The sequence below is a fragment of the Azospirillum halopraeferens DSM 3675 genome, assembly GCF_000429625.1.
GTDB lineage: Bacteria > Pseudomonadota > Alphaproteobacteria > Azospirillales > Azospirillaceae > Azospirillum > Azospirillum halopraeferens.
Genome location: NZ_AUCF01000001.1, coordinates 507,996 through 565,666 on the forward strand (window position 1 = coordinate 507,996; position 57,671 = coordinate 565,666).

General features: G+C 70.3%; 48 protein-coding genes and 1 riboswitch (1 of these 49 only partly in view). Of the genes, 21 read left to right on the forward strand and 27 right to left on the reverse strand.

Annotated elements, in window-relative coordinates; all coding sequences use genetic code 11:
• A protein-coding gene (gene lptG, locus G472_RS0102445; protein ID WP_029007095.1) for an LPS export ABC transporter permease LptG crosses the window boundary here: on the reverse strand, nt 1–26 show its 5' end (the start). The gene continues 1,072 nt to the left of window position 1, outside the view; only the first 26 of its 1,098 coding nucleotides appear in the window; it begins with the start codon at nt 24–26; its stop codon lies off the left edge, out of view.
• Nucleotides 27–202: 176 nt separating this feature from the next.
• On the opposite strand from lptG, the gene G472_RS0102450 reads away from it, so the two are divergent.
• The 3 genes from G472_RS0102450 (at nt 203) to G472_RS0102460 (ending at nt 3,546) form a co-directional block, all read left to right on the forward strand.
• Entirely contained in the window at nt 203–1,702 is a 1,500-nt protein-coding gene (locus G472_RS0102450; protein WP_029007096.1) for a leucyl aminopeptidase, read from the forward strand.
• Nucleotides 1,703–1,742: 40 nt separating this feature from the next.
• A complete protein-coding gene (locus tag G472_RS0102455) occupies nt 1,743–2,192 on the forward strand; it encodes a DNA polymerase III subunit chi (RefSeq protein WP_029007097.1) in 450 nt (149 codons plus the stop codon).
• A 133-nt stretch (nt 2,193–2,325) separates the two neighbouring features.
• On the forward strand, nt 2,326–3,546 hold the full coding sequence (locus tag G472_RS0102460) for an ATP-binding response regulator (protein WP_029007098.1): 1,221 nt from the start codon (nt 2,326–2,328) through the stop codon (nt 3,544–3,546).
• Between the two features lie 18 nt (nt 3,547–3,564).
• On the opposite strand, the gene bfr is transcribed toward G472_RS0102460, so the two are convergent.
• From bfr to G472_RS0102520, 12 genes are all read right to left on the reverse strand, one after another.
• Entirely contained in the window at nt 3,565–4,038 is a 474-nt protein-coding gene (gene bfr / locus G472_RS0102465; protein ID WP_029007099.1) for a bacterioferritin, read from the reverse strand.
• Nucleotides 4,035–6,956, reverse strand: coding sequence for a malto-oligosyltrehalose synthase (treY, locus tag G472_RS0102470; protein WP_029007100.1), 2,922 nt, complete (start codon nt 6,954–6,956; stop codon nt 4,035–4,037). The genes bfr and treY overlap by 4 nt, the downstream gene beginning before the upstream one ends.
• Entirely contained in the window at nt 6,953–9,154 is a 2,202-nt protein-coding gene (malQ, locus tag G472_RS30845) for a 4-alpha-glucanotransferase (RefSeq protein ID WP_035690694.1), read from the reverse strand. The genes treY and malQ overlap by 4 nt, the downstream gene beginning before the upstream one ends.
• A gap of 22 nt (nt 9,155–9,176) precedes the next feature.
• Nucleotides 9,177–11,033 (reverse strand): malto-oligosyltrehalose trehalohydrolase, encoded by a 1,857-nt coding sequence (gene treZ, locus G472_RS0102480; RefSeq protein WP_029007101.1) that lies wholly within the window; start codon nt 11,031–11,033, stop codon nt 9,177–9,179.
• A gap of 139 nt (nt 11,034–11,172) precedes the next feature.
• Nucleotides 11,173–12,063, reverse strand: coding sequence for a DMT family transporter (locus G472_RS30850; protein WP_051340199.1), 891 nt, complete (start codon nt 12,061–12,063; stop codon nt 11,173–11,175).
• A gap of 10 nt (nt 12,064–12,073) precedes the next feature.
• Nucleotides 12,074–12,607: a hypothetical protein gene (locus tag G472_RS38625; protein ID WP_029007102.1), complete on the reverse strand. Its 534-nt coding sequence runs from the start codon at nt 12,605–12,607 to the stop codon at nt 12,074–12,076.
• Nucleotides 12,604–13,803, reverse strand: coding sequence for a hypothetical protein (locus G472_RS39650; protein ID WP_211100126.1), 1,200 nt, complete (start codon nt 13,801–13,803; stop codon nt 12,604–12,606). Before G472_RS39650 ends, G472_RS38625 begins: the two co-directional genes overlap by 4 nt.
• Nucleotides 13,804–13,876: 73 nt before the next feature.
• Nucleotides 13,877–14,599, reverse strand: a complete 723-nt coding sequence (locus tag G472_RS0102500; protein WP_035690697.1) for an ABC transporter ATP-binding protein — start codon at nt 14,597–14,599, stop codon at nt 13,877–13,879.
• A complete protein-coding gene (locus G472_RS0102505; RefSeq protein ID WP_029007104.1) occupies nt 14,596–16,290 on the reverse strand; it encodes a branched-chain amino acid ABC transporter ATP-binding protein/permease in 1,695 nt (564 codons plus the stop codon). Before G472_RS0102505 ends, G472_RS0102500 begins: the two co-directional genes overlap by 4 nt.
• Before the next feature lie 13 nt (nt 16,291–16,303).
• Entirely contained in the window at nt 16,304–17,176 is an 873-nt protein-coding gene (locus G472_RS0102510; protein ID WP_029007105.1) for a branched-chain amino acid ABC transporter permease, read from the reverse strand.
• Between the two features lie 15 nt (nt 17,177–17,191).
• Nucleotides 17,192–18,319: an ABC transporter substrate-binding protein gene (locus G472_RS0102515; RefSeq protein ID WP_029007106.1), complete on the reverse strand. Its 1,128-nt coding sequence runs from the start codon at nt 18,317–18,319 to the stop codon at nt 17,192–17,194.
• Between the two features lie 52 nt (nt 18,320–18,371).
• A riboswitch (TPP riboswitch) is annotated at nt 18,372–18,474 on the reverse strand.
• A 61-nt stretch (nt 18,475–18,535) separates the two neighbouring features.
• Nucleotides 18,536–19,297 carry a glycosyltransferase family 2 protein gene (locus G472_RS0102520; RefSeq protein ID WP_029007107.1) on the reverse strand — a complete coding sequence of 254 codons (762 nt, stop codon included), beginning with the start codon at nt 19,295–19,297 and terminating at the stop codon, nt 18,536–18,538.
• Between the two features lie 173 nt (nt 19,298–19,470).
• Between G472_RS0102520 and G472_RS0102525 the strand changes: the two genes are divergently transcribed.
• Entirely contained in the window at nt 19,471–20,067 is a 597-nt protein-coding gene (locus G472_RS0102525; protein ID WP_029007108.1) for an HD domain-containing protein, read from the forward strand.
• Nucleotides 20,068–20,088: 21 nt separating this feature from the next.
• Here G472_RS0102525 and G472_RS0102530 read toward each other — a convergent pair whose 3' ends face one another.
• A complete protein-coding gene (locus G472_RS0102530; protein WP_029007109.1) occupies nt 20,089–20,604 on the reverse strand; it encodes a helix-turn-helix domain-containing protein in 516 nt (171 codons plus the stop codon).
• 544 nt (nt 20,605–21,148) lie between these two features.
• Here G472_RS0102530 and fliF point away from each other — a divergent pair.
• The 12 genes from fliF (at nt 21,149) to G472_RS0102590 (ending at nt 35,101) form a co-directional block, all read left to right on the forward strand.
• Nucleotides 21,149–22,816 carry a flagellar basal-body MS-ring/collar protein FliF gene (gene fliF, locus G472_RS0102535; RefSeq protein WP_029007110.1) on the forward strand — a complete coding sequence of 556 codons (1,668 nt, stop codon included), beginning with the start codon at nt 21,149–21,151 and terminating at the stop codon, nt 22,814–22,816.
• 32 nt (nt 22,817–22,848) lie between these two features.
• The gene (locus tag G472_RS0102540; protein WP_029007111.1) at nt 22,849–23,601 is read left to right on the forward strand and encodes a FliH/SctL family protein; all 753 of its coding nucleotides are present in this window, start codon (nt 22,849–22,851) and stop codon (nt 23,599–23,601) included.
• Between the two features lie 23 nt (nt 23,602–23,624).
• Nucleotides 23,625–23,954, forward strand: a complete 330-nt coding sequence (fliN, locus tag G472_RS0102545) for a flagellar motor switch protein FliN (RefSeq protein WP_029007112.1) — start codon at nt 23,625–23,627, stop codon at nt 23,952–23,954.
• Complete coding sequence (locus G472_RS0102550; RefSeq protein ID WP_084536385.1) at nt 23,951–24,826, forward strand: motility protein A; 876 nt, start codon at nt 23,951–23,953, stop codon at nt 24,824–24,826. The genes fliN and G472_RS0102550 overlap by 4 nt, the downstream gene beginning before the upstream one ends.
• A gap of 4 nt (nt 24,827–24,830) precedes the next feature.
• Complete coding sequence (locus tag G472_RS0102555) at nt 24,831–26,363, forward strand: sigma-54-dependent transcriptional regulator (RefSeq protein WP_029007114.1); 1,533 nt, start codon at nt 24,831–24,833, stop codon at nt 26,361–26,363.
• A 62-nt stretch (nt 26,364–26,425) separates the two neighbouring features.
• On the forward strand, nt 26,426–28,600 hold the full coding sequence (gene flhA, locus G472_RS0102560) for a flagellar biosynthesis protein FlhA (protein WP_029007115.1): 2,175 nt from the start codon (nt 26,426–26,428) through the stop codon (nt 28,598–28,600).
• Nucleotides 28,601–28,649: 49 nt separating this feature from the next.
• Entirely contained in the window at nt 28,650–29,717 is a 1,068-nt protein-coding gene (locus tag G472_RS0102565; RefSeq protein WP_029007116.1) for a flagellar biosynthesis protein FlhF, read from the forward strand.
• Nucleotides 29,714–30,511 carry a MinD/ParA family protein gene (locus tag G472_RS0102570; RefSeq protein WP_029007117.1) on the forward strand — a complete coding sequence of 266 codons (798 nt, stop codon included), beginning with the start codon at nt 29,714–29,716 and terminating at the stop codon, nt 30,509–30,511. Before G472_RS0102565 ends, G472_RS0102570 begins: the two co-directional genes overlap by 4 nt.
• 30 nt (nt 30,512–30,541) lie before the next feature.
• Complete coding sequence (locus G472_RS37850) at nt 30,542–32,446, forward strand: hypothetical protein (RefSeq protein ID WP_035690702.1); 1,905 nt, start codon at nt 30,542–30,544, stop codon at nt 32,444–32,446.
• Nucleotides 32,443–32,808, forward strand: coding sequence for a hypothetical protein (locus G472_RS0102580; protein ID WP_029007119.1), 366 nt, complete (start codon nt 32,443–32,445; stop codon nt 32,806–32,808). The genes G472_RS37850 and G472_RS0102580 overlap by 4 nt, the downstream gene beginning before the upstream one ends.
• Nucleotides 32,809–32,873: 65 nt before the next feature.
• The gene (locus tag G472_RS30865; protein WP_051340207.1) at nt 32,874–33,914 is read left to right on the forward strand and encodes a glycosyltransferase family protein; all 1,041 of its coding nucleotides are present in this window, start codon (nt 32,874–32,876) and stop codon (nt 33,912–33,914) included.
• Complete coding sequence (locus G472_RS0102590) at nt 33,911–35,101, forward strand: O-antigen ligase family protein (RefSeq protein ID WP_029007120.1); 1,191 nt, start codon at nt 33,911–33,913, stop codon at nt 35,099–35,101. Before G472_RS30865 ends, G472_RS0102590 begins: the two co-directional genes overlap by 4 nt.
• On the opposite strand, the gene G472_RS0102595 is transcribed toward G472_RS0102590, so the two are convergent.
• From G472_RS0102595 to fliI, 5 genes are read right to left on the reverse strand one after another with little or no spacing between them, the layout of a single operon-like run.
• On the reverse strand, nt 35,082–35,675 hold the full coding sequence (locus tag G472_RS0102595; protein ID WP_029007121.1) for a hypothetical protein: 594 nt from the start codon (nt 35,673–35,675) through the stop codon (nt 35,082–35,084). The two genes, G472_RS0102590 and G472_RS0102595, sit on opposite strands and share 20 nt — an antisense overlap.
• Before the next feature lie 21 nt (nt 35,676–35,696).
• Complete coding sequence (locus G472_RS0102600; RefSeq protein ID WP_029007122.1) at nt 35,697–36,128, reverse strand: DUF6524 family protein; 432 nt, start codon at nt 36,126–36,128, stop codon at nt 35,697–35,699.
• 13 nt (nt 36,129–36,141) lie between these two features.
• Nucleotides 36,142–36,522, reverse strand: a complete 381-nt coding sequence (locus G472_RS0102605; RefSeq protein WP_029007123.1) for a hypothetical protein — start codon at nt 36,520–36,522, stop codon at nt 36,142–36,144.
• On the reverse strand, nt 36,519–36,962 hold the full coding sequence (locus tag G472_RS0102610) for a flagellar FliJ family protein (protein ID WP_084536386.1): 444 nt from the start codon (nt 36,960–36,962) through the stop codon (nt 36,519–36,521). Before G472_RS0102610 ends, G472_RS0102605 begins: the two co-directional genes overlap by 4 nt.
• On the reverse strand, nt 36,959–38,293 hold the full coding sequence (gene fliI / locus G472_RS0102615) for a flagellar protein export ATPase FliI (RefSeq protein WP_029007125.1): 1,335 nt from the start codon (nt 38,291–38,293) through the stop codon (nt 36,959–36,961). Before fliI ends, G472_RS0102610 begins: the two co-directional genes overlap by 4 nt.
• A 292-nt stretch (nt 38,294–38,585) precedes the next feature.
• Here fliI and ctrA point away from each other — a divergent pair, with 292 nt between their 5' ends.
• Nucleotides 38,586–39,326, forward strand: a complete 741-nt coding sequence (ctrA, locus tag G472_RS0102620) for a response regulator transcription factor CtrA (protein WP_029007126.1) — start codon at nt 38,586–38,588, stop codon at nt 39,324–39,326.
• Nucleotides 39,327–39,351: 25 nt separating this feature from the next.
• Here the strand turns inward: ctrA and G472_RS0102625 are convergent, their stop codons facing one another.
• A complete protein-coding gene (locus tag G472_RS0102625) occupies nt 39,352–40,590 on the reverse strand; it encodes an SLC13 family permease (RefSeq protein ID WP_029007127.1) in 1,239 nt (412 codons plus the stop codon).
• A 118-nt stretch (nt 40,591–40,708) separates the two neighbouring features.
• Here G472_RS0102625 and G472_RS0102630 point away from each other — a divergent pair, with 118 nt between their 5' ends.
• Complete coding sequence (locus tag G472_RS0102630) at nt 40,709–41,413, forward strand: HAD-IA family hydrolase (RefSeq protein WP_029007128.1); 705 nt, start codon at nt 40,709–40,711, stop codon at nt 41,411–41,413.
• On the opposite strand, the gene G472_RS0102635 is transcribed toward G472_RS0102630, so the two are convergent.
• The 4 genes from G472_RS0102635 to treS all read right to left on the reverse strand — a co-directional run bounded on the left by G472_RS0102635 (nt 41,410) and on the right by treS (nt 50,581).
• Nucleotides 41,410–42,435, reverse strand: coding sequence for a response regulator (locus G472_RS0102635; RefSeq protein WP_029007129.1), 1,026 nt, complete (start codon nt 42,433–42,435; stop codon nt 41,410–41,412). The two genes, G472_RS0102630 and G472_RS0102635, sit on opposite strands and share 4 nt — an antisense overlap.
• Before the next feature lie 52 nt (nt 42,436–42,487).
• Nucleotides 42,488–44,653 carry a glycogen debranching protein GlgX gene (glgX, locus tag G472_RS30870; RefSeq protein WP_035690705.1) on the reverse strand — a complete coding sequence of 722 codons (2,166 nt, stop codon included), beginning with the start codon at nt 44,651–44,653 and terminating at the stop codon, nt 42,488–42,490.
• A gap of 304 nt (nt 44,654–44,957) precedes the next feature.
• A complete protein-coding gene (glgB, locus tag G472_RS0102645) occupies nt 44,958–47,201 on the reverse strand; it encodes a 1,4-alpha-glucan branching protein GlgB (protein ID WP_051340209.1) in 2,244 nt (747 codons plus the stop codon).
• 62 nt (nt 47,202–47,263) lie between these two features.
• Complete coding sequence (gene treS, locus G472_RS0102650; protein WP_029007131.1) at nt 47,264–50,581, reverse strand: maltose alpha-D-glucosyltransferase; 3,318 nt, start codon at nt 50,579–50,581, stop codon at nt 47,264–47,266.
• Nucleotides 50,582–50,915: 334 nt separating this feature from the next.
• Between treS and G472_RS36695 the strand changes: the two genes are divergently transcribed.
• Together G472_RS36695 and G472_RS0102660 are read left to right on the forward strand one after the other, a co-directional pair.
• Entirely contained in the window at nt 50,916–52,616 is a 1,701-nt protein-coding gene (locus G472_RS36695) for a sensor histidine kinase (protein WP_051340211.1), read from the forward strand.
• A gap of 39 nt (nt 52,617–52,655) precedes the next feature.
• A complete protein-coding gene (locus G472_RS0102660) occupies nt 52,656–53,060 on the forward strand; it encodes a DUF2155 domain-containing protein (RefSeq protein ID WP_035690708.1) in 405 nt (134 codons plus the stop codon).
• On the opposite strand, the gene aat is transcribed toward G472_RS0102660, so the two are convergent.
• Together aat and G472_RS0102670 are read right to left on the reverse strand one after the other, a co-directional pair.
• Nucleotides 53,015–53,698 carry a leucyl/phenylalanyl-tRNA--protein transferase gene (aat, locus tag G472_RS30880; RefSeq protein ID WP_051340213.1) on the reverse strand — a complete coding sequence of 228 codons (684 nt, stop codon included), beginning with the start codon at nt 53,696–53,698 and terminating at the stop codon, nt 53,015–53,017. The genes G472_RS0102660 and aat overlap by 46 nt on opposite strands.
• A gap of 57 nt (nt 53,699–53,755) precedes the next feature.
• The gene (locus tag G472_RS0102670) at nt 53,756–55,462 is read right to left on the reverse strand and encodes a methyl-accepting chemotaxis protein (protein ID WP_029007133.1); all 1,707 of its coding nucleotides are present in this window, start codon (nt 55,460–55,462) and stop codon (nt 53,756–53,758) included.
• Between the two features lie 175 nt (nt 55,463–55,637).
• Between G472_RS0102670 and G472_RS0102675 the strand changes: the two genes are divergently transcribed.
• Nucleotides 55,638–56,285, forward strand: coding sequence for a ribonuclease T2 family protein (locus tag G472_RS0102675; protein ID WP_035690714.1), 648 nt, complete (start codon nt 55,638–55,640; stop codon nt 56,283–56,285).
• 31 nt (nt 56,286–56,316) lie between these two features.
• Here the strand turns inward: G472_RS0102675 and accC are convergent, their stop codons facing one another.
• Nucleotides 56,317–57,660 carry an acetyl-CoA carboxylase biotin carboxylase subunit gene (gene accC / locus G472_RS0102680; RefSeq protein ID WP_029007135.1) on the reverse strand — a complete coding sequence of 448 codons (1,344 nt, stop codon included), beginning with the start codon at nt 57,658–57,660 and terminating at the stop codon, nt 56,317–56,319.
• Nucleotides 57,661–57,671 lie beyond the last annotated feature (11 nt).

Consider the following 57,671-nt stretch of genomic DNA (forward strand, 5'->3'; position numbering starts at 1 on the left):
CGGGACAGGGTGGGAGAGGAATACATGGCCTCGATCCTCCGGCGCCCGGCGAGCGCGGCTGGGCCGCTATGTAACCCCTCTGCCGCCCCCTGGCAACCCGTGCCGGCCGCTGCCAACGGGGTGCGCCTTGACAGCCGGGGGCGGAAGGGCTTTATGCGAAGGGGTGGCCGACCGCCATGCAGACAAAGGGAATGAGGGAGAGATGAAGTTTTCCTTCGCCAAGCCGGCCCTGCCGAAGACGGGTGCCGTCGTCGTGACCGTGTCCGCCGAGCGCACGCTGGGTCCGGCGGGTCAGGAGATCGACCGCACGACCGGCGGCATGCTCACCCGCGCCATGGAGGCCGGCCGCTTCACCGGCAAGGCCGAGGAGACGCTGACCGTGCTCGCCCCCGCCGCCCTCGACGCGTCGCGCGTCCTGCTGGTCGGGCTGGGCAAGGGCGCCGACGCCAAGGACCTGACGTTCCAGGGCGCCGGCGGCGCCGTGGTGGCGGCGCTGGAGAAGTCCGGCGAAACCGACGCCGCGGTCTGGCTGGAGGTGCCGGAAGGCTGTGCGGTGCCCGCCGGACAGGCGGCGGCCGAATTCGCCTTCGGTGGCCGCCTGCGCGCCTACCGGTTCGACAAGTACCGCACCACCGAGAAGAAGGACGCCAAGCCGTCGCTGAAGAAGGTGACGGTGATGTCCGACGCCGCCGACGCGGCCAAGAAGGCCTTCGCCCGCCTGGACGCGGTGGCGCAGGCGGTCTGCCATACCCGCGACCTGGTGTCGGAGCCCGCCAACGTCCTCCATCCCGAAAGCCTGGCCGAGGGGTGCCGGGAGCTGACCTCCCTGGGGCTCCAGGTCGAGGTGCTGGACCTGAAGAAGCTGCGCAAGCTGGGCATGGGCGCGCTGATCGGCGTGGCCCAGGGCAGCGCCTACGAGCCGCGCGTCGTCGTCATGCGCTGGGACGGCAACCCCGGTGCCGAAGACCCGAGCCCTGTCGCCTTCATCGGCAAGGGTGTCACCTTCGACACCGGCGGCATCTCCATCAAGCCCGCCGCCGGCATGGAGGACATGAAGTGGGACATGGGCGGCGCCGCTACCGTCATCGGCGTGATGCACGCGCTGGCCGCCCGCAAGGCCAAGGTCAACGCGGTCGGCGTCGTCGGCCTGGTGGAGAACATGCCGTCGGGCACCGCCCAGCGCCCCGGTGACATCGTGACGTCCCTGTCGGGGCAGACGATCGAGGTCATCAACACGGACGCCGAAGGGCGCCTCGTGCTCGCCGACTGCCTGTGGTACACGCAGGACACCTTCAAGCCGCGCCTGATGATCGACCTGGCCACCCTGACGGGCGCCATCATCATCGCACTGGGCAATGAACAGGCCGGGCTGTTCGCCAACGACGACGGCCTGGCGGATGCCCTTGCCGCTGCCGGGCGCGCGGTGGGCGAGCCGGTGTGGCGGATGCCCATGGGCGACGCCTACGACAAGGAGATCAACTCCGACGCCGCCGACATGAAGAACGTCGGCAACGGCCGCGGCGCCGGCTCGATCACTGCGGCGCAGTTCCTCAAGCGCTTCGTCCGGGACGTGCCGTGGGCGCACCTGGACATCGCCGGCGTCGCCTGGACGAAGAAGGACTCCGCGACCGTGCCCAAGGGCGGCACCGGTTTCGGCGTGCGCCTGCTGGACCGCTTCATCGCCGACAACCACGAGGGCTGAGACCCGCAGGAAGGGGCCGGCAGGGAGGAGCGAGGTCCGGATGAGCGAGGTCCGATTCTACCATCTCCAGCGGCAATCGCTCGAACAGGCGTTGCCGAAGATCCTGGAGAAGGTGCTGGAGCGCGGCTGGCGGGCCGTCGTGCTGGCCGGCTCGCCGGAGCGGGTGGACGCGCTGAACCAGCACCTGTGGACGTACGACCCCGCCTCCTTCCTGCCGCACGGCTCGGCGCGCGACGGCTTCGCCCCCGACCAGCCGGTCTGGCTGACCGCCGAGGACGAGAATCCGAACGATGCCACCGTGCTGGTCCAGGTGGACGGGGTCAGCAGCGACCGGCTGGCCTCGTTCGATCTGGTGTGCGACCTGTTCGACGGCAACGACCCCGACGCCGTCGCGGCGGCGCGCGGACGCTGGCGCCGTTGCAAGGACGGCGGGCACGCCCTGACCTACTGGCAGCAGAGCGAGCGCGGCGGCTGGGAGAAAAAAGCCTGAGCGCGGCCGTCCGCTCATGGAACCGTAACGACAAAGCCGTTGCTTTTCCTCCCACTTCTGGCGACCCTTGACGGCGCGGCACCGGAACGCGGTGGGCAGTGCAAGTGGCGGGAGGGCGCCGGCGGGCGGAACCATGACGGGCACCGAGATCCATCCGAACCTCGCGCGGGACGTCAAGGACTCCGCCATCCTGATCGTTGACGACAACACCTCCAACGTCGACCTTCTGCGCGAGATCCTGCACCACGAAGGCTACCGGCGGGTGCGCGGCGAAACAGACCCGCGCAAGGTGGTCGCCCTGTGCGAGGCGCAGCGCTACGACCTGCTGCTGCTCGATGTGCGCATGCCGCACATGAGCGGTTTCGACCTGATGGAGCGCCTGCGGGAGGTGCACGCCGGCGATTATGTGCCGGTGCTGGTGCTGACCGCCCAGACCGACCAGGAGACGCGCCGCAAGTCCCTGGAGCTGGGGGCGAGCGACTTCCTCACCAAGCCCTTCATCGCCTGGGAACTGCTGCACCGCGTGCGCAACACGCTGGAGATCCGCTCCCTCTACCGCCGCGTCGCCGAACAGAATCGGGAACTGGAGCAGCGGGTCGCCGAGCGAACGGCGGCGCTGAGTGCCGCCCTGGAGGCGGCGCGCGAGGGCGACCGCGCCAAGCTCGACTTCCTGTCGGTGACGAGCCACGAACTGCGCACCCCGCTCAACTCCATCATCGGATTCGCCGAGGTCATGGCCAGCCAGTCACTGGGGCCCCTCGGCCACCCCGATTACCTGGACTACGTGCGGCTGATCGAGGAGAGCGGCAAGGTGCTGCTCACCATGGTCAACAACATCCTGGATTATACGCGGGGCGCCTCCGGCGCCGTCGAACTGGCGGAGTCGGAGGTGGGGCTGCCGGCCCTGCTGTCCACCTGCTGCAACCTGATGCAGGCCAAGGCGCAGGCCAAACGCATCACGGTATGCGTCGCAGCCTGCCCGACCCTGGTTCTGCGGGCCGACCAGCGCCGCCTGCGCGAGATGCTGCTGAGCCTGCTGGACAACGCCATCAAGTTCACCGGGCCCGGCGGAGCCGCGTGGATCGGGGCTACCCGGGAAGCGAACGGCGTCGCCATCAGCGTCCGCGACGATGGTCCCGGCATTTCCCCCGACCTGATCGTCCGCCTGTTCACCCCCTTCACCCAGGGGGAACGGACGCTCGCCCGTGTTCACGAAGGCATCGGGCTGGGCCTGCCCATCGTGCGCCGCTTCGCCGAACTGCACGGCGGCAGCGTGGAACTGGACAGCGCACCCGGCAAAGGAACCGTCGTGACCATCCACCTCCCCGCCGACCGCATCCTCAGCGAGGGGTGACCCCCTCCCCCGCCGGGTTCAATTCCCGCGCATCTGCTCCTGCTGATAGCCTTGCAGGCCGATGCGCCGGATGAGGTCGAGTTGGGTTTCCAGCCAGTCGATGTGCTCCTCCGTATCGGCCAGGATGGACTCCAGCACCGTGCGGCTCTCATAGTCCCGCACGGACTCGCAGGCGGTGATGGCCTCGCGCAGGCAGGCGCGGTTGTGGCTCTCGACGCCCAGATCGTTCTCGAAGATCTCCGGCAGGTCGCCACCGATCTTCAGCGTGTGCAGATCCTGCAGATTGGGCAGCCCCTTCAGATAAAGGATGCGCGTGATCAGCCTGTCGGCGTGTTCCCTCTCGCCGACCGATTCCTCATGGATCGTGTGGGCGAGTCGCAGCAGCCCCCACTGGCGCAGCATGCGGGCGTGCTGGAGGTACTGGTTCACCGCCGTCAGTTCGTTGGTCAGGATGGTGTTCAGATGGCGGATGATCGTCGGGTCGCCCTTCATGTCTCCTCCCCGGGCTGATCGGATGGCCGGCAGTGAAGCAGAGCCACCGGGAAGCGGTCCAGCAGACTCTTCACCGGCAGCGGGCAATCGACCGGCAGGTCGTGGCGGCGGCCGGTGAAGACGTCGCATGGCGCCCCTTCCGGCAGTTCGGGAAGCAGCAGCGCCGTATCGCCCCACGCCTGCGCCGGCGGCAGCGGCCGGGACGCACCGTCGAGCAGCGGCACCACCAGACGCGGCGCCACCACCAGGGCGTAGCCGGTGTCCAGTCGGCGCAGGAAGGCGACGATGCGCTCAGCGTGCTCGCCCTGCACCTCCACCGGCCGGTACTCGCCGGCGGCGAACAGCACCGGCTCGCGCCGGCGCAGGTCGAGGGTACGGGCGATGACGAACTGCTTCACCCGGCCGTCGTGCCAGCCGTCCAGCAGCGCCCCCCCGTCTTCGGGCAGGGCATCCAGCGCGGCGCGGCGTGCCGCGTAATCGACCGGCCGGCGGTTGTCCGGATCGACCAGGCTGAGGTCCCAGAAATCGGTCCCCTGATAGATGTCCGGCACGCCAGGCGCCGTCAGCTTCAACAGCGTCTGCGCCAGCCCGTGCACCGCCGCGGCGGGTGCCACCGTTTCCAGCAGGTCCAGCAGCTCGGCCATGAAGGTGGCGCCGCGCACCGGGTCGAGGATGCCGCGCACGAACCGCTCCAGCGCGTCCTCATAGTCGGCGTCCGGCGACGCCCAGGAGGAGCGGACCTTCGCCTCGCGCACCGCCTTCACCATGTAGGCGACGATCCGGTCGGCGTAGGCATCCAGGCCCGGCCCGGACGGCCACTCCAGCTCCAGCGGCCAGGTGCCGACCAGCGTCTGGTAGAGCAGGTACTCGTCGTTGCGGCCCGGCGCCGCGGCTCCGTTGATTTCCCGTTTCTTGAAACGGTTCATCCTGTTCCACCGGCGCACCCGCCCTTCCCACAGGTCGGCCAGTTCCGACAGGGCGGCGATGCGCAGGCGGGTGTCCTCGCCGCGCTTGTGGTCGTGGGTCGCGGTGGCCAGCATGTTGAACGGCCAGCGCTTCAGGCGGTCCTGGTTGAGGTGGTGAAAGGCGCTGACGGAGGTGCCGAAGCGGCCCGGCTCGCCCCCCACCTCGTTCAGCGCCACCAGCCGGAAATACCGGTAGAACACCGTGTCTTCCAGCGACTTGGCCATCACCGGGCCGGAGAACTGCTGGAACTTCATGGCGATCTGCACGATGTCGGCGGGGTCGGCGCCCCGGGGTCCGCGGGCATCGCCGCCGGGGACATGGCGCGCGGCCAGGTCCGTGCCCAGAACTCCGTGCAGGAAGTCGTAGAGCGACTCGTCCACCGCCCCGGCGAGCTTGCGCGCGCGCCCCACCGCCCAATCGAGGTCGCGGCGGTCGGCATCGTACACACGCTCTGCCGTGACATAGGTGCGATAGACCGGCAGGCAGGCGACCACGTCGATCAGCGCCCGGCGGATGCCGGTCAGGGTGAAATCGCGGCTGGTCCAGCTTTGCTGCGCCAGCCGGTAGAGCGCGGTCGCCAGCACGTTCAGTTCGCTGGATAGGCTGGTGACCATGATCTTGCGCTTGGTCTCCAGCACCAGCCGGTCAAAATCCACGTCGCGGCGAATGAAGGTGTGATAGGCGTCGGTCATTGCCCGCTCGGCCGAGGCGTCGACGAACAGGCCGCCCACCAGCGTCATGAACTCGTAGCCGGTGGTGCCGGCGACCGGCCAGTCGTCGCGCAGGTTCTCGTGGTGGGCAAGGATCTTCTCCACCACCACGTAGAACGGCTCGCGCAGGCGCAGGCCGGGCGGGTCGGCAGTGGCCGGCCCGGCCTGGATCGTCAGGTAGGCGGCGCGGTCCTGCAATTTCTCGAAATAGCCGACGGGGTCGAACAGCCCGTCCACATGATCCAGGCGGATGCCCTGCAGCTTGCCCTCGCCGATCAGCCGGAAGACAAGCTGGTGGGCCAGTTCGAACAGCTCCGGCCGGTCGATGCGCAGCCCGGCGAGGTCGTTGATGTCGAAGAAGCGGCGATAGTTGATTTCGTCCGCCGCGACGCGCCAGTAGGCGGGGCGGTAGTGCTGCTCCTCCAGCAGGCGGTGCAGGTCGCGCAAGCTGTCGGGGTCGCCGGGTGTGCCGTTGACGGCCGTCACCATCCTCTCGATCGCATCGGCGATCGTGCCGTCGGCAGCGGCGATGGCGGCGAGTTGCGCGCGCAGTTCTTCCGCCTCGCGGTGTACGGTGTGCTGGCGCTGCACCGATACGGGCGTCCCGCCCAGCCCGGCAAAGGCTGCGATCAGCGCGTCCAGCGCCACCCCGTCCTCGCCCAGCGTGTCGCGGGCCCGGCGCAGCAGCCGCGCGTAGTGGCGCACCGCCACCGGGAAGCGATGGCTGTAATACCACACGCTGAACGACCCGCGCCCGGCGTCGAAACGAAGCTGGAGTTCGCCGCGCTCCAGCACATTGCCGTAATGGTCGCCAAGGAAGGGCAGCAGCACCTTGCCGTGCAGGCCGGGCTGCAACGGCTCCCAATCGATGTCGAAGAAGGGCGCGAAGGGGGACGCCGGCCCCCATTCCAGCACGTCCAGCCACCAGGGATTGTCGTTCCCGCCGACCCCCATGTGGTTCGGCACGAAGTCGAGGATCAGGCCGATGCCGTGATTGTGCAGCGCCTCCACGAAGCGGTCGAACGATGCCCCGTCCCCCACCTCGGGATTGAACTGGCTGTGGTCGGTGATGTCGTAGCCATGGGTCGAGCCGCCGCGCGCCTTGAGAAAGGGCGAGGCGTAGACATGGCTGACGCCGAGTTGCGCCATGTAGGGCGCCAGCTCCCGCGCCTGCTCGAAGGTGAAGCCCGCGTGAAACTGGAGGCGCAGCGTGGCGCGGGGGACATAAGGTGCGTCGGTCATCGGCCCTCCCGTCCGGCGGCGATCGCCGCGGCCACCGCCTTCACCCCGTCATGGCCGGCCATCGCCTCCAGCGGTACCGGCAGGCGGCGGCGCCAGTTGGGGTGCTGGTCGATGGTGCCCGGCAGGTTCGGCTGTTCGCTCTCGCCCAGAGCGTCCTCGATCTGCATCATGACTATCTGCCCCGGCGTGCGCCCGAGGTGGCGGTGCACCGCCTCGGCCAGCTCGGGCGTGAAGGGCTGGTTGCCCTCCTCGGTGGGATAGACGGCCGGGCGCAGATCTTCCCGCGTCAGCGCCTGCAACAGGCGCCAGCGGTCCACGCCGCGGTCCCAGGCGTCCTTTTCCGCCGCCTTCGCGTCGGGATACAGGTCCAGGGAGCGCCGCCACTCCATATCGCGGCCGGTCCAGTATCCCTTGAGGGTGGGCAGGTCGTGCGTGGTGATGGTGACCATCGCCCGTTCCGGAAACGCGTCGGACCGGATGAACCCGCCGTCGTCGGTGCGTTCGAAGTAGAGGACGCGGTAGCTGAGGATGCCCGCCCGCTCCATGGCCGGTCGGAACCCCTCGGGCACGGTGCCGAGATCCTCGCCGATGACGACGCAGCCCCGGCGGCGGGATTCCAGCGCGATGATGCGCAGGAGATCGTTCAGGGGATAGGCGACGTAGGCGCCGTCGCCGCCGTCGGAGGGAATCCAGAACAGGTGCTGCAAGGCCATGACGTGGTCGATGCGCAGCGCCCCGGCATGGCGCATGTTGGCGCGCACCGCGGCGATGAAGGGCTCGTAGGCCGCTTCATAGAGGCCGACCGGCGAGAGCGGCGCCAGCCCCCAGTTCTGTCCCTTCATGTTGAACGCATCGGGCGGTGCCCCGACGCTGGCCCCCTGGACCAGCGTGTCGGGATCGGCCCAGGCCGCGGCCCCACCGGGATTCACCGCCACCGCCAGATCGCGGTAGAAGCCGAGGCCCAGCCCGACCCGCTTGGCGCGTGCCGCCGCTTCACCCAACTGGCGGTCGGCCTCCCATTGCAGGTACTCAAAGAACTCGACCCGCTCCAGGTTGTCGCGGGCGTAGGCGTCGACGGCGTCGCCGGCGGCGTTGCGGTAAGGCTCCGGCCAGGTCTGCCAGGACCAGCGCTGCGGGTCCTCGCCGTAGAACCGCTCGTGCAGGGCCTCGAAGGTCGCGTGCAGGCGCAACGGCCGGCCGAAAGCGCGCTGGAAATCACGGAAGGCCGCACCGCGCCCGCTGTCGCCGCCGGGAGCGAGGTGACGGGCCCGGAAGGCGGCGTAGAGCCGCTCCAGCACCGGCAGCTTCAGGCGCGCCACCGCCGGGTAGTCGACCAGCTCCGTCGACCGGGCCGCCGCCAGATCGGCGCGGAAGGAATCGGAGGCGATGAGGACGCGCGCCTCCGGGCACTCCTCAAGGTCCGGCACCGCCTCCACGTCGATGTAAAAGACGTTCAGGAAGCGCCGGCTGGACGGGGAATAGGGACTGAAATGATTGGGATCCGCGGGGAACAGGGCGTGCAGCGGGTTCAACCCCACCAGCCCCGCCCCCAGCCCCGCCGCCACTTCGGCGAAGCGGCCGAGGTCGTCGAAGTCGCCGATACCCCAGTCGTCACCGCTGCGCAGGGCATAGAGTTGCAGTCCCACCCCCCAGAGCCGGCCGCCGGGCACCGCCTCCTCCGGCGTCAGGCAGCGGTCGGGTGCAAGGATCAGCCGGCTTTCCCCCTTGAGGGCGCCGCCGACCGCGGGCGGGCGGATGTCCACCTCCAGCCGGTGATACCCCATGGGGGCGGGCGTCTCAACCCGCAGGGACCGCTGCTGGAAGGCCATGCCGTCCAGCGTGCGCGTGCCGGCCACCGGCAGGTCGCCGAACCGGACCGTGCCGCGGTGGACGGGCCCGTCCTCCTCCGCCAGCGTCCAGCTCAGGGTGGCGTCCTCCAGGCCCGCGGGGGCGCTGACCGGCACCACCGGCACCGCCGCCCGGTCCGCCACCAGGACCGGCGGCAGCATCCGGCGCCAGACACGCTCCTCCACCAGGCGCAGGCTTTGCGCCACTTCGGCATCCGATCCCGTCGGCAGCCCCATGGCGGCGATCAGGGAGCACTTCGTCTCCCGCGAGGTGTCGCGCCGGTTGCCCCAGACGTCGTGGTAGAAAGGCTCAATGCCGACCAAGTCGGCCAGCCGGTCCAGATCGCTCATTCCCAATCCCCGCGCTGCGGCGTCACCGGGCACCCTGGCCCCGGTCCAGGAACCACAAAGCCGTCCACCCGGCAAGTGTGCCGCCGTCCGGATTCTCCATTGTGCCATTGTCGCTGCGCGCCAGCAGGTCTCCCGGCGGACGGTCCGCACCGGCGACGGAGTCATCGCCCGTGTTGGCCAGCAGTGTCAGCACCGATCCGTCGCCCAGCGTCCAGGCGACACGGAACGCTGCATCGCGGTGCCACTCCACCCGCCCGCCGCCGGCGCCGGCCAGACGCGGCACCAGCTCCGCGGCGCGGGTGCGCAGCAGGGTGCGGGTCAGGTCGAGCCATTGCGCGTGCGGCTCCCGCCTGCGGGCGTCGCGGTCCGGCCGGGAGCCCTCGAAGGTGGCAGGGGCGTTGGGATCGGGGATGCGGGCGCGCGCCGATTCGTCGGCGAACTCGGGGAACGCGGCAAACTCGCGCCGCCGCCCTTCGCGCACCGCATCGGCAAGATCGCCGTCGAAGTCGCAGAAGAAGTTGAACGGGCGCCGGTCTCCCCACTCCTCCCCCATGAACAGCATGGGCACCGCCGGCGCCAGCAACGTGATCGTGGCCAGCGTCCGCAGCCGGCGCGGGTCGGCCAGCACGGTCAGCCGTTCGCCGAACGCGCGGTTGCCGATCTGGTCGTGGTTTTGCAGGAAGTTGACGAAGGCGGTGGGCGGCAGGTGGGCGCTGGGCTCGCCGCGCGCCTCGCCGTCGCGGTACGGCGACGGGTCGCCCTGGAAGACGAACCCCTCGGTCAGCGCGCGCAGCAGCTTGTCCACCGGCCGGTCGGCGAAGTCGCGGTAGTAGCCGCCGGACTCGCCGGTCACCAGGGCGTGCGCCACATGGTGGTAATCGTCGTTCCACTGGGCATCGTAGCGCACCGTCCGCCCCTGCCCGTCCCGCTCCAGGTACCGGGCGATGTTGGCGTCGTTCTCCAGCACCAGGTGGACGTGGCGGTCGTCCCCCGTGGCGGCGCGCACCGTGTCCGCCAGTTCGGTCAGGAAATCGGGCCGGCTGTCGTCGATGATGGCGTGCACGGCGTCGAAGCGCAGCCCGTCGAACCGGTATTCGTTCAGCCAGTAGAGCGTGTTGTGTATGAAAAAATCGCGCACCGGGCGGGCGTCCGCACCGTCGAAATTGATGGCCGCACCCCACGGCGTGTGGTGCCGCTCGGTGAAGAAGCGGCCGGCGTAGGCGTGGAGATAGTTGCCCTCCGGTCCGAAATGATTGTAGACGACGTCGAGGAACACCATCAGCCCGCGCCCGTGCGCGGCGTCCACCAGCGCCTTCAGGTCGTCGGGCGTGCCGTAGGACGAATCCGGAGCGAAGGGCAGCACGCCGTCATAGCCCCAGTTCCGCGTTCCCGCGAAATCGGCCAGCGGCATCAGTTCCACCGCCGTCACCCCCAGATCGGCCAGTTCGTCCAGCCGGTCGATGGCGGCGCGGAAGGTCCCTTCCGGGGTGAAGGTGCCGACGTGGAGTTCGTAGAGCACCGTCTCGTGCCATGGCCGGCCGCGCCATTCCGGATGGCGCCAGGTGTAGGCGCCGGGGTCGATGACCCGGCCGGGGCCATTGACGTCGTCGGGCTGAAAGCGGGAGGCCGGGTCGGGAACCTTCAGGCCGTCGGGCAGGGCGAACCGGTAGAGGCTGCCGGCACCGGCGCGCGGTGTCGCCAGCTCGAACCAGCCGTCGCCGACTGCGGACATCGGCAGCGCCTCCGCCCCGGACCCGTCGGGTCCGGCGACCTCGACGGCCACGGACGGGACGGACGGGGCCCAGAGGCGGAAGCGAACCGTCCCGTCGGGCCGCACCTCGGCACCGAAGGGCATGGAATGGACGAAGCGGGCTGTCATGAAGGGTATGTCCGTGTTGGCGGATGGCGACGGCACCGGAAGTGGATTGGGTATGAACGGTGCGGTGCAGTCAACACGCCAGCCCCCGCGTTGATCCGCGCAACGGGAGTACGCCCGATGGCAGGGGCCCGCCGCCCCGTCAGGACACCGGCGCGGAGCGCCGCGCGGCACGCCGCTCCCGCTGGAGCAGGTAGAGGCCGCTGGCCACCACCAGACCGCCGCCGACGGCCAGCCACGGGCTGGGCAGGTCGCCGAACACCAGCACCCCCAGCAGCACGCCCCACACCATCTGCGTGTACTGAAAGGGAGCGACCACCGGCGCCGGTGCGATGCGGAAGGCGCCCAGCGTGCAGATCAGCGCCATGCCGCCGAACAGGCCAGCCAGCGCCATCAGCGCCAGATCGCCGGGGGCGGGCGGGACGAAGATGAACGGCTGGAACAGGGCCAGCACCGCGGTCACCACGCAATTCCCGAAGAAGGGGAAGGAGAACGGCGTCTCCCCTGCGCCGTAGCGCCGAACCACCAGTGCGGAGGCGGAATAGCCCAGCGCCCCGACCATGGCGCCCAGCACGCCCACGTTCACCGCGCCGCTGCCCGGCCGCAGCATCACCAGAACGCCGGCGAAGCCGACCAGCACGGCCACCCAGCGCCGGGCGTCCACCCGCTCCCCCAGCAGCACCCCCGCCAGGGCCGCGATGATCAGGGGGGACGAGAACAGGATGGCGTACACGTCGGCCATGGGCATGTGGCTGAAACCGAAGAAGGCACCGTAACCCGCCGCCAGGCCGAACAGGCCGCGCAGGAGGTGAATGCCGGGCCGGCGCGTCGTCAGCATGGCAGGGCCGCCCCAGATCATCGCCGCGGCGGCGATGAAGACCAGCGAGAAGAGGGCGTTGAAGAACACCACCTCGACCAGCGGATAGCGGGTGCTGAGGTGCTTGATCAGCCCGTCGGCGGCGGAGAACAGGGCAAACCCCGCCACCGCCAGTCCGATGCCGGTGAGATTGCCCTCGGGGCGCGACGACGGCATGGCGGGCCCCTCAGGCAAGACCTTCGAACCCCGGTTCGTTGGGTGGAATTCCCATCTCCCCGGCGACGCGGACATAGTCGTCCGCCACCACATGGGCGAGGTGCAGCGGGTCGCTGATGGTGAAGGCATAGCCGCGATCGTGGACGACCAGCGCGGTGCCGCCGGTCAGCGCCGCTTCCAGGAAGCGGACCAGGCCGGTGGTCCGCCAGGCATGGGGCCGCCGCGGATCGACGCACATCACCGTCACCGCACGGTCCGGATGCCGGAACACATAGGCGCCTGCGTCCTTTGGGTGCGGCAGCCCGTCCCGGTCGGCGGTGCCGTCGCGGTGCCCCTGGATGTAGCGGCACACGAAGCCGGCGCAGACGGCCGGCCGCGCCGGGGCGTCGTACACGCCGCAGCCGCTGCCGGCGATGTGGCGGCAGGGATGATAGGGCGGCTTCGCCAGCGCCTCGATGCGGAAGACGACGCAACACAGCGTGCAGCCGTCGCACGAGGCGGCGGCCGGCGGTCGGGCGTCGCCGCCCGCCCCCACCGCCGTCACCGGGCCTTCGGCGTGGCGGCCGGTGCGCCGAGCGCGCCGTCGATGCTGAACTCCCTGGCGGCCAGCACCCGAACCGCCGCGGCCAGACGGTCGCGCATCCGGTCGGCAAGCGCCCGGTCGCCGGCCGGTGCTTCGTGGGTAAACAGGGTGAAGAGGTTGGCGTCGGTCAGGTAGAGCAGCAGCGCCACGTGCAGCGGTCCCCGGTCCGATGGGCATTCCAGGCTGCCGGTGCGCAGAGTCAGCCCGATCATCACCTCCACGTCGCCATACTCGGCCTTGCCGCCGCCGCAGGCCGATACCATGGCGTTGCGGTAGATGTCGCTGATCTCCGATAGCGTCGCCGTCTCGTCCACCAGATGCTGGCGCACGCTGGCGGTGACCGGGCCGGCGCGCCACAGGAAGTCGGGTCGGCGGTCGGCCGGCAGATCCTCCAGCGGCACCGGCGCGATGTCGCGGATGCCCGCCTCGACCAGCAGGGCGAGCAGCGCGTCGGGGAGCGGCGACGCCTTCTCCGGCGCCGGCGGCCGGCTTGCGGCCACCTTCCCGTCCTTCTGCACGCAGGTCTTCAGCTCGGTCAGCGCCTTCTTGGTGCCTTTCAGGCGGAAGGCGACGCGATCGGTGTCGGAGCGGATGAGCAGCTCGTTGCCGTTCATCAGACGGTCCAGCAGGGCATCGTCCTTGCCCTGGGGGATGACCAGCAGGTCCGATTGGGTGGACACGGCCGTGCGCTCCCGTTCGGTCCCGCCGTCGACGGTGAGGCGGACCGTCCACTCCGCGTTGCGCGGCAGGTTGGCGCCGGGAATCTGCATCCCGATGTTCAGTTCGCCCTGCGGGCTCATGGCGATGATCAGCAGGTGGCCGGTATCGAACCGGTTCTCGACGACGCAATAGGCGAACGCCCCGTCGGCCCCGTTCACCGGACCGCCGTACCATTCGCCGGCCGGTGTCGCCGCGGTCACGGGCGCATCGGTACCGGCGGCCGGAGATCCGGCCGGTGCCGGTGCCGCCGGCTGCGCGGCGGCCGGCGCCGAACCCGGCGCCGCCGGCTTGGCCTGAGGCTTGACGGTGGGCACGCGGGGCGTCGGCTCCGCCGCCGAGGCCGGCACCGGACCCGCGACGGCGGCCAGGGCAATACCGAAGGCAAGGGCGAGACTGGAAACCGAACGCACTCTCAACATGACGCTCCCGTCGGGCATGGGCGATCCGCCGCGACCCTAGACCGCCGCCCCCGGCGCGGCAAGGGGCAGCCCGGCCGGGGGACCGGTGTTGTCACGTCCGCGCCCCCGCCCGGCCCAGAAACGCATCACGCAGTGTCTGCGCCGCCACGCCGGACGCCGGCCCGTCGTGCACGACGCGACCCAGGCGCAGCAGCATCACCCGCGACGCGGTGGCCAGCGCCCGCGCCGCACTCTGTTCCGCCAGCAGCACGGCGGTGCCGGATGCGGCGATGGAGGCGATGGTGGCGAACACCTCCGCGGCCAGGGCGGGCGACAGGCCCAGCGACGGCTCGTCCAGCAGTAGCAGGCGCGGGCGCACCATCAGGGCGCGGCCGATGGCCAGCATCTGCTGCTGGCCACCGGACAAGCGCCACGCCGCCTCCCCCGCCTTGCCGCGGAGCTGCGGGAACAGGGTGAACACCCGCTCCAGATCCTCCAGCCGGTCCCCGCGGGCGGCGACGCCGGCGACCTCCAGGTTGTCGCGCACGCTCATGCCGGGAAAGACCCGCCGTCCCTCGGGAACGTAGCCGATGCCCAGGCGCACCCGCCGCTCCGCCGCCAGGCCGTTCAGGTCGGTACCGGCGAAGCGCACCCGGCCGGCCGACGCCGGCACCAGGCCAAGCAACGCCCGCAGCAGCGTCGATTTGCCGGCGCCGTTGGCCCCCAGCAGCGCCACCGGCTCCGCGGCTTCCAGGGTGAACGACACCCGATCCAGGGCGGTCAGGCCGCCGTAGCCGGCGCACAGCCCGTCGACAGCCAGCAAAGGCCCGGTCATGACGGCGCGTCCCCCAGATAGGCGGCGATCACCGCGGGATCGGCCGCCACCGCCGCCGGCGCCCCCTGAGCCAGCACCCGCCCGCCATCCAGGCAGACGACGCGGTCCACCAGGGGCAACAGGAAGTCCATGTCGTGCTCCACCACCAGCACGGCGACGCCGCCGGCGGCAACGGCGGCGATTCGGGCCGCCAGGTCCGCCTTCTCGTCGTCGGTCAGGCCGGCCGCCGGCTCGTCCAGCAGCAGCACCGCCGGTTCGCGGGCGAGGGCGCGCGCCAGTTCCACTCTCCGCCGCAGCGCGGCCGGCAGGGCCGCACCGTCGCGCGGCCCCAGGTGCAAGGCACCGACCCGCTCAAGCGCGTGCCCGGCGTGGGCCTGCGCCGCGGCGATCGATCCGTCGCGGTCCAGGCGGGCCGCGGTCACCGCGTCCAGCACCGTGCCCGCCGGCAGGCTGGCGGTCTGGAAGGTGCGGGCGATGCCGGCGCGGGCCAGCCGGTCGGCCCGCCAGCCGGTGACCTCGCGCCCGTTCAGGACGACGCGCCCGCCGTCGGGCCGCTCCAGGCCGCTCACCAGGTTGATCAGCGTCGTCTTGCCGGAGCCGTTGGGGCCGATCAGGCCGGTGACCCGCCCCGCCTCCAGGGAGAGGGTAACGCCGTCCACCGCGCGGACGCCGCCGAACGCTTTGCTCAGCCCCTCCACGCACAGGACGGTGCCGGCCGGCCGCTCCCGCTCCGCCCACGCGCGCGGCGGCACCGGCACCGCGGCCGGCGGCGGCAGCAGCCGTTCCAGCACCCCGGTCAGGCCGTAGGGGGCGACCACGATGGCCAGCAGCAGCGCCGCGCCGTAGACCACCAGGTAACTCTGCTCCAGGAACCGGAACCACTCCGGCAGGTGCAGCAGCAGCACCGCCCCGAGGATCGCCCCCGCCACCCGGCCGCGGCCGCCGACGATAGCGATGGTCAGCACCGACACCATGACGGGGAACTCCAGCACCTCCGGCGACACCACCCGCTGGGTGTGCACAGCCAGGGCGCCCGCCGCCCCGCCGTAAAGTGCGCTCACCGTAAAGGCCGCCAGGCGCAGCCGGCCCACGTCCAGACCCAGGGTCGCCGCCGCCAGCGGGTCGTCACGAACCAGCGTCAGCGCCCGGCCCCACCGCCCGCGCGCCATCCACCATGCCAGCAGGCCACCCGCCGCCACGGCAGCCCATACCGCGGCAGCCAGCGGGCGGCCCCGCGGCACCTCGACACCGAAAGCGGCGATCCCGGGCACGCCGGCCAGCCCGTTGGCGCCGCCCGTGAGGTCCGGCAGGTTCACCGCAAGCAGCAACACGACCTGCGCAATGCCCAGGGTTGCCAGCGCGAAGTAGTGGGATTCCAGCCGCAGCACCGGCAGGCCCACCAGCACCGCCAGCACGAACGGCAGCAGCAGCGACAGCGGGAAGGTGACGGGAAACGGCAGGCCGTAGCGGCTGCCGAGGATGCCGGTGACGTAGGCGCCGATCCCGAAGAAGGCGCCCTGCGCCAGCGACAGGGCGCCGGCCAGCCCGAACACGATCTGGAATCCGATGGCCGCCAGCGCGTACACCCCGGCGACGGTCAGCACCCGCAGCTCGTACGGTGAGGCGTACAGGGCAGCGTACGCCAGCAGGGCCGCCCCGGCGACGGCCAGCACCCCACCGGGACTGCTCACATGGGGAAGGAGCCTAGGCACGGCGCCGCGCCACCTCGCCGAACAGCCCCTGCGGGCGGAACACCAGGATCGCCAGCAGGGTGACGTACAGGGCGCCCAGGGCGACCGGATAGGACAGCACCGAGGACACGCCCACTTCGAACAGCGCGATCAGCAGCGCCCCGGCCACCGCGCCGGGGACCGAGCCCCAGCCGCCGATGGTCACGGCGATGTAGGCTTTCAGGATCAGGTCGCCGCCCGCTGTCGGGGTGACGAAGAACTGGTTGGCCAGCAGCAGCCCCGCCGCCCCGGCGTAGGCCGCAGCCAGCGCGAAGGTGGCCATCACCATGGCGGTGACCGGGACCCCGCACGCCCGCGCCATCTCCGGGTCCTGCGCCGTGGCCCGCAGCCGCCGGCCGAGTTGGGTGCGGCCGAACACCCATTGCTGCCCGCCGATCAGCAGCGCCGCCACGGCGACGATGGCCAGCGACTGTTCCGGCACCACCAGCCCCGCCAGGTCGAGCGTGCCGCCCCCCAGCAGCGGCGGGGCCGCCCTGGGCTCCGGCCCGAACAGCACGGTGACGCCGTTCTGCAGCATGATGCCCACCGCGATGGTGGAGATGAACACCGCGACCGGCGGACGGTGGCGCAGCGGCAGATAGGCGGCCAGCGACAGCAGCAGCCCCAGCCCGGCCATGAGGGCGAGCACCAGGGGCAGCAGCAGCAGCCCCGGCACCGGCAGCAGCGGCGCCAGCGCCGCCGCCAGAATGCCGCCGGCCATCACGAGGTCGCCCTGCGCGAAGTTGACCGCCCCGGTGGCGTTCAGCACCAGGACGAACCCCAGCGCCACCAGCGCGTAGGCGGCGCCGAGCGCGATGCCGTTGAGCAGCAGTTGCAGGGCAAGCACGGCCGGGCCCCGCCCCTACCTGGTGCTGCCGGACAGGGCGTCGTAGCGGCGCACGACCTGCGGCACCCGCGACGTCCCGTCATAGCACACGATGACCGCCGAATGGGCCATGTTGCCGGTGCCATCCGACCGGTAGGTCATGGCCAGCCCCTCGTGGGTGCCGTCGGCCAGGGCGGCGCGCACCGCCTCGGCCGTGCGCGCACCGCGGGCGATGGCGTCCAGCACCATGCGGGTGCCGTCGTACTGGCCCAGCGCGAAGGCGTCGGGCTCCGTGCCGAAGGCGGCGCGGTAATCGGCGGTGAAGCGATCCATTTCCGGGCTGCCGCCGGACACCGGTGACGCCGCCGTCTCGGCGCACACGCCCTTCATCTCCGCCGGGTCCAGCAGGGCCGCGGTGCTCGGCTGGTGCATGGCCGAACCGGCGACGATGGGCACCTCCACCCCGTGGGCCGCCGCCTGGCGCAGGAACAGCGCCGTCGGTCCCGAGTGCAGGTGCAGCACCAGCACGTCGGGCCGCGCCGCCAGCGCCTTGGACAGCACCGGCAACAGGTCCCTGGCGGCGGGGTCCACCCCTTCCTCGTACACCACCTCGGCGCCCAGCGCGCGGAACCGCTCGGCCAGATGGGCGCGGCCGCTCTGGCCATAGGCGGTGGTCTGGTAGATCACCGCGGGGCGCCGCTTGCCCAGCTCCTCCACCACATAGCGGGCGTGCGCCTCCTTGGTGACGGCATCGCCGGGGAAGAAGCGGAAGACCCAGGGATTGCCCTGTTCGGTGATCGACGCGGTGCCCGACACGGTGACCAGCGGCACCTTGTAGTCGGCGGCCAGCGGCAGCATGGCCAGCATCTGCGTGCCCAGCATGCTGGCCGCCACCGCGACCGTGGTGCCGCGGCCGAGTGCCCGCTCCAGCGCCGTCACCGCCGCCTCGGGCGAGGTGCCGGTGTCGACCACGTCGGTCGCCACGGTAACGCCCGGCGGCTGCGCCCCGCGCAGCGCCAGCACGGCACCATTGCGCTGGCTGGTTCCTTCCAGCGACAGGAAGCCGGTCAACGGCACCAGCACGGGCATGTTCAGCGTCTCGGCCCGCGCCGGGCCGGCCGAGATGATGCCCGTGAGAAGCAGGAACGCGAGGCTGCGCCGCATGGATGTCTCCTCCTCGCCGGCGGGGAGCCCGCGCGGGAGAGGATGGGTGGCACCCCGCCCTCGCCCGGCTCCCTTCGCTGGCATGACCCAGATCAGGTTCGATGGGTGTTTCTCAGCCCGCCCCGTCAAAGGATCGGGCACCCCAGCCGTTCGGGTCCGGACACTCGCAAGCCGCCCCGGACGTGTCAAGCATGCCGTAGACCGGATTCCGGAACCCTACCCGCCGCCGGCCGCGACCTGTGCATAATAGTCCCGCGGCGCGCAGCGCCGGGTGAAGGTGCCGTCCGTCAGGTGCTTCAGGTCATAGTCGTGGTTGATCTGCCCCATGTCCGGCGGAAAGCCGGCGCCGTGATCACGATGATATTTCGTCAGGAAGGTCGCCATATCCCGGGGAAAGGACCGCGACTTGAAGGGAACAGCCGCGTCCTGTTCGGCCGACACCGGTTGCGGAACGATGCGCGAGTCGGCGATGAGGGCGCAGTGGCCGCCGGCCCGCCACACCCGCATGCCGATGTCGGGATCGCCGAAATGGGCGGTGTAGTCACGGGAGAACCAGCCGCCGATGGCCAGCACGCTGCGCCGCGTCATCACCGGGAAATAGGGATAGTACAGCCCGTAGACAGCACCGAACCACGGCACCGCCGGCCGCGCCAGCCCGCCGGCGAAGGGAAAGCCCCGCGCCTCGCCGGCCGCCAGCGCCGCCGCCAGCGGGTCCAGCCAGCCCGGTTCCGGCCTGTGGTCGTCCGAGAAGGCGACGATCACGTCCCCCCGCGACGCCTCCCAAGCCAGGGCGTGGGCGGCGCAGTTGCCCCGCGGTTCGGATTCGGCCACGTGGACCACATGCGTCCCCTCGATCCCGAACGGGCAGACGGCAAGGATCTCGTAATCGTGCCCGGCCGACGCCGCGTGGATCGCCCGCACCGTCTCGACCAGCATCTGCGGCCGCAGACTGGGCAGGGAGATGGAGATGGTCGGCATCGGCGGGACTCCCGTGTCGGTGGCGGGCCAGCCTAGCGCGGATCGGGACCCCGGCGGGAGTCCGCCGGTGCGTCGGCTCCGCCGCCCCTGCGCCGGGCGCAGGCGTGGCATTCCGGGGTCCGGACGGGCGGGCGCGTTGCCGGGGCCGGGGGCGGTCTGCTACACCTTCGTGCATGCGCCGACGCCGTTCCGGATCCCCCAGGGTCTCCGACCCCGACCAGTTCGATCTGCTCGACTATCCCGAGCCGACGGCGGTCCTGCTGACCTTCTCGGGCCGCACCGTCGATCTGGAGACGCCGGATTTCAGCCGTTTCGAGGTGGAGGACATCGCGCGGCCGCTTGCCTACCAGTGCCGGTTCGTGGGCAACACGCGGGTGTTCTTCAGCGTCGCCCAGCATTGCGTGCTGGCAAGCCACCTGGCACCGCAGGGCTACGCCTACGATGCGCTCATGCATGACTGCGAGGAGGCGTTCACCGGCGACTGGCCGACGCCGTGGAAGGTTCGCATCGGGCGCGACACCATCCGCACCGCCATCGCTCCCATCAAGCAGGCGCTGGCGCGTCGGTTCGGCTTCCGCTACCCGGAGCCGAAGGCGGTCAAGCTGTCCGACCAGCGGGCGCTGGCGACGGAGCTGCGCGACCTCTGCGCGCCCCACCGGGTGAACTGGCACGACCTGCCGCCGCCCGCCGCCGATCCCATCGTCCCGTTGGGGCCGGATGAGGCGATGGCGGCCTTTCTCGCCCGCTACCGCGAACTCCGGCCCGACTGACACCGCCGGGCCGGCCGGCGGTCACGCCGTGCCGGACGGCCGGTCGCCACGGCCGGTGCGTCCCGATGCGGCGGGCGCAACACCGAGGGTCTGCGCATCGCCCGCCTCCGACGCGGTTGCGCACCGCTCCGCCAGCTCGCGGATGGCGCCGCGGATCTCCGGGTCGCGGATGTGCTGGAAATAGCGGGCGAGCATCAGCGCCTCGCGCGACTGCAGCGTGCCGTCGTCGGCCGCCGCAGTCTCGGCCGGCCGGTCACCGGCCGTCGCCGGGTCGCGCGATCCGGCGCGGTCCTCCAATCCTTCGAAGAACACCGAAACGGGAACCCGGAAGAATTCCGACAGCTTGTACAGCCGGCTCGCCGAAACCCGGTTGAAGCCGCGCTCATACTTCTGCAATTGCTGGAACGTCAGTCCCAGCGCGGATGCCACGTCGCTCTGCGAGAGCCCGGCGAGCATGCGCAACTCGCGCAGCCGCTGCCCGACGTAGACGTCGACCTCGTTGAGGCCTTCCTTCTTCTGACGACCGCGTTTTCTCACTGCTCCCCCCGTGGTGAGGCAAAGCCGGGAACGGATACCGCCCGGCAAGAGACGATGTGTGGCCGGCCGCGCGGGAAGCGCCCGGTCGGCACCCTCTCGAACTCCAAAACAGCGGACAAACCCACGAGGTTTCGTCCGCTCGTTGAAATTTAGCTATGTGCCCTCCGGCACACTGTCAACCGCGGGTCTTGAATCTACGCCTATTGATACGTAGCCTACCCCAAGGCCATAGGTGGGCAACGGTCGGCGGTGCGTCCGCCGCTCCGGTGTGGTTCGCGCCGGGCGGGCGAAAAGTCCGCTCCTTCCACGCACATCGCGCGTGGCATTGCCGTGACCATACCGCCGCACTGGGCAAAATTTGCCGGGCACTCGGCAAAAAGTGCCCGGGAATTAACCTTCCCTTCATCAAGACTTTCCTAGCATGCACCGGTGATCGAGCCTCCGGCGCGGAATTTGCAGCCGCCGTCCTTTTCCCCGTTGCGGGAAGGCGGGCTGCGGAAGGGATTTCCCGGCGCGCAGGCGGCCAGCCGTTCGGGGACGACGCGTGAACAATCTGCTTCAGACCCTTCGCAACCTTGGACCGGCCCGCCTCGCGGCGATCGGCGGCGTTGGCCTGCTGCTGATCGGCTTCTTCGTGTACCTGACGACGCGCCTGTCCTCGACCGAGATGGAGCTGCTGTACGCCGAGTTGCAGCCGAGCGACGCGGCGGCCATCGCCAAGATGCTGGACGACGCGAAGATCCCCTATCAGGTGGACCGCACCGGCGCGAAGATCATGGTGCCGGCCGACCAGGTGGGGCCGGTGCGCATGCGCATGGCCTCGGCCGGCCTGCCGACGGGCGGTTCGGTTGGGTACGAACTGTTCGACCGCTCCGAGGGGTTCGGGGCCACCGCCTTCATCCAGAACATCAACCACCTGCGCGCGCTCGAAGGCGAGATGGCGCGCACCGTGGCCACCCTGGCCGGCGTGCAGCAGGCCCGCGTGCACCTGGTGCTGCCCAAGCGCGAGCTGTTCGCCCGCAACCAGAATCCGGCGACCGCCAGCGTCTTCATCCGCATGAAGCCGGGCGCCCAGCTCTCGCGCGAGAACATCCTGGCGGTCCAGCACCTGATCGCCGCCTCGGTCCCCAACCTGGAGCCGGGGAAGGTCTCCATCGTCGACGACAAGGGCAACCTGCTCGCCCGCGGCATGGGCCAGAACAGCGAAGAGCTGCTGATGGCCACGGCGGAGGAGAAGAAGCTGGCCTATGAGGGCCGCCTGGCCCGAACCATCGAGGAACTGGTGGGACGCACCGTCGGCTTCGGCCGCGTGCGCGCCGAGGTGTCGGCCGATCTGGACTACGACCGGATCACCACCCAGTCGGAGATCTTCGATCCCGAAAGCCAGGTCGTCCGTTCCACCCAGACGGTGACGGAAAGCAACGAGAGCCAGGACCGCGACCCGCTGGCCCCGGTGACCGTCGACCAGAACCTGCCGACCGCCCAGACCGGCGGAGGTGAAGCCGGTCCGATCTCCTCGAACCGCCAGTCGCGCAACGAGGAGACGATCAACTACGAGATCAGCCGCACCACCAAGAGCCACGTGCGCGAAACCGGCCAGGTCCGGCGGCTGTCCATCGCGGTGCTGGTGGACGGCACCTACACCCCCGCCGCCGCCGGCTCGCCGCCCGCGTTCCAGCCCCGCACCGAGCAGGAGATGGAGAACATCCGCGCCCTGGTGCGCTCGGCGGTCGGCCTCGATCCGGTGCGGGGCGACTCGCTCGAAGTCATCAACATGCGGTTCTCCACGCCCGATGACGAATTCGCGACACCCGAAGAACTGTTCATGGGCCTGACCAAGGATGATCTGTTCCGCATTGCCGAGATGGTGGTGCTCGGCATCGTCGCGGTCCTCATCATCCTGCTGGTCATCCGTCCCCTCATCACCCGCGCCTTCGAAAAGGCGGAAGCGGAGGACGAGGACGAGATGGACAAGCTCCTCACCGACCAGTCCGGCATGCCCGCCGCCCTGGCCGGCCCCGCCGGCGCGCTGGCCCAGGACCTGGCCCTGGAAGCCGCCCAGGCCGACGAGGAGCTGGAGCAGATGATCGACATCAACCGCGTGGAAGGCCGCGTGCGCGCCTCGTCCCTGCGCAAGGTCGGCGAGATCGTGGAGAAGCACCCCGAAGAGGCGGTCTCCATCCTGCGCAACTGGCTGTATCAGGAGAGCTGAGCGATGGCTGACCGCCCGGCGGGGAGCACGCCATGACCTCGGTGCGCAAGTTCCTGTTCGACGAGTCCTTCGACGTCGACGCGCCGGGCCACGCGCGCGCGGTGGACGACGACTACCTGCTGCCGGAACCGGAGCCCGAGCCGGAGCCCGAGCCGGAGATCCCCCCTCCCCCGGTCTTCACCGAGGAGCAGATGGAGGCCGCCCGCCGCGCCGGCTATGCCGAGGGCGAGACGGCCGGCAGTTCGGTCGGTTACGGCAAGGGCTTCGCCGAAGGGCACGCAGCGGGGCGCCGCGACGGGATGGAAGCCGGCCGGGCCGAGATGGCGGCGACCAACGAGGCGCGGCTGGCCTCGGCCCTGGACCGCATCGCCGGCGGCGTCGAGCGGCTGCTGACGGAGCGCGACGCGACCAACGCCATGCGCCGGGACCAGCCCGTGCACATCGCCCTGGCCATCGTGCGCAAGCTGATGCCCGACCTGGCACGCCGCGGCGGCCTGGCGGAGATCGAGGCCGTGGTGCGCACCTGCGTCATGGAGCTGATCGACGAGCCCCGGATGGTCGTCCGGGTGGCCCCCGACATGCACGACGAGGTGGGGGAGCGTCTGGACGCCCTGTCCGGCAGCCGCGGCTTCGGTGCCAGGCTGATGGTCGTGGGCGACCCGACGCTGGCTGCCGGCGATTGCCGGATCGAATGGGCCGAAGGCGGGGTGGAACGCGACACCGCCCGGCTGCTGGCCGACATCGAACAGTGTGCGGTGCGCCTGTTGAGCGCACCCGCCGCCTGACCGCAGAGGTTTCGGAGACCTGAATGTCCAAGGACAACTTCTCGCTGGACGAACTCGATGCCGCAGCACGCAACGAGGTGGCCGAGTACGAAACCGGGCTGGGACCGGCCAAGGATCTGGAAGCCGTGTACGACATCCCGGTGCAGATCTCGGCGGTGCTGGGCAAATCGACGATGCAGGTGAGCCAGCTTCTCAAGCTCGGCCGCGGTGCCGTGGTGGAGCTGGACCGCAAGGTCGGCGAGGCCATCGACATCTACGTGAACAACCGGCTGGTCGCCCGCGGCGAAGTCGTCGTCGTGGAAGACCGCCTGGGCGTGACCATGACGGAAATCATCAAGTCGGACCGCGGATGACCAGCACGCGCGACACGGTGGACCCACGCTCCCCCGCCGGCCTGTCGGTCCCGGCCACGGGACGGCTGCGCCCGCGCGGCGGGCTGGACCCGGCGACCCTGCTGGGGCTGGCGGCGGCGCTGGGCGTCATCGCCGCGGCGGTGGTGCTGGGCGGCGCGCCCGGCGCCTTCTTCGACACGCCGTCCATGCTGATCGTGCTGGGCGGGACGCTGGCGGTGACGACGGCCGGCTTCTCCCTGTCCGACGTGGCGGCGGGCTGGCGCGATGCGGTGCTGGTGCTGGTGCACCGGACGCAGGACCCGCGCTCCGTGGCGCGGCGCGTGCTTCTGCTGGCCGAGGCGGTGCGCCGGGCCGGCCCCGAGATGCTTCAGGGCATCCTGCCCGATCTGAAGAGCGAGAGCTTCCTGCACCGCTGCGTCGCCCTGATCGTCGAGGGCCTGCCCGCGGACGAGCTGGAACGCGTCCTCAACGGCGAGGTCGAGGCGGCGGCGGCCAGCCGGGCGCGCAGCGCGGCGGTGCTGCGCCGCGCCGCCGAGGTGGCGCCGGCCATGGGGCTGATCGGCACCCTGGTCGGGCTGGTGCAGATGCTGGGCAACCTGAACGACCCCGGCAGCATCGGGCCGGCCATGGCGCTGGCCCTGCTGACGACCTTCTACGGCGCCGTCCTGGGCAGCGTCGTGCTGACGCCGCTGGCCGGCAAGGTCGAGCGCTCGGCCGAAGAAGAAGCGCTTATCAAGACTCTCTACACCATCGGAGCGGTATCGATGGCCCGCCAGGAGAATCCCCGGCGGTTGGAAATGCTGCTCAACACCGTCCTGCCGCCCGCGCGGCGGATCCAGTACTTCGACCGGGAACTCCCGAGGGGAGCGTAAAGCGATGCGTCTGTTGATCGTTGGAACGTTGGAAGGGTACATCACCGCCGCCGGCAAGATCGCCATGCAGCGCGGCGCCAAAGTGTCCCATACCGACAGCATCGAGGGCGCGCTCAACGCCTTGCGTGCGGCCGCCGGCGCCGACCTGGTGATGGTCGACGTCAAACTGGACATCGCCCGCTTCATCGAGTGCCTGAAGACCGAGCGGATCACCATCCCGGTGGTCGCCTGCGGCATCGGCACCGACGCGGCGGCGGCGGTGAGGGCCATCCGGGCCGGAGCGAAGGAATACATCCCCCTGCCGCCCGACGCCGAGCTGATCGCCGCCGTCCTGTCGGCGGTGGCGGAGGAAAGCCACGCCATCATCTGCCGCGACCCCGCCATGCAGGCGGTGCTGCGTCTGGCCGACCAGATCGCGCCGTCCGACGCCTCCGTCCTCATCACCGGTGAGTCGGGCACCGGCAAGGAGCTGATGGCCCGCTACATCCACCGCAAGAGCCGGCGCGCCAACGAGCCGTTCGTGGCGGTGAACTGCGCCGCCATCCCGGAGAACCTGCTGGAATCGGAGCTGTTCGGCCACGAGAAGGGCGCCTTCACCGGCGCCGTGGCGCGGCGCATCGGCAAGTTCGAGGAGGCCAACGGCGGCACCCTGCTGCTGGACGAGCTGTCGGAGATGCACCCCCGCCTCCAGGCCAAGCTGCTGCGCGCCATCCAGGAGCGGGAAATCGACCGCATCGGCTCCTCCCAGCCGGTGAAGATCAACGTGCGCCTGATCGCCACGTCGAACCGCAATCTGGAAGCCGAGGTCAAAGCCGGCAACTTCCGCGAGGACCTGTTCTTCCGCCTCAACGTGCTGAGCATCCCCCTGCCGGCGCTGCGGGAACGGCCGCTCGACATCCCGCTCATCGCCGAGCACTTCGTCAAGAAGTACTCCGAAGCCAACGGGCTGCCGGAGAAGTCGCTGTCGCCGGTCACCCTGGGCCTGCTCCAGGGGCACCACTGGCGCGGCAACGTGCGCGAGCTGGAAAACACCATGCACCGCGCCGTGCTGCTGTCCCGCGGCGAGATGATCGAACCCGACGCCATCATGCTGTCCGGACAGATCCTGGCGCCGGAGGGCACGGCGCAGGCGTCCATCCCCGCGGGATCGCCGGTGGCGCAGCCCTTCGCCTATCCGTCGGGCACCGTGCCGCCGGCCCGGCCGGCACCGACGGGCAACCCCTACGCGGCCTACGCCCACCAGCCGCCCGCCGGCTATGCGCCGCAGCCCTCGGCTCCGCCGCCCCGGCCAATGACCGCGGCGACAACGGCCGCCGCGGCGCCCGCCGGCACGCTGGCGGCGCTGGTCGGCCGCACCGTGGCCGACGTGGAGCGCGACCTGATCATCGAGACGCTGAGCCATTGCCTGGGCAACCGCACCCACGCCGCCAACATCCTCGGCATCTCCATCCGCACCCTGCGCAACAAGCTGAAGCAGTATACGGAAGACGGCGTCCCCGTGCCGCCGTCGGGATCGGAGGAGCGCGCGGTGGTCTGATCCGCGCAAAGGTGGTAGAGGGAACGACTTAAAGCGGGAAAGCACGGGGTACGGCGGCGACGATGGCGCTCACCGAACAGACGGATCCCGAAGGCCGCGGTGGCGGCGGTGGCGGCGGCGGGAACATGGCCGCGCTCGGGGACATGCTGAGTTTTGCCAAGAGGTCGCTCAAGCGCGGCGACCTCGTGATGGCGTTCGGCATCGTCCTGATCATCGTCGGCCTGATCATGCCGATGCCGCCGATCATGCTCGACATGATGCTGGCGCTGAACATCACGATCTCCGTGCTGATCCTGATGGTCGTGCTGTTCATCGAGAAGCCGCTCGACCTGTCGTCCTACCCGACCATCCTGCTGATCACCACGCTGCTGCGCCTGTCGCTGAACATGGCGTCGACCCGCCTGATCCTGCAGCACGGGCACGAGGGCACGGACGCCGCCGGCCAGGTCATCCAGGCGTTCGCCGGATTCGTGATGGGCGGCGACTTCATCATCGGCGTGATCGTCTACGGCATCCTGACGATCGTGAACTTCAAGGTGATCACCGCCGGTTCGGGCCGCATCGCCGAAGTGGCGGCGCGATTCACCCTGGACGCCATGCCCGGCAAGCAGATGGCCATCGATGCCGACCTGTCGGCCGGCATGATCGACGAGTCGACGGCGCGCGCCCGGCGCAAGGAGCTGGAGGACGAAAGCGCCTTCTTCGGCTCCATGGACGGTGCGTCGAAGTTCGTGAAGGGCGACGCGGTCGCCGGCCTGCTGATCATGTTCATCAACGTCATCGGCGGCGTGACCATCGCGGTCCTGCGCTATGACATGCCGGTGGTCCAGGCGCTCGACACCTTCACCAAGCTGACCGTCGGCGACGGCCTGGTGTCGCAGATCCCGGCGCTGGTCATCTCCATCTCCGCCGGCTTCCTGGTGTCGAAGGCCGGCCAGGGCGGATCGACCGACAAGGCGGTGGTGGGCCAGCTCACCAACCACCCGGCGGCGCTCGGCCTGTCGACGCTGGCCATCGGTTCGCTGGCCCTGCTGCCGGGCATGCCGCTGCTGACCTTCCTGCCGGTGGCCGCCGCCATCGGCGCCGCCGCCTACTTCGTTCCGAAGATGCGCGCCCGCAAGGAGCAGGAGGAGGCCGAAGCGGCCCTGGAAGAAGCCGGCGCGCCGGGTGCGCCCGGCGGCGCCGCGCCGGTGGCGGACGAACCCATCGCCACGGCGCTCGCCATCGACCTGATCCGGCTGGAACTGGGCTACGGCCTGCTGTCGCTGATCAACCAGCCCCAGGCCGGCAGCCATCGCCTGACCGACCAGATCAAGGGCCTGCGCCGCCAGATCGCCGGCGAGGTGGGCTTCGTCATGCCGGCGGTGCGCATCCAGGACAACCTGCAGCTTCCGCCCAACGTCTACGTCATCCGCATCAAGGAGATCGAGGCCGGGCGCGGCGACATCCGCCCGAACATGCTGCTGGTGATGGACCCGCGCGGCGAGGCCATGAGCCTGCCGGGCGAGCAGACGGTTGAGCCCACCTTCGGCCTGCCCGCCATCTGGATCGAGCCGGGCTACCGCGAGGAGGCGCTGTTCCGCGGCTACACCGTGGTCGATCCCTCGACCGTCATCACCACCCATCTGACGGAGACCATCAAGGACAACATGCCCGAGCTGTTGTCCTTCACCGAGACGCAGAAGCTGCTGGACGAGCTGGACAAGGAGCACCAGAAGCTGGTGGCCGACGTCATCCCGCAGCAGATCACCGTCGGCGGCCTCCAGCGGGTGCTGCAGAACCTGCTTGCCGAACGCATCTCCGTAAGGGATCTTCCCACCATCCTGGAGGGCATCTCCGAGGCCGCCGGGCAGACGCGTTCGATCACCCAGATCACCGAGCACGTCCGCTCCCGCCTGGCCCGCCAGATCTGCGACGCCTGCGCCAACGAGATGGGCTTCATCCCGCTCATCACCCTGTCGCCGGAATGGGAGAACGCCTTTGCGGAGTCGCTCGTGGGCGACGGCGACGAGCGGCAGTTGACGATGGCACCTAGCCGGCTGCAGCAGTTCATCACCTCGGTGCGCCAGACGTTCGAGCGACACGCGATGATGGGCGAGACCCCCGTCCTGCTGACCAGCCCCCTGATCCGGCCCTACGTCCGTTCCATCGTGGAACGGTTCCGGCCGTCGACCGTGGTGATGTCGCAGAACGAGATCCACCCCAAGGCGAAGATCAAGACGCTGGGGGTGATCTGATGATCGTCGGCGCCCGCGATGACCGCCCGGTCCGGAAGGAGCGCCCGCCATGCGGCTGAAGTCCTTCCACGCCAGGACCATGTCGGAGGCGATGCGGCAGGTCCGCCAGACGCTGGGCGACGATGCGATCATTGTCGCCACGCGCGAGGAGGAAGGCGGCGGCGTGCGCGTCACCGCGGCGGTGGAGGAGGATGATCATCCCCACGCCTCCGGCCGCACCCTCAACGCGCCCGCCAAGCCGCCGCCCGAGCCCGAAGTGGACGTGGGCGAGGCGGTGGCCGACGCCCTGCACCGCCACGGCGTGCCGGCGGCCCTGGCCGAACAACTCATCGACGCCGCCGCCGGGCTGGACACCGACGACCCGACGCTGGCGCTGGGCGCCGCGCTGGACGCCGTCTTCACCTTCCATCCCCTGGCCGAGGGCCGGCCGGGCCAGAAGCCGCTGGTCCTGGTCGGCCCGCCGGGGTCGGGCAAGACGCTGACGGTGGCCAAGCTGGCGGCCCGTGCCGTCTTCCGCAACCGGACGGTCAGCGTCATCACCACCGACACGGTGCGCGCCGGCGGCGTCGACCAGCTCGCCGCCTTCATGCGGCTGATGAAGGTCAAGCTCCACACCGTGGAGGATCCCGAGGCGCTGCACGGTGCCATCGCCATGAGCCGCGAGGCGGACCTGATCGTCGTCGACACAGCCGGGCGCAACCCGTTCGACGCCGAGGACATGACCGACCTGAAGGCGCTGATCGCCGCCGAGGACGTGGAGCCCATCCTGGTCATGCCCGCGGGCATGGACGCCGTCGAAGCGGCGGAGGTCGGGCAGATCTTCCGCCAGATCGGCGTGCGGCGTATGCTGGTTACCAGGCTAGACGCCACGCGCCGGCTGGGCAGTTTTCTGACCGCCGCCTTCCGGGCGCGGCTTGCGCTGTGCGAGTGCACCGTCGCACCCAAGGTGGCGGAGGGTCTGACGGCCCTCAACCCGGTGGCCCTCGCCCGCATGATGATGCCGGGCGAGGAGAAGAAGGCGGAACGGCCCCCACCGCCAAAGGCCAAGGCCCGCAAGGCCAAGGCACCCGCATCGGCCCACGCACTGAGTTCCCCGTCGTCGAGGACCCTCCCATGACCGAACCGGTTTTCCAGGCTTCCGCGCCCATGACCAACGTGCGGCCGCTGCGCGGCGCGAACGTCATTGCCGTGGCCAGCGGCAAGGGGGGTGTCGGCAAGACCTGGTTCTCCATCACGCTGGTCCACACGCTGGCCCGCATGGGCAAGAACGCGCTGCTGTTCGACGGCGATCTGGGTCTCGCCAACGTAGACATCCAGTTGGGATTCGCGCCCAAGCACGATCTGGGGCAGGTGATCGACGGGTCGGTGACGCTGCAGCGCGCCGCCCAGCGCTTCCCCGACGGCGGTTTCGACATCATCGCCGGCCGCTCCGGCTCCGGCACGCTGGCCACCCTGCCCAGCCAGCGCCTGTCGTCGCTGCGCAACGACCTGCTGGACCTGGCGCGCAAGTACGACCACGTGGTCATGGACATGGGCGCCGGCGTCGACCGCACGGTGCGCACGCTGGCCGGCCCGGCCGGCATCACGCTGGTGGTCACCACCGACGAACCGACCTCGCTGACCGACGCCTACGCCTTCATCAAGCTGACGCACAGCACCAACCCCAACGCCGACCTGCGCGTCGTCGTCAACGTGGCGCAGAGCGTGAAGGAGGGCGAGCGCACCTACAACACCATCCTGAAGGCCTGCACCAACTTCCTGAAGTTCAAGCCGCCCCTGGCCGGCATCGTGCGGCGCGACCTGAAGGTGCGCGACGCCATCCGCAACCAGGTGCCGCTGCTCACCCGCTCGCCGTCCAGCGACGCCGCGTCGGACGTCCAGGCCATCGCCCAGCGCCTGCTGCGCGAGTAGGCCGGCGCCGGGGACGAGAGGGATACGGTCATGTCCGGCACGGTCCCGCCGCCCGCACCCGCCCCCGGCCCCGCCGCCCCGACACCGGGGCCGGCGGCGTCAGCCGCTGCAACGGCATCGCCGCCGGCCGCGCCGCCGATTGAGGTGGCGCTGGCGCGGGTCCCCGAACGGCTTCTCGACCTGCCCCGCGCGGTGGTGCTGACCGGCACCGTCACCGGGCGAACGCCGGAGGGGCTGACGCGCGTCCAGACACGGGCCGGGGAGGTGTTGCTGCGCACGCCGGAGCCGCTCCCGGCGGACAAGCCGGTGACGCTGCAGATCGCCCCCGGGCAACCGCCCGCCCGCGCCGTCCTCCACACCGCCCCCGCGCCGGCCGGTGCGCCGCCCCCTCCCCCGCCGGCCCTGCCGCAGCAGCCGGGCGTGGTGCTGACCCTGCTGTCCACCGCCCTTGCCGCCGCCGCGCGGGGCCCGCAACCGACGCTGGCGCCCGGCGCGCTGATCCCGGCACAGGTGCTGGCCGCAGCACCGGCACCCGCGGCACCGACACCAGCCGGAATGGCACCAGCCGGAATGGCACCAGCCGGTGCAGCGCCGGCCGGAGCGGCGCCGGCCATGCCGGCCGCGCCGGGCAGCCCGCCGGTTGCGACCGCGCCGACGCCTGTGCCGACGCCGGCACCGGCATCGCCGGCCGCACCGGCCCCGCAAGCGGGCCTTCCCGCCGCACCGCCGCCGACGGGAGCCGCACCGCAGGCCCCGACCGGCCCGGCTGCCGCGCCGGCGCTTCCGCTTCCTTCCGGCGCTCCCGCCGCCCCGCCGGCACAGGTGCAGAGTCCGGCGCCTGCCACCCCCGGACCACCGGCCGCGGCACCACCGACCGCAGCGTCGCCCGCGCCATCCCCACCCCCCGCAACACCGCCGTCCCCGACTCCCCCGCCGCCGGCCGCGCCGGGACCGGCGCCCGCAGCGGCCCCGCCGGTACTGGTCCAGGGCGCCACGGTGGCGCTGCGCATTCTCTCGGTGACGCCGCCCGGCGTTCCGGCGGTCCCGGCACCGCCGCTGCCGGCCGACGCGGCACCGCCGCCGGGCACTCCGGTGCTGGAAGGAACGGTCGCGGGCTCGACGCCGCGCGGGCAGCCGATCCTGGCGACCGAGCGCGGCATGCTCGCCCTTAACACCGGGGCCGTGCTGCCGCCGGGCACCCGCATCGGCGCGGCGGTGGGCGACCCCGCCGCCATGCTGGCGCCGCTGCCGGCGGACGCGGCCGCGGTGCCGGGGCGCGACTGGGGCACCCTGCGGGAGGTCATGGCGGTCCTCGCCGGCATCGACCGCGCCCTGGCGCAGACCATGCTGGCCACGATCATGCCCCAGCCGAACCGCAAGCTGGGCGCCGCGCTCAGCTTCTTCCTGGCGGCGGTCCGCGGCGGCAGCGCCCGCGCCTGGCTGGGGGACGAGGCCGCGTCGGCGCTGGAGCGGGCCGGGCGCGGCGACCTGCTGTCCCGCCTGGACCAGGAATTCCGCGGCCTGCGCCGCCAGGCGGCCGACCCGCCGGCCGGCGACTGGCGCCCCTACACGGTGCCGATGTTCGACGGCCATGCGGTCACGCCGCTGCGCCTGCACGTCCGCCCGCTGCACGATGAGGACGACGACGAATCCGGCGCGGCGGAGCACCGCGACCGCGGCAGCCGGTTCCTGATCGACGTGGACTTCAGCCGGCTCGGCCCCATGCAGCTCGACGGCATGGTGCGGGAACGGCGCTTCGACCTGATCCTGCGCAGCGGCGCACCGCTGCCGGAGGAACTGCGCGGCGACCTGCTCCGGGTCTTCGCGGACTGTCTCGACGCCGTGGGCTACGCCGGCGGCCTGTCGTTCCAGACCGGGGCCGCCGCCCGCGTCACGCCGGCCCGCAGCGGCCGCGGCACGGAGGTCACGGCGTGATCCCCGCCGCCGACCGCCGGACGCGCCTGACCACCGCCGCCAATCCGGACAGCCGCCACGATTATCTCGTCCGGCTGGCCGGCACTCCGACTCCGGGAACTCGGCTGGCGGTGCTGTACGTCCCCGATCGCTGGATCGTCACGGCGGAAGGCTTCGCTGCCTATCTGAAGGCCCTGGCCGATCCCGGCCCGCCGGAGGCGCTGGCCCTGGCGGTGCTCGACGATCTCAACAACGAGGTGGTGCCGCGCTGGGCGGAGGTGCGCGTGGAACGCGACGCGCCGGTCGGGCACCGGGTAAACGTCGAGGATCGCCAGCCCGGCTGGGACAATCCGGGACTGATCGCGCGGCTGGAGCGGTGGTAGCGGGCGGCGGTGAATTCGGTTAGGGTGCCGGCCACTCCCCCCAAGGCGGTACGGCCTCCGATTCCATGAAGATCGTCAACGTCGGCAATTTCGACTACAAGGGCGGCCTGAAGATCTTCTTCCACACCGCCCGGAAGCTCAGCCACGGGCTGGCGCGCCTGGGACACGCGGTGTTCGACGTCTCCGACCGCGATCTCGCCCGCCAGGAGGCCCTGTTCGGCGCCCGCAAACTGGGGGTCGGCGGCGCCAACCGGCTGTTGCTGGACATCTGCCGCAATGTCGAGCCCGACCTGGTCCTGCTCGGCCATGCCGACGTGATCCGGCCCGGGACGCTGGCCGAGGTGCGGCGGATGCGACCGTCCGTGCGCATCGCCCAGTGGAATTACGACGCGCTCTACCTGCCCGACAACATCCGCCGCATCGCCGCCAAGCTCGACGTGGTCGACGCCACCCTGGTGACCACCGCCGGCGCGCCGATGGCGGCGCTCAGCCGTCCCGGCCGCATCGTCGCCTACATGCCGAACCCGGTCGACGCCGCCATGGAGACCGGCCGCAGCTTCGCCGCGGAGCACGAGCACGACCTGTTCTTCGGCATGCGCAACCCCCGCAACGTCCGCCGCTGGGACGGCGAACGCATCACCGGGGACGAACTGGCGCGGCGCCTGCGCGACGCCCTGCCCGGCCTGCGCCTGTACCTGCCCGGCCTGGAAGGCGCGCCGCCGGTCTACGGCATGGACTACGTGCGGGCCATCGAACGCAGCCTGATGGGACTCAGCCTCAGCCAGGAGAGCGATCAGCCGCTCTACGCCTCCGACCGCATGGCGCACCTCACCGCCAACGGCACGCTGACCTTCGTCGACCGGGCCACCGGCTTCGACACCCTGTATCGCGACGACGAGCTGGCCTTCTATGCCTCGGTGCCGGAATTGATCGAGAAGCTGCGGCACTACCACCGCCACCCCATGGAGGCCCGCGCCGTCGCCGAACGGGGGTGGGCGCGCACCCACGCCATGTTCGATTCGCGCCGGGTCGCCCGGTACCTTCTGGAGCAGGTCTTCCGCGAGCCGCTGTCGGAAGGCTACGAATGGCCGACGGAGACGGTATGAACACCGCCCTTGCCGGCCAGCCGGCCGGCCCGGCGGAACCGCTGCCACCCCGGCGTCGCCTCGCGGCGGCGGTCGCCTTCGCCCTGCTGTTCGTCCCGCTGTTCTTTCTGCCCGAAGCCACGGCGCGGCTCCTGGGGTATGGCGGGCTGATCGTGGCGCTGGCCGCCGTGCGGGACGGCCGGACGCTGGCCGGGGTGCTGCGCACGCCGCCGCTGCTGGCGGTGGCGGCCTATCTCGGCTTCGTGCTGGTGTCGGTCTCCTGGAGCGGCCGGCCGCCGGCGCAGCTCGTGGAGTTCGCCGGGCGCTATCTCAACATCCTGGCCTTCGTCGCCACCACCGGCCTGCTGCTGCTCACGGTGCCGGAGGCGCGGCGGCTGGCGGAGCGGGCGTTCGTCGCAGCCGGGGCGGTGGCGGCGCTGGCCGCCATCGTCGCGGCTTTCACCGCACCCGGCGGCTATGAACGCCTGACCGGATTCGGGGCGAGCGAGAACGCGGTGGTCGTCGCGATCCTCTACGGCGCCGCGCTGATCGTGCTGGCGTTCCGCCTGTGGCCGGCCACCACGGGTGCCGCCGGGCGAACGCTGCTGGCGGCGGCCGGGGTGGTTCTGGTGCTGGCGCTGGTGCTGTCCAAGAGCCGCGGCCCCATGATGGCGGCGGCGGTGACGCTGGGCCTCGGCCTGCTGATGCAGGGGCGCGAGGGGCGCCGGGCCGCGGTGGCGCTGATTGTGGTCGGCACCGTGGGCGTGCTGTCCACCATCGGCATCGACGGCATCCTGGAGCGCGGCTTCTCCCTGCGGCTGGAGATCTGGCGCCAAGCGCTGGAGCAGGTTCGCGACGCCCCCTGGTTCGGCACCGGCTCGGCCGCACCCATGTCTTTCGACACGACCGTCGGGTTCGAGGTTCTGTTCGCCCACAGCATCGTGCTGTCCGCCCTGCTGAACACCGGCGTGGTGGGGCTGGCGCTGCTGCTGGGCATGCTGGCGGTGCTGGCCGGACACGCGGCGCGGGCGGCCCGGGATGGCGACCCGCTGCCGGCGGCCCTCCTGGCCTTCACGCTGCTCTACGGGCTGGTCGACCGGCAGCTCGACCTGCGCAACCTGAATCCGGAGTACATGACCATCTGGTACGCCGCCGGCCTGCTGGCCGGGCGGGCGCACCGCGCGGCGGTCAATGCGCCTTCAGGGTAAAATAGCGGTAGAGGAAGAACCAGAGCACCAGCACCCAGAAGTTCATCACGTGCAGCGTCCAGGTGGCGGCGCACACGACGTAGACGGCCATGGCCACGCCCCAGCACCAGATGACGGCGCTTTCCAGCCAGGCGCGCGGTGCGCCGTAGCCGAAGTAGCGCACGCAGCCCACCACCACCAGGACGGCCAGCCCCGCGGCAACCAGGGCCAGCACCGTCACCGGATCGCCGGTGTCCAGCCCCTGCACCCGCAGCCACAGCGTCTCCGGCGGGTAGCGGGCGGGATCGAGCCAGATGGCGAACAGTTCGGGAAAGGTGACGGCCCAGGGGCCGCGCGGGTGGAACACGGAATCGATGGCGTAATAGGCCGCGTCGTGGTTGACCACCAGCAGCAGCAGGCCGGTGATGGCGCCGGACAGGAAGCTGAACCGCATCATGCCGGGCACGGCAAAATACTCGATGGTGTCGATGGCGTGCAGCACGCGCCGCCCCATGCCCCAGACGAACAGGGGCAGCAGCACCAGCGCCGCCAGTTCCGCGGCGCGCCACAGGAGGATCGTCAGCCCGTCGATCATGCGCCCCCGCTCCGCTCCGGCTCAGGCATGGCGCCCTCCCTCCTCGACCGGGGTGACCTGGCCGGAGATGTGCTGGCGGAACAGCGCCAGGCTCATCCCGCCGGTGACGGCGGTGGTGAACGCCACCTGGACCCACAGAATGGTCAGGGACCCCGACGGCAGGCGGATGCCCAGGCTGTAGGCGGCCCAACTGAACCCGGAGAAGAAGACCACGGCGGAAAACACGCCGATCGGCGTCAGCGTGCGCAGGGCGAGCGCGATGACGAAGATGTGGACGATCAGCAGCGCCACCCCGACGAACACCTTCACGGGGAAAAGGCCGGGGTCCGGCTCCAGCAACCAATCGATGTAGTGGTAGCCGGTCGGGTTGTAGGTCGCCACCTGCAGGGCGAAGACGAACAGCCAGCGAACGGCGAAGTCCGACCATTTGAACCGCGCTACGGGGCCGGCCATGACGCTTCCTCGACTAAGCTCCGGCGGACGGAACCACGCGACGGTGCTCCGCGTCCAGCAACCTCTTTAGGCGATGAAAGCCGCGGTTGTCGATATAGCCCATCAGCAGGGCGTTCGGCGTCATCGCGTCCTGCCAGTAATGGGGCCAGCGCTCGGCCGCGCCATCATAGGAGAAGCGGACATAGCCCGGCCAGAACCACGGCTCCACCAGCGTGACGGCGGTGATCTTGTCGCGGGCGATCACCGTCTCGGTGTCCCCGTCGTAGATCCGGAACAGCTCCAGGAAGAACTGCAGCATGCCGCCCCGGTGGATCTCCACCCGGTCCTCATAGACGTCGATGTGGCCACCCAGCCCCTTGACCCGATAGAGGCGCCCTTCGCCGTGCCCGCTCATAGCCCGGTTCCGCTCTCCTGGTCGCGCTGCTGGCGGCGGCGGTAGCCGACCAGCGCCGTTTCATCCAGCAGGGCCGCCTCGCGCCGCTTCAGCTTCTCGGTCTCGCGCCGCTGGCGCTCCTCCTCCGCGAGTTCATAGCGCTTCAGCTCCTGGAACGCCTCGGCCATGACCTCGGTCGCCGCGGCGATCTGGCGTTCCACCTCGCGGATGGACTGGGCGAGGCGCTGCTGGCGCTCGCGGGCGGCGCGGGCGAAGCTGGCGTAGCCGAAGGCGACCTCGCCGTGCTCCAGCGCCGTGCGCTGCTCGTGCAGGATTTCCTGCTCCAGCTTCTCCGCCTCGCCGCGCAGGCGGTCGCCCAGGCTTTGCAGGTCGGCGAGCGCGCGGCGCTTTTCGTCGAGCTGCCACTTGTGCAGGCGGATGACGGTCTTCAGCGAGTTCACTGCCAGGGCACCCCGAGGATCTCAGCCAGCATGGAGTATCCCATGGCGAGGTCGGTCTTTTCCCGCTTGCTCTGCCGCAGGAACGCCTCCAGCGCCGGCTGGAAGTGGATGGCGAGGTCGACCTCCTGATCGGTGCCGCGCCGGTAGGCGCCGAGCCGGATCATCTCCGCCATGTTGTCGTAGGCGGCCAGGAGCTGGCGCGCCGCGGCGACGATCTGGTTCTCGGCCTCGGTGTTGCATCCCGGCATGGTGCGCGACACGCTGCGCAGGATGTTGATGGCGGGATAGCGCCCGCGCTCGCCGATCTGGCGCTCCAGAACGATGTGGCCGTCCAGGATGCCGCGCACCGCGTCGGCGATGGGTTCGTTGTGGTCGTCGCCTTCCACCAGCACGGTGAACAGGCCGGTGATGGTGCCGGACCCGATCGCCCCCGGCCCGGCACGTTCCAGCAGGCGCGGCAGCTCGGCGAAGACGGTGGGGGGATAGCCCTTGGTGGTCGGCGGTTCGCCGGCGGACAGGCCGATCTCCCGCTGGGCCATGGCGAAGCGGGTGACGCTGTCCATCATGCACAGCACGTCCATGCCGCGGTCGCGGAAATACTCCGCCACCGCCATGGTCATGTAGGCGGCCTGCCGGCGCATCAGCGGCGGCTCGTCGGAGGTGGCGCAGACGACGACGCTGCGGGCCAGCCCCTCCTCCCCCAGGTCCTCGGTGATGAACTCCTGCAACTCGCGGCCGCGTTCGCCCAGCAGGCCGATGACCGCCACCTGTGCCTCGGAATAGCGGGCCAGCATGGACATCAGCGACGACTTGCCCACGCCCGAGCCGGCGAAGATGCCCATGCGCTGGCCGCGGCAGCAGGTCAGGAAGGTGTTGATCGCGCGCACGCCCAGGTCGATCTTCTGCCCCACGCGCTGGCGGGTGTGGGCCGAAGGGGGCGTGTTGCGCACCGGGATCGGCCGGGTGCCGCGGGGCAGCGGCCCCTTGCCGTCCACCGGTTCCCCCAGGGCGTTGATGACGCGCCCCAGCCATGCGTCACAGGGATAGATGGCCGGCTGCCCTTCCGACACAACGGCCCGGCAGCCCAGGCCCACGCCGTCCAGCGACCCGAAGGGCATCAGCAGCGCCCGACCCTGGCGGAATCCCACCACCTCGCACGGGATGCGGCGCCCGTCGCGCGCCTCGACGATGCAGCGGCCGCCGATCGCCAATTCCTTCTCGATGCCGCCGACCTCGGCCAGAAGCCCTTGAATGGCCGTCACCCGCCCGAACCGGCGGACGTCGGGCAATGAGTCGATGTCTTCCAGGAGACGGGCGATATCGGCGGGCACGGGCGTGCTGTCGCTGCTGTCTTGAACGGGTCCGGTCCGGCTGCCGGCATGGCGGCCGCGGCGTCACCCGCCACGGGCGCACCCGCCCGGATCGATGCCGTTCATCATCGGCCGGAATGCTTAACGATCCGTGAAGCATATCCGGACTGGCGTTAAGCTGAATCGTCTGTTAACTTGTGTAAACACGCGATCCGGGGTGTTGAGGCTGGCAGGCCGCACCGGATCGAAGAAACCTGCCGCAGGTTGGGGCTCGGGATCGGAACGGCACCATAGGTAACGTCGGGACAAGACCATGAGGGTTCTGCTGGTTGAGGACGATTCGTCCATCGCGAAGAGCATCGAACTGATGCTCCAATCGGAAGGCTATATCGTCGATTCCACCGACCTGGGCGAAGACGGGCTCGAGATCGGAAAGCTGTACGACTACGACATCATCATCCTGGACCTGATGCTTCCTGACATCGACGGGTACGAGGTCCTGCGGCGACTGCGCGCCGCACGGGTGACGACACCGATCCTCATCCTCTCCGGCCTGTCGGAGATGGACAACAAGATCAAGGGTCTGGGGTTCGGCGCCGACGACTACCTGACCAAGCCCTTCGACAAGCGCGAGCTGATCGCCCGCATCCAGGCGATCGTCCGCCGGTCCAAGGGTCATTCCGACAGCGTCATCCGCACCGGCCGCCTGACCGTCAACCTGGACACCCGCACGGTCGAGGTGGACAGCCAGCCCCTGCACCTGACGGGCAAGGAATACGGCATCCTGGAACTGCTGTCCCTGCGCAAGGGCACGACCCTGACCAAGGAGATGTTCCTGAACCATCTCTATGGCGGCATGGACGAGCCGGAGCTGAAGATCATCGACGTGTTCGTCTGCAAGCTGCGCAAGAAGCTGGCGGCGGCCACCCAGGGCGACAACTACATCGAGACGGTGTGGGGGCGCGGCTACGTCCTGCGTGACCCGCACGAGGATGCGCCCCTTCCGGCCCCCGGCGGCAAGGCACAGGCGGCCCACCACCACACGGCCGAGTGACGAATTCCACGGATGCTGCGGCGCGTCAGCGCAGAGGCATCCATCCCGTCGCCCACAGCCACAGCACGGCCATTCCCATGGACAGCAGCGCCATGGGAATGCCGCAGCGCGCGTGCTCCCGGAAGCCCAGCCGCACCCCCGCCTGCTCCGCCCGCTCCACGACGATGATGTTGGCCAGGCTGCCGAGCAGCAACAGGTTGCCGGCCAGGGTCGACAGCAGCGCCAGGCCGTAGAGCGCCCCCTCCGGCGGGGCCGGCCAGGCCGACAGCAGCAGCACCACCGCCGGCACGTTCCCCACGGTGTTGCTGGCGAACAGCGCCAGCGGCGCCAGCACATCCAGCCGGTCGGGCAGGTGCCCCGCCGCGGCCAGCCACGATACCGCCTCGGCCGGCAGTCCCGTCTCCGCCAGGCCCCGGTTGACCGCGAACAGCCCGGCGAACAGCACCAACAGGTGCCAGTCCACCATGCCCAGCATCGACCGGCTGGCCAGACGGCGGCTGACCAGCATCGCCCCGGCGATCAGCAGCACCCCCGTCTCGTGAGGCAGAGGGGTGGCGAACATCACCAGCAGCGCCGCCGTCGCCGCCACCGCCTTGCCCAACTGCCAGCGGTCCGGCACGGGTGCCGGCCCGTCGCTGCCGGCCGGGGCGCCCGTGGGCAGGTGCCATCGGCCGCGCCAGACCCACCACACCACCCCGTGGACCACCGCCAGACCGGCCAGCGCCGGCACACCGCAGACCGCCAGGAAACGCCAGAACTCCAGCCCGCCGAGCTGGGCGATCAGGATGTTCTGGGGGTTGCCGATGATGGTGGCGGCGGAACCGGCGTTGGCGGCGCCGGCCAGCCCGATCAGGAACGGGCGCGGGTCCAGCCCCCGCCGCTGCAACCCGACGCACAGCATGGGTGTCATGGCGAAGACCACCACATCGTTGGCCAGCACCGCCGACAGCCCGCCGGCCACCGCGACCGTCACCGCCAGAAGCCCGGCGGGCGAGCGGGCGCCGGTGGCGATGCGCCAGGCGCACCAGTCGTAGAAGCCGCTGGCGGCGTACTGCGCCGACAGGATCATCAGGCCGAACAGGATGAACAGAGTGGGAAAGTCGATGGCCTCCACCACCTGTCCGGTGGTCAGCACGCCGCCCGCCAGCATCAGGATGGCCGCGGTCAATGCGATCCCCGTCCGGTCGATCCGCAGCCCCGGAAAGCGCCCCAGGGCCATGCCCACATAGGTGGCGGCGAACAGCACGAGTACGGCGGCGGTCATGGGCGGCACCGGGTGGAGGAACGGCGGGACGCATACACCGGCCGGCCGGCCCCCACAAGCGGTGGCTTGCATGCCGTGAAACTGATAATAGAGCGGGCCAACCGATGGAGACCCGAGCATGGTCGAACCGCTGCGCGCCCTGATCTTTGACGTTGACGGCACCCTGGCGGAGACCGAGGAGGTGCACCGCCTGGCCTTCAACCGCGCCTTTGAGGAGGCCGGCATTCCCTGGTCCTGGGACCGCACGCTCTACCGCGCGCTGCTGGCGGTATCCGGCGGCAAGGAACGCATCCGTGCCTACGCCGCGGACCACGACCCCGGGCGCACCGGCATCGACGCGCTGGTGCGCGACGTGCACGCCCGCAAGACGGAGATCTACACCGGCATGGTGCGCGAAGGCGGCGTCCCCTTCCGGCCCGGCGTGGCCCGCCTGATCGAGGAGGCGCGAGCCGCCGGCCTCATCCTCGCGGTGGCGACGACGACGACGCGCGCGAACGTGGACGCGCTGCTGGACGCCAACACCGGCGGCACCGGCCACGGCTGGTTCGCCACGTTCGCCTGCGCCGACGACGCTCCGCCCAAAAAACCGGACCCCATGGTCTACCGCGTGGTGTTGGAGCGCATCGGCCTGCCGGCCTCCGCCTGCATCGCCCTGGAGGACTCGCCCAACGGGGTCGCCGCCGCGACCGGTGCGGGCATCGCGGTGGTGGTGAGCACGAGCGTCTACACCGACGGTGACGATTTCACCGGGGCCGCCGCCGTCTTCCCCGACTTCGGATCGGTGACGCTGGACGACCTGCGGAGCATCCACACCAAAGCCTAAACCGCCGGACCGGCGGCTTCGGGCGCCGCGGCGCGCGCCGATTCCGCGAGCTTCGCCCGGGCCATCTGCTCCAGTCGGCTGCGATACCCGGCCACGGCGGTGGCGACCTCGGCCGTCAGCGCCTCCGGTGCGCGGGCGGGGTCGACGGCCTCCATCAGGGCCTGCGCCACGGCACGGACGCGCGACACCTCCTCCCCCGCCCCGGCGAATGAGCCGGAGTCGGCTATGGAGCGCAGCCGCTCCACGCCATCCTTCAGGGATCGGCAAGCGTTGGCGACGGCGGATGTCCCGTCGTTCCCCTCGGGCAGGCGGCGCAGGAGTTCGTCCACGATCACCGGAACCCGCGACAGATGCTCCAGCGCCATGCGGTCGGGTTGGCCTCCCGTCAGGCCGGTGGCGGCGAACTCCACCAGGAACGCCGCCTGGATGCTGGCGCGCAGGCGCTTCTGCTCGTTCACCCGGACGTTGGCCTGCTGCATCGCCAGCCGCAGGCCGGCGGCCGTCCACTTGCCTGTGGCCTTCAGCCGCAGGGTGTTGGGGACGTCGATCAATGGCACCGCAGCGCCTTCGCGCGGCGACTTGCGACGGTCCGGACCGGTGAAGTCGGCGGTGACCACGAAGCTCTTGCGGTTCTCGATGAGGGTGACGATGCGGTCCTGCACCTGCTTGGGCGACACCGGCTTGACCATCAGGTCATCGACGCCGGAGTTGGTGACGCGCAGCAGCAGGGTGGGCGTCGGCTGCCAGGTCGTGGCGATCAGGCAGGTGTAGGGGTTGGGGGTTCCCGGCTCGTTGCGCAGGGAACGGACGAAACGGAACGCCTCCCCGTCCTCGCCGTCGGCGTCGATGAGCACCAGATCCGGTGTGGCCGCCGCCAGCAGGGTGGCCGCCTCCTGAAACGACCCGTAGGTCGTGACCGTCTTCAGGCCCAGCCGGATCAGCATGTCGCGGAACAGGCGCTGGGTAGGGTACTGCGAATCGATGACCGCGGCGTCGGCAAGGGACAAGTCATACGAAAGCATGGCGGCCTCGATCGGAGGACTGATATGCGTACGACTTAAAGCACGGCGATCGTTAACGGGGAGTAACGCCTTCCGTCGCAGGGCTTTCGACCAGCGCGAAGACCAGGGTGGAACGTCCGTCGATCGCGACCGGCCGGCCGGACAGGTGCATGCGGCCGTCACCGGCCCCGTCGGCGACCCGGGTGTCGAGCACGCACCGCCAGCCCCGCCCGCCGGGCACCACCGGCAGGACGAACGACACCGTGTCGTGGTGGGCGTTCAGCACGATCAGCAGCACCGCGTCGTCCACCGGCCGCCCCTCGGCGCCGAGGTAGTCGCCGGCATGCCCGTTCAGCAGCAGCCCGATGCAGCGGGCGTGGAGGTTGCGCCATTGCTCGGCCGTCTTCTCGTTGCCGAGCGGCGTGTACCAGACGATGTCCTTCAGCCCCTCGGGCGAGGCGGCCCGCCCGTGCAGGAAGTTGGGCCGGCGCAGCACCGGGTGTGCCTTGCGCAGGGCGATCAGCCGCCGGACGAACGCCAGCAGGTCGGCCGATTCGGCCTGGCGGCGCGCCCAGTCGATCCAGGTCAGTTCATTGTCCTGACAATAGGCGTTGTTGTTCCCGTCCTGGCTGTGCCCGACCTCGTCACCGGCCAGCAGCATCGGCGTGCCCTGGGACAGCAGGAGGGTCGCCAGCAGATTGCGCTTCTGCCGCTCGCGCACCTGCCGGATCGCCGGGTCGTCGGTCTCCCCTTCGACGCCGTGATTCCAGGAGTAGTTGGCGGAATGCCCGTCCCGGTTGCCTTCCCCGTTCGCCCAATTGTGCTTCTCGTTGTAGGAGACGAGGTCCTGCAGCGTGAAGCCGTCGTGGGCGGTGACGAAGTTGACCGACGACCACGCCTTGCGCCCGCGCTTCTCGAACAGATCGGCGGAGCCGGCGATGCGCCCGGCCAGTTCCGGCAGCTTGCCCTCGTCGCCGCGCCAGTAGGCGCGCACGGTGTCGCGGTAGCGGTCGTTCCATTCCGCCCAGCCCGGCGGGAAGTTGCCGACCTGGTAGCCGCCGGGGCCGATATCCCACGGCTCGGCGATCAGCTTGACGCCGGCCAGCACCGGGTCCTGCCGCACGGCGTCGAGGAAGCCGGACCCGGGATCGTAGCCGTAGGATTCCCGCCCCAGCACGGTCGCCAGGTCGAACCGGAACCCATCCACGTGCATGTCGGTGACCCAGTAGCGCAGGCTGTCCATCACCATCTGCAGCACCCGCGGGTGACAGAGGTTCAGCGTGTTGCCGGTGCCGGTGTCGTTGATGTAATAGCGCCTGTCCCCCGGCATCAGGCGGTAGTAGCTGGCGTTGTCGATGCCGCGGAAGCTCAGCGTCGGCCCCAGATGGTTGCCCTCGCCGGTGTGGTTGTAGACGACGTCCAGGAACACCTCGATGCCCGCCTCGTGCAGACGGGACACCATCGTCTTGAACTCCGACAGCACACCGGTGGTCATGTAGCGCGGTTCCGGTGCGAAGAACGCGACCGAGTTATAGCCCCAATAGTTGTGAAGCCCCTGCGCCACGAGATGCCGGTCGTCGATGAAGGCGTGCACCGGCAGGAATTCCACGGCCGTCACCCCCAGCGCGCGCAGGTAGTCGATGACCGCCTGCGTCGACATGCCCGCAAACGTGCCGCGCAGCGGCTTGGGCACCTGCGGGTTCAGCATGGTGAACCCGCGCACATGGGTTTCGTAGACGATGGTTTCCGACCAGGAGACGTTGGGCCGCCGCTCGCCGCCCCAGGTGAAGGCCCGGTCGACCACCCGGCATTTGGGCATGGCGCGGGCGTTGTCCCGGCGGTCGAAGGACAGGTCTTCGCGCGTGGAGCCGACGCGGTAGCCGTAGTGGGCGTCCGACCACCGGATCGCCCCCATCAGCGCCCGGGCATAGGGATCGAGCAGAAGCTTGTTCGGATTGAACCGGTGGCCGTTGGCCGGATCGTAGGGACCGTGGACGCGATAGCCGTACAGCAGGCCGGGCCGCGCCTCGGGCAGGTAGCAGTGCCAGACCTCATCGGTCTGCTCCGGCATGGTGATCCGTTCGACCTCCCGCTGTCCGGTCTTGTCGAACAGGCACAGCTCCACCTTCTCGGCGTTGGCGGAGAACAGCGCAAAATTGACCCCGAACCCGTCCCAATCGGCGCCCAGCGGATGGGGGCGCCCCGGCCACACCGTCATGCGGGAAGATCCGTTCGCCATCAGGTCGGGCTCCGGCGGGGAACGGCATCGGAATGCGGCGGGGCGCAGCGGCTGAGGGGCATCGGCGTCGAGGAGGACTGCGGTGGGGGGACCGCGAAGCAGCGGAGGGGTCAGCAACAATCAAGGGACAACTGACGGGCGTCAAGCCACACCCCGCCTTTCTCGTCCGCAGCACCCCCGTATGTTTCGCCGGCGTGTCGTTCAGGTTACGCGCGAGGCCCGCCGGTGCGTCACGATCATACCGACGCTTGCCGCCAATTCCGCTCCGGAACGGTGAGTGTCACCCGTGAACTGCCCCCCGCCCTCACCCCCGCCGTTCCAGAACCACCGTGCCCAGCGGCGGCAGGATCAGGTTCAGGGAGTGGGGGCGGCCGTGCCAGGAGGTGTCCTCGCAGGTGTAGCCGTTGGGGTTGCCCACGCCGCTGCCGCCGTACTTCACGTCGTCGGTGTTGAGACGCTCGGCGTAGTGGCCGGGAAGCGAGATGCCGACCCGGTAGCCATCGCGCGGCACGGGGGTGAAGTTGCAGACCACGACAAAGACGTGCTCCGGATCACGGCCCTTGCGCAGGAAGGCCAGCACGGAGTTGTCGCTGTCGTTCGCCTCGATCCACTCGAACCCGCCGGGCTCGCAGTCCAACTCGTGCAGGGCCGTCTCGTCACGGTAGAGGCTGTTCAGGTCGCGGATCAGGTCCCGGATGCCCTTGTGCTGCGGCTCGATCAGCAGGTGCCAGTCCAGGCTGGCGGCATCGTTCCATTCCCGCCACTGGGCGAACTCGCCGCCCATGAACAGCAGCTTCTTGCCGGGGTGGGTGAACATGAAGCCATAGTAGGCGCGCAGGTTGGCGAACTTCTGCCACTCGTCGCCCGGCATCTTGTTGATCAGCGATCCCTTGCCGTGCACCACCTCGTCGTGGCTGAGCGGCAGGACGAAATTCTCCGAGTATTGGTAGAGCAGGCCGAACGTCAGTTCATGGTGATGGTAGCGGCGATGGATGGGATCCTTGGACATATAGTCCAGGGTGTCATGCATCCAGCCCATGTTCCACTTGTACCCGAAGCCGAGCCCGCCGAGATAGACCGGCCGTGACACGCCGGGCCAGGCGGTGGACTCCTCCGCCACCGTGGTGACGCCGGGGTGATTGCCGTAGGCCAGCTCGTTCATCCGCTTGAGAAAGGCGATCGACTCCAGGTTCTCGCGGCCGCCGAACCGGTTGGGAATCCACTCCCCTTCCTTGCGGGAATAGTCGAGATAGAGCATCGACGCCACCGCGTCGACGCGCAGCCCGTCCAGATGATACTGGTCCAGCCAGAACAGGGCGTTGCCCAGCAGGAAGTTCTGCACCTCACGCCGGCCGAAATTGTAGATCAGGGTGTTCCAGTCCATGTGGAACCCCTGGCGCGGGTCGGCATGCTCGTACAGGTGCGTGCCGTCGAACAGGCCCAGCCCGTGCTGGTCGGTCGGGAAATGGCCGGGCACCCAGTCGAGAATCACGCCGATCCCGGCGCGGTGGCAGGTGTCGACGAAGCGCTTGAAGTCCTCGGGCGAGCCGTGGCGGCTGGTGGGGGCATAAAGGCCGATGGGCTGATAGCCCCAGGAGCCGTCGAAGGGATGCTCGGTGACCGGCAGCAGCTCGATGTGGGTGAAGCCCAGGTCGCGCACGTAGGGAACCAGCCGCTCCGCCAGTTCGTCGTAGGTGAGGAACCGGTTGTCCTCCTCCGGCACGCGCGCCCAGGACCCCAGGTGGACCTCGTACACGCTCATCGGCGCTTCGCGCGCGTGAAGCTGCGCACGCTGCTGCATCCAGTCGCCATCCGTCCAGTCGTGGGCCTGCAGGCCGTGGACGACCGAGGCGGTCTGCGGCCGCATCTCGCTGCGGAAGGCATAGGGGTCGGCCTTCAGGGGCAGGAGGTTGCCCTCCGGCCCCCGGATCTCGAACTTGTAGCGCTGGCCGGGCTCCGCGTGGGGCACGAAGATCTCCCACACGCCGGCCTCGACGCGCTTGCGCATGGGCAGGCGGCGGCCGTCCCAGTCGCAGAAATCGCCGACGACGCTGACGCGCCGGGCGTTTGGTGCCCACACCGCGAAGGCGACCCCCGGCACCCCGTCGACCTCGCGGGGGTGAGCCCCCATGCGTTCATAGGTCTTGAGGTGCGTGCCCTCGGCCAGCAGGTGGATGTCCAGTTCTCCCAGCACCGGGCCGAACCGGTAGGCGTCCTCGAACTCCAGCGTGGCCAGCGGGTAGGTCACGCGCAGGCGGTAGCGGAAGGGCTCCCGCCGGTCGGTCAGGACGGCGCGGAAGAAGCCGTCGCCGTGCACCCGTTCCATCTCCCCGGCCGGTTGGCCGGTGGCCCGGTCGATCACCGTGACGGCGTCGGCTCCGGGCAGGAAGGCGCGAACCTCGACCGGTGCGTCGTCGCCGTCCCGGTGCATGCCGAGGACGGCAAAGGGATCACCATGGTCGGCGCGGACGATGGCCTCGATTCCCTCGCGCAGCGCCGCGGTGGTGTCCGGAACCGTCTCCGGACCTGTGCGGACGTCGTTGGGCATCGGATCTGCTCCCCTCTCCTCTCTCGTCACCCCCGCTCAACAGCGCGACGGCGCAACTCCTCTCACACGACACCCTCGTCCAGCAGGCCGAGCATGCCCTTTACGGGGATGCACAGCCAGCCCGGACGGTTGGCCGCCTCATAGGCGATCTCATAAAGCGCCTTCTCCATCAGGAACAGCGCCAGCAGGCGCTGTCCCGCCTCCTCGTCCTCCGGCCAGCTCGCACACCCCTCGATGGTGGCGCGGTAAGCGCTGAGGAAGGCGACGACGGTCCGCCGCTCCCATTCGCGAGCCGCCTCCTTCAGACGCGACGGCCCCGGTCCCTGCTCCAGCACCTGTTCGTCGAGGCGGAAGATGGCGGCCCAGGCCGCATAGTTGAACGATCGCAGCATACCCGCGACGTCCACCAGGGGCGAGCGTTTGCCGCGCCGCTCCTCCAGGGATTTCGCCGGCTCCCCTTCAAAGTCGATGACGTAGAAGTCGTTCTGGGCGCTCAACACCTGGCCCAGGTGATAGTCCCCGTGGATGCGCGTCTTGACCGTGCGCACGGGATGCCGGGCGGCGTCGGTCAGGCGGGCCATCACGTCCGCCCGGCGGGCCAGCAGCGACTCCGCGTCCGCGCGGGTCTCGCCGGTCAGCCGGTCGATGGCGCCGCTCAGCGCGTTGAAGGCCGCCTCCGCCTGTGTAACGGCCCGGTCGCTCCAGGCGCGCAGGTCGTCCGCCGTGACCGGCTCCGGGTCGAAGGCGGGGTTGCCGGTGTTCAGGGCGAACGCCCGGTGCATCTCCGCCGTCCGCTGGCCCAGAACCGCGGCCAGGTGGAGATACATGCCGAAGGGCACGCCGTCGTCCGTCTCGTCATCCACATGGTTGACGCCCAGGCGGATCTCGTCGAACTCCCGTTCCAGATACTCGATGGTGAACTTCCAGCCGTCACCCTGGTTGCGCACAAAGCCCTGGATGATGGCCAGCGTCGTCGCGGTGCCGGTCCCGTCCACGTGCTCCACGGCCCCCAGCAGCGGCGGGGTGTGGGCGAATCCGGCCGACTCGGTCAGGAAACGGCCGACCTCCAGTTCCGGGTGATCGCCGGGTTGCAGGCGGCGCAGCACCTTGATGACCGCCTGGCTGTCCACCAGCAGGGAGGTGTTGCTCTGCTCCACCCCCAGGCTGCGGACTTCCGGCTCGTCGGAGAGCCGCAGCGAATCCAGGGCGGTGGTGGGCACGAAGCGGATGCGCCCCTCCGTGGCCGGAATGTCCTGGCGCCGGCGCAGCGCCTCGATCAGGGCCAGCGCGAAGGCACCGGACTGCGCGCCGTCATAGAGCGCGCCCGACTTCGGGCCCCGCCGCACCCTTGCCAGCGTGTAGGGCAACAGCGGCCAGCCGGTGCCGCCGGCGTTCTCCTCCCAGCTCATGGCCAGGGGCATGAAGTAGGACTGGGGCGCCTCCCCGCCTCCCAGCAGCACGTCGACGCGCGCCAGCAGGAAGCCGTCGCCCTCGCCCGGCAGCTCGGCGGACAGCCCGATGTGGGTGCCCCGGATCTCGCGGTCCTTGGCGCCGAACCAGCGCTGATTGGGGACGAAGGCCGGCAGCAGGTCGTTGTCGATCTCCTGCGCCGTGCGCCCGCCGGTCAGCCCCCGCCAGCCATCGCGGGCCACCAGCGTCACCAGGTCGGGCATGGGCTCCGGCGCGGTCTCGTGCCAGCTCGGCAACTCGCTTTCGGTGGTCAGCGCGAACCAGTAGAAGCCGTACGCCGGCAGCGTCAGCAGGTAGGGCAGATCGCCCACCGGTGGGAAGGCGGTGCGGCCCAGCAGTTCCACCGGCACCCGGCCCTTCCAGGCCCGCAGGTCCAGTTCCACCGCCTGGGCCGAGCGCGACAGGTTGGCGACGCACAGCACCACTTCCTCCGGGCCGTCTTCGTGGTCCAGCGTGCGCATATAGGCCAGGATCTTGCGGTTGCCCGGATAGAGGAAGCGCAACGTGCCCCGCCCGAACGCCTTGCGCTGCTGGCGCACGGCGATCAGCCGTTTCATCCAGTTCAGCAGCGACGAGGGACTGCGGGTCTGCGCCTCCACGTTCACCGCGTCGAAGCCGTAGATCGGGTCCATGATCGGCGGCAGATACAGGCGCGCCGGGTCCGCCTTGGAAAAGCCGCCGTTGCGGTCGGGGGACCACTGCATGGGCGTGCGCACGCCGTCGCGGTCGCCCAGGAACACGTTGTCGCCCATGCCGATCTCGTCGCCGTAATAGAGCACCGGGGTACCCGGCATCGACATCAGCAGGCTGTTCAGCAGCTCGATCTTGCGGCGGTCGTTGTCCAGCAGCGGCGCCAGCCGGCGGCGGATGCCCAGGTTGATGCGCATGCGCCGGTCGGCGGCGTAGAAGTTCCAGAGATAGTCCCGTTCCCGGTCGGTGACCATCTCCAGCGTCAGCTCGTCGTGGTTGCGCAGGAAGATGGCCCACTGGCTCCCCTCGGGGATGTCCGGGGTCTGGCGCATGATGTCGGCGATGGGGTGCCGGTCCTCCAGCGCCACCGCCATGTAGATGCGCGGCATCAGCGGGAAGTGAAAGGCCATGTGGCACTCGCCGGCCCCGTTGGCGGGGTCGCCGAAGTACGGCAGCACGTCCTCCGGCCACTGGTTCGCCTCGGCCAGGAGCATGCGGTCGCCGTATCCCTCGTCGATGGCGGCGCGGATGCGGCGCAGAACGTCATGGGTTTCGGGCAGGTTCTCGTTGTTGGTGCCCTCGCGCTCCTTCAGGTAGGGCACGGCGTCGAGGCGCAGCCCGTCGACCCCCATGTCCAACCAGAAGCGCATGGTGTTCAGCACCTCCTGCAACACCCGCGGATTGTCGAAGTTCAGATCCGGCTGGTGAGAATAGAAGCGGTGCCAGTAATACGCCTGCGCCTCGGCATCCCAGGTCCAGTTGGATTTTTCCGTGTCGCAGAAGATGATCCGCGTTCCCTGGTACTTCTGATCGGTGTCGGACCAGACGTAATAATCGCGGTGGTTGGAACCGGGTTTGGCGCGCCGGGCGCGCTGGAACCACGGATGCTGGTCCGAGGTGTGGTTCACCACCAGCTCGGTGATCACGCGCAGGCCGCGGCTGTGGCATTCCCGCAGGAATGTCTTGAAATCGCGGATGGAGCCATAGTTGGGGTTGACCGCGCGGTAATCCGCGATGTCATAGCCGTCGTCACGCAGCGGGCTGGGGTAGAAAGGCAGGAGCCACAACGCCGTAACGCCCAGGTCCTGGATGTAGTCCAGCTTCTGCGTCAGCCCGGCGAAATCGCCGATGCCGTCATTGTTGGCATCATAGAACGCCTTCACGTGAAGCTGGTAAATGACGGCGTCCTTGTACCACTGGGAATCCTGCCGATCGATCATGGTGGGGGGTCGGGTCGGTTGATGGTTGCCAGGGGGTGAACAGGTTCACCGCGGATCCGTTGCGGCGTCCCGATCCGGGGAATGGGAACCGGGGGCCTCTCACCCGTCCGGCGCACCTCTTCCAATGTGCCCACGGTACCGGCCAACGCCAAGCTTGCGGTTCGGGGGATGACCGACGGACGGTGCCCGGTGGCCGGGTGTGGCGCGGCACCCACGGCAAAGGTCCTATGAACATCCAACGGTGCACGTCCCCGTCCGATCCATGATAGAAGGCCGTATGCCGTTCAAATGCCGTACGAGTCGGCGCCGCGGAGGATGGATTCCGGCGCTGGCCGTGGCGACGGTCGGGACCGCCCTGTCGTTGCTGGCCTTCCAAACCGTGGCACACTTCGAGGAGCGGGAGACGCTCAGCCGCCTCGGACGTTCGGCCGATCTCTATGTCGGGCTGCTGCGCGAGCAGTTCGCCCGCCGCGAGGCGGTGACCGCGGCGGTCGCCGGTCTCTACGGGGCCAGCGGGACCGTCAACCGCGGCAGCCTGCGCAACCACGCCGGCCTGATCGCCTCCGACCTGGCGGGAATGGCGGCGCTGGCCTGGCTGCCGCGCACCCCGCCGCAGCACGCCGCACGAATGGCCGGGGCGTTGCGCGCCCTGGACCCGCTCATCGCCGGCATCCGCGCGCCCGGCGGCGCCGTGATCGACGACCCGTTCTTCGACCACGATCTGTATCCCTTCGCGACGGTGGAGCCGGCCGAAGCGTCCAAGGTCCTGCTCGGTCTTGACGCCGCGTCGGTCTACGGGCTGCACGGGGTGCTGCGCCGGGCCGCCGCCGGCGACCGGGTCGTCGCCGGCGGCCCGGTGGACCTGGTGCCGCCTGCCGGTGCGGCGGAGGTGGTGCTGTTCGCCCCGGTCGCTGCGGAACGGCCGGGCGGCACCCCGCCGCACGGGGCCCTTTCCCCGCCCCGCGGGATGATCGCGACCGTCTTCCACCTGGACCGGGTGGTCGCCGCGGCCTTCGCCGCCTACCCCACACCGCTGTTCCACATCCATCTGATCAACCCTCAGGCCGCGGCGGGCTCACCGCCCCTGGTCAGTGTCGCCGCCATGGACCGTCCCGCACCGTCGCGCGTTTCCGACGCGGCGTTGCGGCGGACGGTGGAGTGGGGGCAGCGCCCCTGGGTGCTGGCGTTCGACCCGACCCCCGCGGCAACGCCGGCCGCGGCGCAGGGCCGCGCGGTGTGGGCGCTGCTGTTCGGGCTGGCGGTGACGGCCTTTGGCACGGGCTATCTCGTCCTGGTCGCCCGGACCACGGCGCGCCTGCGCCGGGAGGTGGAGGCACGTGCGCGCGCAGAGATCCACCTGCGCACCGCCAACGAACGCAAGGACCTGCTGCTGAAGGAGATCAACCACCGGGTGAAGAACTCCCTCCAGCTCGTATCGAGCCTGTTCACCATGCAGGAACGCCGGATCGCCGACCCCGACGCCAAGGAGGCGTTCGCCCGGGCCGTGGAGCGCATCCGCGCCGTGGCGCAGGTGCATGAGCGGCTCTACAAGACCGACGACGTCACGACCATCGACCTGGCCGACTACCTGCGCCGCCTCTGCAACGATCTCACGGCCAGCCATCCCGACCATACCTGCCTGGTGGAGGCGGCGGACGCCCGGCTGCCCACCGACACGGCGGTGTCACTGGGCCTGATCGCCGCGGAGCTGATCACCAACGCCGTCAAGCACGCGCATGCCACCGGCGACGACCGCACCATCACGGTGACGCTGCACCGCCCCGCCGCCGGCGCCCTGGAGCTGGGCGTGCGCGACCACGGGTGCGGGGTGCCGGACGGGTTCGATCCGCACCGGACCTCGGGCAGCCTGGGCATGCGGGTGATCGTATCGTTGACCCGCCAGATCGGCGGCACGGTGGCGGTTGAGAACGCAGGGCCCGGTGCGCGTTGGACGGTCCGCTTCCCCGATCCCGGCGGTACGGCACCGCCCGCCCCTCCCCCGCCTCTTGGACGCGGCGCGCGGGTTACGATATAAGGCGGCGACCATGGTTCCCCTGATCGAAAGCGAACGGACGTGAGCAAGACCCGGGCACTGCGTGCGGCGGCCGTCGCCGCGCTGGTTGTGATGGCGGGCACGGCCGCGGCGGCGCCGGCCCCCAGGCAGATGATCGATCGTCCGGTCGCCCGCCTGCAGGGTCTGGACAAGATCACGGCGCGCACCACCACCTTCGACATTGCGGTGGGCGAGACCAAGCTGTTCGGCGGCCTGCGGGTGACCCTGCGGGCGTGCAAAGAAAATCCGCCCATCGAGCCGCCGGAGTCCGCCGCCTTTCTGGAGGTCGAGGAAGCCCGGCCGGGCGAGGAGGCGGAACTGGTGTTCAGCGGCTGGATGTTCGCGTCCAGCCCCGCCCTGTCGGCGATGGAAAGCCCGGTCTACGACGTCTGGGTGCTGTCCTGCACCGGCGGCGATCCGTCCTGACCCATTCCGTCCAGCAGCGCCGCCACCGCACGTGCCTGATCCACCCCGGCGAAGTCGGCGGTGCGGGAGAGTGCCGCGGCAAGACGGCGCCGGTATTCGGCGCGGGGGATCTCCACCGCGCCGAACCGGCTGAGGTGATCGGTGACGAACTGGGTGTCGAGCAGCGTGTAGCCGGCGGCGCGGAGCCGCGCCACCAGGTGCACCAGGGCCACCTTGCTGGCGTCCGTCTCCCGGCTGAACATGCTTTCCCCGAAGAAGGCGGACCCCAGCGACACGCCGTAGAGCCCGCCCGCCAGCCGCCCGTCACGCCGGCATTCGACGGAGTGGGCGAAGCCGGCGGCGTGCAGTTCGCAGTAGAGGCGGACGATGTCGGCGTTGATCCAGGTCTTGGGTCGCTCCGCCGTCGGCTCGGCGCAGGCGCGGATGACCGCGGCGAAGTCCGTGTCCACCCGCACCTCAAACCCGCCCCGGCGCACGGTGCGCCGGAGCGTGCGCGGGACGTGGAAGGCGTCGAGCGGCAGGATGCCCCGCCGTTCCGGATCGAACCAGTAGAGCTCCGGCGACTCGGCGCTCTCGGCCATGGGGAAGATGCCGGCCGCGTAGGCCCGCAGCAGAAGCTGTGCGTTCAACTCGATCATGGCATCGGAGTATAGCGGGTCCGCCGGCCGCAGTCGTGATGATCAGGGTTGCCGTGATCAGGCCGCGCGCACGGTGGCCAGGAACCCGTCCATCTCCCGGCGCAGGGTTTCCGCCGACCGGGACAGGTCCCGGGCACTGCCCAGCACACGGTCGGCGGCCTCCCCGCCGTCGGCCGCGGCGCGGGACACCCGGGTGATCGCTCCGGACACGTCGGCCGTGCCGGCCGATGCCTGTTGGACGTTGCGGGCAATCTCCTGAGTCGCGGCGTTCTGTTCCTCCACGGCGGTGGCGATGGTCGTGGCGATGGCGCTGCTCTCGCCGATGACGGCGGCGATGTCGCGGATGGCGTCCACCGTGCGCCGGATGATGGCCTGGACCTCGTCGATCTGGGCGGTGATGTCCTCGGTGGCCCGTGCGGTCTGGGTCGCCAGGTTCTTCACCTCCGACGCCACCACCGCGAAGCCCTTGCCGGCCTCGCCGGCCCGTGCCGCCTCGATGGTGGCGTTCAACGCAAGCAGGTTGGTCTGCTGGGCGATGTCGTTGATCAGATCCACCACCTCGCTGATCTTGTCGGCGGAGGCAACCAGCCCCTGGGCGGTGGTCCGGGTCTCCTCGGCGCGCCCCACCGCGCGCTCGGAGATCTCCAGGGACTGGCGGACCCGCTCGCCGATGCCGCGGATCGACGCCGCCAGATCATCACAGGCCCGCGCCACCGTCTCCACGTTGGCGGTCGCCTGACCGGCGGCGGCAGCGACGGTGCTGGCCTGGCCGTTCGTCTCGCCCATGGCGGCGGACAGGGCGCGGGCCGTGGTCTCCAGGCCGCCGGCCGCCGCCGACACCTGGCCCACCACCGACCCGACGCTGGCCTCGAAGCCGTCGGCAAGGCCGCGCATGGCCTTGCGCTTCTCCTCGTCGGCGCGCCGCTCCGCCTCCGCCGCCTCGGCCTCCAGCCGCTTGGCGTTCAGCATGTTGTCCTTGAACACCTGGACGGCGCGCACGATATCGCCGACCTCGTCGCGGCCGCCGACGCGCGGGATCTCAACCGTCAGGTCGCCGTCGGCCAGGGTCAGCGTCGCGGCGGTCAGCCGGCGCAGGGGACGGACCGACTGGATCGACCACCAGGCGAAGCCGCCGCCCACCAGAAGGGCGATGCCGCACAGGACCAGCATCAGCGTCTCGAAGCCGCGGGTCATGCGGCGGACCTCGGTGGCGATGGTCCGGTTCTCCGCCTCCTGGAAATCGATGAACCGGTTGATGCGGGCCAGCCACTCTACGAAGGCGGGGCGCGCCTCGGTCACCAGCATGCGGTTCGCCGCGTCGAGATTGCCGGTCCGGCGGTGGTCGATGATGGCCGCGACCAGGGGCAGCGTCTTTGCCTCGATCTCCTTGATGGAGGCGAGGATCTGGCGCTCCGCCGGCTTGACGTCGGTGCGCTCGGCGAACATCGCATCGAGAGCCCGCGCGGCGGACGCATAGGCGGCGCTCAGCCGCTCGATCTCCTGCAACTCGGCCCGCCGGGCGGCCTCGTCGGGCAGCAGCACCACGTCGCGCAACGCGATCGCCCGGTCATGCACGCTGCCCCGGAAATCAATGGCGTGGCGCTGCTTGACGCTGTTGACGTCGTTGATGGTGGTGAGGCTGGCGTTGACCGAGTTGACCTCGCGCACCGCGAACACGGTCAGCCCTGCCATCAGCGCGAGGGTGCACCCGAATCCCACCGCCAGACGTGTCGCGATGCGGACATCGCGAAGCGACATTACCATCCCTGGTCCCTCCGGAACTTAGCCATGCGGCCGCGTGAGCGATGAGACTAAGCCGCCTTCGACATTTGGCAATCGGTGGTCGCGCGCTTGTGACGAATGTCACGGGATGCCGCGACACGGCAGCCCCGGTCATGCTATCAGGCCGCGGTCGGACCGCGGACAGGAGGAACGGGCGATGCGCGCGTGGGTGGCGTTGGGGCTGCTGGCGGTGATGCTGGGCGCCGCGACGGCATCGGCCCAGACCAGGGGCCGGCCGGGGGAGTTCGACTATTATCTCCTCAGCCTCTCCTGGTCGCCGGCCTTCTGCGCCCGGCAGGACGAAGGGGCGAGCCCGGAGCAGTGCGGCGCCGACAAGCGTTTCGGCTTCATCATCCACGGCCTGTGGCCGCAGCACGACAGCGGCGGCTATCCGGAGCGGTGCGCGTCGTCCCGAAGGGTGCCGGAGGCGGTGGTCGATGCGATGATGCCGGTGATGCCGTCGGTCCCCCTCATCACCCACCAGTGGCGCAAGCACGGCACCTGCAGCGGCCTGGACGTGGAGGAGTATTTCGCCCGCACCCGGGCGGCGTTCGCCGGCATCACCGTCCCCCCCGACCTGGCCGAGCCGGCGGAGGGGCTGGCGCTGAGCGCCTCCGAGGTGGAGGCCCGGTTCGTGCAGGCCAACCCCGGCCTGAAGCCCGAGATGATCGCGATGATCTGCAGCCGGAACGCCGTCACCGAGGTCCGGCTGTGCCTGGACCGGGAGCTGAAGCCGCGGCCCTGTGGCAGCGACGTGATCGACCGCTGCGGCCGCCGCGCGGTCCTGTCCGTGCCGGGGCGGTGACCGAATCAGCGGCAGTTCCGGCGGGGACGCGCTACTTGCGCATCCCCATCAGGTGTTCCAGCCAGTGGATGTCGTAGGAGCCGTTGATGAAGTCCGGCTCGGCGATGATGCGCTGGTGCAGGGGCAGCGAGGTGTCGATGCCGCCGATGACGTACTCTTCAAGCGCCCGGCGCAGACGCATCAGACACTCGTTGCGGGTGGAACCGTGCACCACCAGCTTGGCGATCAGGCTGTCGTAGTGGGGCGGCACGCGGTAGCCGTCGTACAGCGCCGAATCGACGCGGATACCCAGACCGCCGGGCGCGTGATATCCGTCGATCTTGCCGGGCGACGGCATGAACGTCTCCGGGTTCTCGGCGTTCAGCCGGCACTCGATGGAGTGGCCCTGGAAGCGGATGTCCGCCTGGGTGTAGCCCAGCGGCGCGCCGGTGGCGACGCGGATCTGCTCCCGCACCAGGTCGATGCCGGTGATCATCTCGCTGATGGTGTGCTCGACCTGCAGGCGGGTGTTCATCTCGATGAAGTAGAACTGCCCGTCCTCGAACAGGAACTCCATGGTGCCGACGCCGCGGTAGCCGATGCCGCGGGTGGTGCGCGCCGCCAGGTCGCCGATGAAGTCGCGCTGGGCGGCGTTGAGGGCCGGCGACGGCGCCTCTTCGATCACCTTCTGGTGGCGGCGCTGGACCGAGCAGTCGCGCTCGCCGAAATGCACGGCGTTGCCGTGCAGGTCGGCCAGGAGCTGGATCTCGATGTGGCGCGGCTTGCCCAGATACTTCTCGAGGTAGACCTCGTCGTTGCCGAAAGCGGCGCGCGCCTCGCCGCGGGCGAGCTGGTAGGCTTCGCGGAGCTGTTCGGGGTTGCGGGCCACCTTCATGCCCTTGCCGCCGCCGCCCGCCGCCGCCTTGATCAGCACGGGGTAGCCGACGTCGCGGGCGATGGCGGCCGCCTCCTCCAGGGAGAGCACCGGTCCGTCGGATCCGGGCACCACCGGCAGCCCCAGGTCGCTCACCGTCTTCTTGGCGGTGACCTTGTCGCCCATGATGCGGATGTGTTCGGGCGTCGGGCCGATGAAGCAGAAGCCGTGCTCCTCCACCATCTCGGCGAACTGGGCGTTCTCGGCCAGGAAGCCGATGCCGGGGTGGATGGCGTCGGCGCCGGTGATCGTGGCGGCCGACAGAATCGCGGGAATGTTGAGATAGCTCTCGCGCGCCGACGGCGGGCCGATGCACACGCTCTCGTCGGCGAGACGGACGTGCATGGCGTCGGCGTCGGCGGTGGAGTGCACCGCAACGGTTTGGATGCCCATCTCGCGGCAGGCGCGGTGGATGCGCAGCGCGATCTCACCACGGTTCGCGATCAGGACCTTTTCAAACATCGCCAAGGGGC

Excerpts from the sequence above, each read along its gene's own strand:
- G472_RS0102540 (WP_029007111.1), top strand. The coding sequence starts at position 22,849 with ATGACCTCGGTGCGCAAGTTCCTGTTCGACGAGTCCTTCGACGTCGAC.
- G472_RS0102570 (WP_029007117.1), top strand. The coding sequence starts at position 29,714 with ATGACCGAACCGGTTTTCCAGGCTTCCGCGCCCATGACCAACGTGCGG.
- G472_RS0102460 (WP_029007098.1), top strand. The coding sequence starts at position 2,326 with ATGACGGGCACCGAGATCCATCCGAACCTCGCGCGGGACGTCAAGGAC.
- aat (WP_051340213.1), bottom strand. The coding sequence starts at position 53,698 with ATGATCGAGTTGAACGCACAGCTTCTGCTGCGGGCCTACGCGGCCGGC.
- glgB (WP_051340209.1), bottom strand. The coding sequence starts at position 47,201 with ATGCCCAACGACGTCCGCACAGGTCCGGAGACGGTTCCGGACACCACC.
- treZ (WP_029007101.1), bottom strand. The coding sequence starts at position 11,033 with ATGACAGCCCGCTTCGTCCATTCCATGCCCTTCGGTGCCGAGGTGCGG.
- G472_RS0102605 (WP_029007123.1), bottom strand. The coding sequence starts at position 36,522 with ATGAGCGGGCACGGCGAAGGGCGCCTCTATCGGGTCAAGGGGCTGGGT.
- G472_RS30850 (WP_051340199.1), bottom strand. The coding sequence starts at position 12,063 with ATGCCGTCGTCGCGCCCCGAGGGCAATCTCACCGGCATCGGACTGGCG.
- G472_RS0102595 (WP_029007121.1), bottom strand. The coding sequence starts at position 35,675 with ATGATCGACGGGCTGACGATCCTCCTGTGGCGCGCCGCGGAACTGGCG.
- G472_RS0102670 (WP_029007133.1), bottom strand. The coding sequence starts at position 55,462 with ATGGTAATGTCGCTTCGCGATGTCCGCATCGCGACACGTCTGGCGGTG.
- G472_RS0102630 (WP_029007128.1), top strand. The coding sequence starts at position 40,709 with ATGGTCGAACCGCTGCGCGCCCTGATCTTTGACGTTGACGGCACCCTG.
- G472_RS0102675 (WP_035690714.1), top strand. The coding sequence starts at position 55,638 with ATGCGCGCGTGGGTGGCGTTGGGGCTGCTGGCGGTGATGCTGGGCGCC.
- accC (WP_029007135.1), bottom strand. The coding sequence starts at position 57,660 with ATGTTTGAAAAGGTCCTGATCGCGAACCGTGGTGAGATCGCGCTGCGC.
- G472_RS0102455 (WP_029007097.1), top strand. The coding sequence starts at position 1,743 with ATGAGCGAGGTCCGATTCTACCATCTCCAGCGGCAATCGCTCGAACAG.
- G472_RS0102590 (WP_029007120.1), top strand. The coding sequence starts at position 33,911 with ATGAACACCGCCCTTGCCGGCCAGCCGGCCGGCCCGGCGGAACCGCTG.
- G472_RS0102555 (WP_029007114.1), top strand. The coding sequence starts at position 24,831 with ATGCGTCTGTTGATCGTTGGAACGTTGGAAGGGTACATCACCGCCGCC.
- G472_RS0102635 (WP_029007129.1), bottom strand. The coding sequence starts at position 42,435 with ATGCTTTCGTATGACTTGTCCCTTGCCGACGCCGCGGTCATCGATTCG.
- treS (WP_029007131.1), bottom strand. The coding sequence starts at position 50,581 with ATGATCGATCGGCAGGATTCCCAGTGGTACAAGGACGCCGTCATTTAC.
- G472_RS0102515 (WP_029007106.1), bottom strand. The coding sequence starts at position 18,319 with ATGCGGCGCAGCCTCGCGTTCCTGCTTCTCACGGGCATCATCTCGGCC.
- fliN (WP_029007112.1), top strand. The coding sequence starts at position 23,625 with ATGTCCAAGGACAACTTCTCGCTGGACGAACTCGATGCCGCAGCACGC.
- G472_RS0102500 (WP_035690697.1), bottom strand. The coding sequence starts at position 14,599 with ATGACCGGGCCTTTGCTGGCTGTCGACGGGCTGTGCGCCGGCTACGGC.
- flhA (WP_029007115.1), top strand. The coding sequence starts at position 26,426 with ATGGCGCTCACCGAACAGACGGATCCCGAAGGCCGCGGTGGCGGCGGT.
- G472_RS0102600 (WP_029007122.1), bottom strand. The coding sequence starts at position 36,128 with ATGGCCGGCCCCGTAGCGCGGTTCAAATGGTCGGACTTCGCCGTTCGC.
- G472_RS0102525 (WP_029007108.1), top strand. The coding sequence starts at position 19,471 with ATGCGCCGACGCCGTTCCGGATCCCCCAGGGTCTCCGACCCCGACCAG.
- glgX (WP_035690705.1), bottom strand. The coding sequence starts at position 44,653 with ATGGCGAACGGATCTTCCCGCATGACGGTGTGGCCGGGGCGCCCCCAT.
- G472_RS37850 (WP_035690702.1), top strand. The coding sequence starts at position 30,542 with ATGTCCGGCACGGTCCCGCCGCCCGCACCCGCCCCCGGCCCCGCCGCC.
- G472_RS39650 (WP_211100126.1), bottom strand. The coding sequence starts at position 13,803 with ATGCCCGACGGGAGCGTCATGTTGAGAGTGCGTTCGGTTTCCAGTCTC.
- G472_RS30865 (WP_051340207.1), top strand. The coding sequence starts at position 32,874 with ATGAAGATCGTCAACGTCGGCAATTTCGACTACAAGGGCGGCCTGAAG.
- G472_RS0102625 (WP_029007127.1), bottom strand. The coding sequence starts at position 40,590 with ATGACCGCCGCCGTACTCGTGCTGTTCGCCGCCACCTATGTGGGCATG.
- G472_RS0102450 (WP_029007096.1), top strand. The coding sequence starts at position 203 with ATGAAGTTTTCCTTCGCCAAGCCGGCCCTGCCGAAGACGGGTGCCGTC.
- G472_RS0102565 (WP_029007116.1), top strand. The coding sequence starts at position 28,650 with ATGCGGCTGAAGTCCTTCCACGCCAGGACCATGTCGGAGGCGATGCGG.
- bfr (WP_029007099.1), bottom strand. The coding sequence starts at position 4,038 with ATGAAGGGCGACCCGACGATCATCCGCCATCTGAACACCATCCTGACC.
- G472_RS0102520 (WP_029007107.1), bottom strand. The coding sequence starts at position 19,297 with ATGCCGACCATCTCCATCTCCCTGCCCAGTCTGCGGCCGCAGATGCTG.
- ctrA (WP_029007126.1), top strand. The coding sequence starts at position 38,586 with ATGAGGGTTCTGCTGGTTGAGGACGATTCGTCCATCGCGAAGAGCATC.
- treY (WP_029007100.1), bottom strand. The coding sequence starts at position 6,956 with ATGACCGACGCACCTTATGTCCCCCGCGCCACGCTGCGCCTCCAGTTT.
- G472_RS0102550 (WP_084536385.1), top strand. The coding sequence starts at position 23,951 with ATGACCAGCACGCGCGACACGGTGGACCCACGCTCCCCCGCCGGCCTG.
- malQ (WP_035690694.1), bottom strand. The coding sequence starts at position 9,154 with ATGAGCGATCTGGACCGGCTGGCCGACTTGGTCGGCATTGAGCCTTTC.